General features: G+C 42.9%; 44 protein-coding genes (2 of these 44 running past the window's edge). 20 read left to right on the top strand and 24 right to left on the bottom strand.

Going from position 1 to position 57,671, the window contains the following annotated elements; all coding sequences use genetic code 11:
* Positions 1–534 carry the 5' portion of a glutamate/aspartate ABC transporter substrate-binding protein gene (locus QL886_RS06485; RefSeq protein ID WP_290178062.1) on the bottom strand. Its footprint begins 441 nt before the window's first position, so 534 of the gene's 975 nt are visible here — the first part of the coding sequence; its start codon is at positions 532–534; its stop codon lies beyond the left edge, outside the window.
* 376 nt (positions 535–910) lie between these two features.
* Here QL886_RS06485 and QL886_RS06480 point away from each other — a divergent pair, with 376 nt between their 5' ends.
* Both QL886_RS06480 and QL886_RS06475 read left to right on the top strand, forming a co-directional pair.
* Entirely contained in the window at positions 911–1,891 is a 981-nt protein-coding gene (locus tag QL886_RS06480; protein WP_290178061.1) for an Hsp33 family molecular chaperone HslO, read from the top strand.
* 238 nt (positions 1,892–2,129) lie between these two features.
* The gene (locus QL886_RS06475; protein WP_290178060.1) at positions 2,130–2,894 is read left to right on the top strand and encodes a hypothetical protein; all 765 of its coding nucleotides are present in this window, start codon (positions 2,130–2,132) and stop codon (positions 2,892–2,894) included.
* A gap of 46 nt (positions 2,895–2,940) precedes the next feature.
* On the opposite strand, the gene QL886_RS06470 is transcribed toward QL886_RS06475, so the two are convergent.
* The 10 genes from QL886_RS06470 to QL886_RS06425 form a co-directional block, all read right to left on the bottom strand.
* Positions 2,941–4,434: a hypothetical protein gene (locus QL886_RS06470; protein ID WP_290178059.1), complete on the bottom strand. Its 1,494-nt coding sequence runs from the start codon at positions 4,432–4,434 to the stop codon at positions 2,941–2,943.
* A gap of 236 nt (positions 4,435–4,670) precedes the next feature.
* Positions 4,671–6,887, bottom strand: a complete 2,217-nt coding sequence (locus tag QL886_RS06465) for a PhoX family phosphatase (protein ID WP_290178058.1) — start codon at positions 6,885–6,887, stop codon at positions 4,671–4,673.
* Between the two features lie 297 nt (positions 6,888–7,184).
* A complete protein-coding gene (locus QL886_RS06460; protein ID WP_290178057.1) occupies positions 7,185–7,901 on the bottom strand; it encodes a fumarylacetoacetate hydrolase family protein in 717 nt (238 codons plus the stop codon).
* Between the two features lie 143 nt (positions 7,902–8,044).
* Positions 8,045–8,770, bottom strand: coding sequence for an ABC transporter permease (locus tag QL886_RS06455; protein WP_101205569.1), 726 nt, complete (start codon positions 8,768–8,770; stop codon positions 8,045–8,047).
* 12 nt (positions 8,771–8,782) lie between these two features.
* Positions 8,783–9,517, bottom strand: a complete 735-nt coding sequence (locus QL886_RS06450; RefSeq protein WP_057758316.1) for an ABC transporter permease subunit — start codon at positions 9,515–9,517, stop codon at positions 8,783–8,785.
* 608 nt (positions 9,518–10,125) lie between these two features.
* Positions 10,126–11,073 carry an ABC transporter substrate-binding protein gene (locus tag QL886_RS06445; RefSeq protein ID WP_290178056.1) on the bottom strand — a complete coding sequence of 316 codons (948 nt, stop codon included), beginning with the start codon at positions 11,071–11,073 and terminating at the stop codon, positions 10,126–10,128.
* Between the two features lie 72 nt (positions 11,074–11,145).
* A complete protein-coding gene (locus tag QL886_RS06440; RefSeq protein ID WP_290178055.1) occupies positions 11,146–12,048 on the bottom strand; it encodes a transporter substrate-binding domain-containing protein in 903 nt (300 codons plus the stop codon).
* A 152-nt stretch (positions 12,049–12,200) separates the two neighbouring features.
* Entirely contained in the window at positions 12,201–13,001 is an 801-nt protein-coding gene (locus QL886_RS06435) for a transporter substrate-binding domain-containing protein (RefSeq protein ID WP_180958123.1), read from the bottom strand.
* Between the two features lie 330 nt (positions 13,002–13,331).
* Positions 13,332–14,129, bottom strand: coding sequence for an ATP-binding cassette domain-containing protein (locus QL886_RS06430; RefSeq protein ID WP_057758311.1), 798 nt, complete (start codon positions 14,127–14,129; stop codon positions 13,332–13,334).
* A 348-nt stretch (positions 14,130–14,477) separates the two neighbouring features.
* A complete protein-coding gene (locus tag QL886_RS06425) occupies positions 14,478–14,783 on the bottom strand; it encodes a hypothetical protein (RefSeq protein ID WP_290178054.1) in 306 nt (101 codons plus the stop codon).
* A gap of 431 nt (positions 14,784–15,214) precedes the next feature.
* Between QL886_RS06425 and QL886_RS06420 the strand changes: the two genes are divergently transcribed.
* From QL886_RS06420 to gltS, 4 genes are all read left to right on the top strand, one after another.
* A complete protein-coding gene (locus QL886_RS06420) occupies positions 15,215–16,516 on the top strand; it encodes a glutamate-5-semialdehyde dehydrogenase (RefSeq protein ID WP_290178053.1) in 1,302 nt (433 codons plus the stop codon).
* Positions 16,517–16,637: 121 nt separating this feature from the next.
* On the top strand, positions 16,638–17,372 hold the full coding sequence (locus QL886_RS06415) for a ribonuclease domain-containing protein (RefSeq protein ID WP_290178052.1): 735 nt from the start codon (positions 16,638–16,640) through the stop codon (positions 17,370–17,372).
* Positions 17,373–17,439: 67 nt separating this feature from the next.
* Entirely contained in the window at positions 17,440–17,793 is a 354-nt protein-coding gene (locus tag QL886_RS06410) for a barstar family protein (protein WP_290178051.1), read from the top strand.
* Between the two features lie 138 nt (positions 17,794–17,931).
* Positions 17,932–19,206: a sodium/glutamate symporter gene (gltS, locus tag QL886_RS06405; protein WP_102078318.1), complete on the top strand. Its 1,275-nt coding sequence runs from the start codon at positions 17,932–17,934 to the stop codon at positions 19,204–19,206.
* A gap of 135 nt (positions 19,207–19,341) precedes the next feature.
* Here the strand turns inward: gltS and QL886_RS06400 are convergent, their stop codons facing one another.
* From QL886_RS06400 to QL886_RS06385, 4 genes are all read right to left on the bottom strand, one after another.
* Positions 19,342–20,877: an alanine/glycine:cation symporter family protein gene (locus tag QL886_RS06400; protein WP_290178050.1), complete on the bottom strand. Its 1,536-nt coding sequence runs from the start codon at positions 20,875–20,877 to the stop codon at positions 19,342–19,344.
* Positions 20,878–21,286: 409 nt separating this feature from the next.
* Positions 21,287–22,543, bottom strand: coding sequence for a serine hydroxymethyltransferase (gene glyA / locus QL886_RS06395; protein WP_290178049.1), 1,257 nt, complete (start codon positions 22,541–22,543; stop codon positions 21,287–21,289).
* Between the two features lie 448 nt (positions 22,544–22,991).
* Positions 22,992–23,492, bottom strand: coding sequence for a chorismate lyase (locus QL886_RS06390; protein WP_290178048.1), 501 nt, complete (start codon positions 23,490–23,492; stop codon positions 22,992–22,994).
* A 99-nt stretch (positions 23,493–23,591) separates the two neighbouring features.
* On the bottom strand, positions 23,592–24,989 hold the full coding sequence (locus QL886_RS06385; RefSeq protein WP_290178047.1) for a peptidogalycan biosysnthesis protein: 1,398 nt from the start codon (positions 24,987–24,989) through the stop codon (positions 23,592–23,594).
* Between the two features lie 607 nt (positions 24,990–25,596).
* Between QL886_RS06385 and QL886_RS06380 the strand changes: the two genes are divergently transcribed.
* Positions 25,597–27,816: an NADP-dependent isocitrate dehydrogenase gene (locus QL886_RS06380; protein WP_191114679.1), complete on the top strand. Its 2,220-nt coding sequence runs from the start codon at positions 25,597–25,599 to the stop codon at positions 27,814–27,816.
* A 235-nt stretch (positions 27,817–28,051) separates the two neighbouring features.
* On the opposite strand, the gene icd is transcribed toward QL886_RS06380, so the two are convergent.
* Positions 28,052–29,311, bottom strand: coding sequence for an NADP-dependent isocitrate dehydrogenase (gene icd / locus QL886_RS06375; protein WP_290178046.1), 1,260 nt, complete (start codon positions 29,309–29,311; stop codon positions 28,052–28,054).
* Between the two features lie 437 nt (positions 29,312–29,748).
* Here icd and QL886_RS06370 point away from each other — a divergent pair, with 437 nt between their 5' ends.
* On the top strand, positions 29,749–30,363 hold the full coding sequence (locus tag QL886_RS06370) for a pseudouridine synthase (RefSeq protein WP_290178045.1): 615 nt from the start codon (positions 29,749–29,751) through the stop codon (positions 30,361–30,363).
* Between the two features lie 213 nt (positions 30,364–30,576).
* Positions 30,577–31,431 (top strand): DUF305 domain-containing protein, encoded by an 855-nt coding sequence (locus QL886_RS06365; RefSeq protein WP_290178044.1) that lies wholly within the window; start codon positions 30,577–30,579, stop codon positions 31,429–31,431.
* Positions 31,432–31,596: 165 nt separating this feature from the next.
* On the opposite strand, the gene QL886_RS06360 is transcribed toward QL886_RS06365, so the two are convergent.
* On the bottom strand, positions 31,597–33,627 hold the full coding sequence (locus tag QL886_RS06360) for a PDZ domain-containing protein (protein ID WP_290178043.1): 2,031 nt from the start codon (positions 33,625–33,627) through the stop codon (positions 31,597–31,599).
* Positions 33,628–33,951: 324 nt separating this feature from the next.
* On the opposite strand from QL886_RS06360, the gene QL886_RS06355 reads away from it, so the two are divergent.
* A complete protein-coding gene (locus QL886_RS06355) occupies positions 33,952–34,437 on the top strand; it encodes a peptidylprolyl isomerase (protein WP_057758283.1) in 486 nt (161 codons plus the stop codon).
* A 505-nt stretch (positions 34,438–34,942) separates the two neighbouring features.
* Here the strand turns inward: QL886_RS06355 and QL886_RS06350 are convergent.
* Positions 34,943–37,153 (bottom strand): carboxy terminal-processing peptidase, encoded by a 2,211-nt coding sequence (locus QL886_RS06350; RefSeq protein ID WP_290178134.1) that lies wholly within the window; start codon positions 37,151–37,153, stop codon positions 34,943–34,945.
* Positions 37,154–37,608: 455 nt separating this feature from the next.
* On the opposite strand from QL886_RS06350, the gene nagZ reads away from it, so the two are divergent.
* Positions 37,609–38,685, top strand: a complete 1,077-nt coding sequence (gene nagZ, locus QL886_RS06345; protein WP_290178042.1) for a beta-N-acetylhexosaminidase — start codon at positions 37,609–37,611, stop codon at positions 38,683–38,685.
* Between the two features lie 112 nt (positions 38,686–38,797).
* Here nagZ and QL886_RS06340 read toward each other — a convergent pair whose 3' ends face one another.
* The gene (locus QL886_RS06340) at positions 38,798–40,393 is read right to left on the bottom strand and encodes an OmpA family protein (protein WP_290178041.1); all 1,596 of its coding nucleotides are present in this window, start codon (positions 40,391–40,393) and stop codon (positions 38,798–38,800) included.
* Between the two features lie 302 nt (positions 40,394–40,695).
* Entirely contained in the window at positions 40,696–42,339 is a 1,644-nt protein-coding gene (locus tag QL886_RS06335) for a hypothetical protein (protein WP_290178040.1), read from the bottom strand.
* A 427-nt stretch (positions 42,340–42,766) separates the two neighbouring features.
* On the opposite strand from QL886_RS06335, the gene QL886_RS06330 reads away from it, so the two are divergent.
* From QL886_RS06330 to QL886_RS06305, 6 genes are all read left to right on the top strand, one after another.
* On the top strand, positions 42,767–43,375 hold the full coding sequence (locus QL886_RS06330; protein ID WP_165598370.1) for a rhomboid family intramembrane serine protease: 609 nt from the start codon (positions 42,767–42,769) through the stop codon (positions 43,373–43,375).
* A gap of 103 nt (positions 43,376–43,478) precedes the next feature.
* Complete coding sequence (locus QL886_RS06325; protein ID WP_290178039.1) at positions 43,479–44,435, top strand: metallophosphoesterase; 957 nt, start codon at positions 43,479–43,481, stop codon at positions 44,433–44,435.
* Positions 44,436–44,542: 107 nt separating this feature from the next.
* Positions 44,543–45,094 (top strand): 5-(carboxyamino)imidazole ribonucleotide mutase, encoded by a 552-nt coding sequence (gene purE / locus QL886_RS06320; RefSeq protein WP_082624535.1) that lies wholly within the window; start codon positions 44,543–44,545, stop codon positions 45,092–45,094.
* A gap of 197 nt (positions 45,095–45,291) precedes the next feature.
* Positions 45,292–46,668: a 5-(carboxyamino)imidazole ribonucleotide synthase gene (locus QL886_RS06315; protein ID WP_290178038.1), complete on the top strand. Its 1,377-nt coding sequence runs from the start codon at positions 45,292–45,294 to the stop codon at positions 46,666–46,668.
* Complete coding sequence (locus QL886_RS06310) at positions 46,668–47,117, top strand: DUF188 domain-containing protein (protein WP_102093310.1); 450 nt, start codon at positions 46,668–46,670, stop codon at positions 47,115–47,117. The genes QL886_RS06315 and QL886_RS06310 overlap by 1 nt, the downstream gene beginning before the upstream one ends.
* A gap of 235 nt (positions 47,118–47,352) precedes the next feature.
* Positions 47,353–47,994: an NAD(P)H-binding protein gene (locus QL886_RS06305; RefSeq protein WP_290178037.1), complete on the top strand. Its 642-nt coding sequence runs from the start codon at positions 47,353–47,355 to the stop codon at positions 47,992–47,994.
* Between the two features lie 158 nt (positions 47,995–48,152).
* Here QL886_RS06305 and epmA read toward each other — a convergent pair whose 3' ends face one another.
* The 3 genes from epmA to QL886_RS06290 form a co-directional block, all read right to left on the bottom strand.
* Entirely contained in the window at positions 48,153–49,181 is a 1,029-nt protein-coding gene (gene epmA, locus QL886_RS06300; RefSeq protein WP_290178036.1) for an EF-P lysine aminoacylase EpmA, read from the bottom strand.
* 54 nt (positions 49,182–49,235) lie between these two features.
* On the bottom strand, positions 49,236–50,345 hold the full coding sequence (locus QL886_RS06295; protein WP_290178133.1) for a 4-phosphoerythronate dehydrogenase: 1,110 nt from the start codon (positions 50,343–50,345) through the stop codon (positions 49,236–49,238).
* A 280-nt stretch (positions 50,346–50,625) separates the two neighbouring features.
* The gene (locus QL886_RS06290; RefSeq protein ID WP_290178035.1) at positions 50,626–51,753 is read right to left on the bottom strand and encodes an AI-2E family transporter; all 1,128 of its coding nucleotides are present in this window, start codon (positions 51,751–51,753) and stop codon (positions 50,626–50,628) included.
* A gap of 859 nt (positions 51,754–52,612) precedes the next feature.
* Between QL886_RS06290 and QL886_RS06285 the strand changes: the two genes are divergently transcribed.
* Positions 52,613–54,304, top strand: coding sequence for an NAD+ synthase (locus QL886_RS06285; protein ID WP_201548552.1), 1,692 nt, complete (start codon positions 52,613–52,615; stop codon positions 54,302–54,304).
* Positions 54,305–54,517: 213 nt separating this feature from the next.
* Complete coding sequence (locus QL886_RS06280) at positions 54,518–55,792, top strand: hemolysin family protein (protein WP_290178034.1); 1,275 nt, start codon at positions 54,518–54,520, stop codon at positions 55,790–55,792.
* Positions 55,793–55,838: 46 nt separating this feature from the next.
* Here the strand turns inward: QL886_RS06280 and QL886_RS06275 are convergent, their stop codons facing one another.
* Positions 55,839–56,555, bottom strand: coding sequence for a YggS family pyridoxal phosphate-dependent enzyme (locus tag QL886_RS06275; RefSeq protein ID WP_290178033.1), 717 nt, complete (start codon positions 56,553–56,555; stop codon positions 55,839–55,841).
* A 335-nt stretch (positions 56,556–56,890) separates the two neighbouring features.
* On the opposite strand from QL886_RS06275, the gene QL886_RS06270 reads away from it, so the two are divergent.
* Positions 56,891–57,671, top strand: the 5' portion of a protein-coding gene (locus tag QL886_RS06270) for a type IV pilus twitching motility protein PilT (protein WP_179798169.1). Its footprint extends 275 nt past the window's final position; the window shows 781 of its 1,056 coding nt (coding positions 1–781); its start codon is at positions 56,891–56,893; its stop codon lies beyond the right edge, outside the window.

Below are 57,671 nucleotides of genomic sequence, written 5' to 3'. Positions count from 1 at the left end.
CGTGCCTGCTGTCGTTACCAGAGTTTTGCTTTTTAGGTCTTCAAAATCTTGAATACCAGAATCTTTTTTGGTCAACAGACGCGTACCAATTTCAAAGAAACCGTTTGAGAAAGCGACTTGCTTTTGACGTTCTTCGTTATTGGTGGTTGAGCCACACTCAAAATCTACCGTGCCGTTTTGTACCAATGGGATACGAGTTTGCGAAGTGATTAGGTTATAGCGAACGTTAAGGTCTGGCATGTTTAGCTTTTGCTTAACGGCTTCAACCACTTTCATTTCCAAGTCGTGAGCATAGCCAATCGGTTGGTTAGGATCATCAGCAATATAAGAGAAAGGAATAGAGGAATCACGGTGACCGACGACAATAGTGCCAGAGTCTTTAATTTTCTGTAGCGTGCCGTTGGTGGTGGTTTCGGTCGTCGCTGCATCATCTGCTGGCGCATCAGTGCTGGTCTGGCTGCTGTTATTACATCCCGCTAAGCCTAATGCCATAACAGCAGCTAAAGTCAACGGTTTGGAAAATGAGTATGTCATGAAATACATCCTTTTATCGCAAGATTGAGTGAGTGCTTGGACGACATAGGTCTGATTGACCCGACTGCCCCGCATCCGTACGGTTGTTGCTGTTGTTTATCACAATGCAACTTAATGTTACTGTACAACAAATTTGCAGTAGAGGGTGAATTTTTTTTGAGAGAGTACATATTTATGAATATATTTATATTCTAACTATAAGATGATGGCTTATAGCGGCTATCTACTCAGAGTTTTGTACAGACAGCTGCTTGGTTTTTTAAGCCTATTATTAACTTTTGCTGCTTATAATCATCAAAACAGTCTACTAAGTGAGATTGATAAATCAGCAGTAATCCCCATAAAGCAAACAACTTCTCTATACTACAAATGACTTATGACTCAAGATATCCCAGTCCCAAATACGGACAGCCAAACTATTGGCAACCATAGCAGCAACGACATTCGCCAACGTTTCTTTGTTGAAGACTCGCCCGTGCGCGGTGATGTGGTACGCCTATCACGCAGCTACGCGAGCACGATTGCACAAAAGCCCTATCCTGAAGCCATCAAACGCTTATTGGGTGAGATGCTGACGGCAGCGAGTTTGCTAATCAGTACGGTAAAAATCAACGGCCGCCTATCTATTCAGTTGCAATCATCAGACAGTGACAGCTTACTAAACTGGGCGATGGCAGAATGCGATCAAGACGGTATCATTCGTGCGCTTGCTAGCTGGAAAGGCGAGACGGATGAGCAGGTACAAGCGTGGGACAATATGACCCATGCCAAAGAAGCGTTTGCTGAACTTGGTGCGATGGGACAAGGCGTATTGTTTATCAATATTCAGCCTGATGGCGGTGAGCCATACCAAGGTATCGTTGAGCGTAGCCATGACAATCTAGCGGACTGCTTAGCGCATTATCAAAAGCAATCAGCACAGATTCCAACGTTGATTAACTTGGCATCTGACGGCTTGCAAGCCGGAGGTATCTTGGTACAAATGCTACCGCGTACTGCTGAAGAAACGTCTGAAGTTGAGCAAAACCAAGATGCGGGTATCGACGATGATTTATGGACACGCTTGTCTGTATTGACGCGCACGGTAAAAGCAGAAGAACTAACGACACTGGATGCTAACGAGATACTCTATCGCTTGTATCATGAAGAAAACATCGTGGCACCTGAGCCTGCGCCTCTATCATTTGGTTGTACTTGCTCACGCGAGAAATGTGAAATGGCAATCGAGCAAATCGGCGAAGCGGAAGCGTTAGATATCGTCGAAGAGCAAGGCGGTACATTCGAGATGGATTGTGGATTCTGCGGTGAAGTCTATAAGTTCAATAAAGATGATGTAGCAGCAATATTTGCTGAGTAAGTTTCTTACTTACTATAAATCAGCCTTTATAGAAATACAAAAACCCCTCAAGTGTGATGCTTGAGGGGTTTTTTGTTTTTAAATGACAACTTTATTAAACCGGATTATTTTTTAGTTTCATTGCTATAATCAATTGTAGATAACTTGATTAAGATGAGCTAAAACAATGAACTATAAGAAGATAGATTGGGCAGTAATTTGTACTGTTATATGGGTAATTTTTTGGCTAGCTCTTCTAATGAAAGGTTTCGATAGTGTTGAAGGGTTTGGCGGACTAGGTGCCTTCTTATCAGGAATTTTTGCACCGCCTGCGTTGCTATGGTTTTATAAAAGCTATCGAATACAAAGCAACGAATTAAAATTGCAGCGAGAAGAGCTAACTTTACAACGTAAAGCATTAGAGCAATCCGTATTGGCTCAAAAAGGCTCTGAAACAGCCCTAAATGATCAGTCTAAAGCTCTGTTTCGTCAGTTAGAAATTGTTGAGAACCAATATAATGACTACTTGAAAATATTAAACTCTAAACGGCCTTTGTTTGATATCGTATATCAGGGATTGGAAGAAGAAAGAAAACCTTTTGAAATGGAGTCTATTTTTACTAATGGCCGTACTATAGAAAGAACTAAAGTTATTAGAGTTGAGTACGTTATAGTACTTTCAAACTCTAGAGCAAACTGTGTTGTAAAAAGAATTTTGGCATCCGATGAATTTGAAACTTATATTAAGACTTACACTGGAATCAATTTACGAATGGATGATAATGAAATAGAAAAAATATTTCACTCTTCTGCTGAACATATTACATTAATATGTAGACTGAGTCTTCCGCCAGAAGCAAAGCGCCATCAGCATACTGAAGAAGCCCTCAATGTATTAAGTGGTGAACAAATCAATATTAATTATGCATTTGACAATCAGTACGCTTCTGATACTTACGAATTCTATAAAGACGGAAGTGATCAGCTTAAAATCAAGCTACTGGCAACTGATAAAATCAACTAGGCCAACAACAAGTGGTATAAAACAAAACCCATGTTAAACGCAATCACTACACCGCCACATCTAAACTTCTAGGATAAGAATGTATGCGCGGACGTCCGGCATAGTCACTTCGACCATTATCAAGTAGCCATTCAACGACTTGTTCGCGCACTCGTCTACTATGGATTAAGTTCATATGATTGACGCCATAAAACACTGCTTTGTGACCATCTGGCACAAACAAAGCATGCTCAGCATCATCTTCACCTAAGGCTGAAGCCACTGATACCAAGCTGTCTCCTAGCAGATCCGTTACCTTAGAGTCATAATGCGTCTCAAGCAAGGCACTAGCGACAAAGTAAGTCTTGATACCACTTGGCAACCGTGCAGGATGGCGAAAGTCTTGTGGTAGTACGCTACGTCCTTCTAGTGCTTTCCAATCTGCATCTCGAATACTGCCATGACGTAGATCAATGATACCGGCACTGCGCATATCCCCAAGCTTGGCCAGTGAGCCTGCAAAAGGCAGCTTGGCAATGATGTCTTGCACATAATTACCGATACGCTCAAGCACTGCCCCATGATGCGGCGAACCTAGCGTAATGAGATTGCCCACGCGCTTGATCCAGTCTAGACGGTCTTGCTCGCCATAAAACAGTGCGCTGCGAGAGACCAAGCCGCCCATACTATGTCCGACCAGATCTATCTGACTGATATTTGGGTTGTCATCGACTAGCGCTTGTAGCAATTGAGAAAACTTACGACCGCTACGAGAGATACGGCGACCTGTATTGTAATCCAAATACAACACCGTGGTATCAGGTTGGCTGATGTGAATGGCCTCACCTAAATCATTATCCGTTTGTGCTTGCCAGCTCAAATGACTCATACATAAACCATGGCTCAAAATAACGATACGGCCTGATAGTACTTCATTTTGTGGCTTGCCGTCTTGAGTGTATAGCATCATCGGAATGGCGAGCGCATTTTGATTATTGACAAGATGGTCACCCATGACACCATTGAGTACATTCACCAGTTTTTTTAGTGAATCTGGTAGAGGCTGCACTGACTTTTGGAGAATCAGGTTTTTGTATATGCGTAGTACAGACGCCAGATTATTACCGACCATCTGCATCACATGACGTATCGTGCCATAAATACGTCCAGTAAATCCGCGTGACCATTTATTTAAATGTTTGTCATTGAAGCGGCCTAGCGGACGCAGAATAACTTCACGATGGATAGCTTCTACGATTTCTGTAATCTCAACCACACCCATGGTGGCAAGCTGCGCCAATCCTTCAAAAAAATCAGCCAAAGACACAGGTGTTTTGTTGATTTCATCGCTGTCATCTGAATCTGCTAGTAGCTTAACCAGTTCATCCATATCAATGGCTTCGAGTTGGTCGATTTGCTCATATAGATGACTATGTAGCGGTACACTCGCATCTGGAACAAAATGCGCATCGAGCTCATGATGAGTACGAGTATAGCTGCTATCATTTTGAGCGTCGCTGTCACTAACACTGTCGTTATAAAACACCTTTGGACTGCTCATAATATTTGCACATTCAGCGAAAAAAGTAATGGTCTATATTATCCTGTAACTGCAGCAAAGAGAAGTGAATGGTTTGACTTTAGAGCGGGATGACGACTAGCAGAGCTAGATAGGTGATAGACGGTCTCTTTAACTATTAAATCAATATAATAATAAAAAATCCCAAGCCTTAACTTGGGATTCTTATGGTTATGAGCATTTTGGTTGTTTCTATTATCCGCCTATAGCTTATCTATCTATGTCGTGCTATCAGCTGTATCAAATGATTCTGCCAGTATGACATCACCATCCTCGCGAGTAATCATCACAGTCGCTGAGCGAGGTATACTACCACCAGCGACAGCGCCCCACGTATTGCCAGGATGCTGAATATTGATAAACAGCGTTTTGAAATCTGGCGCCATGGTGATACCTGTTACTTCGCATCCTTCAGGACCAACAAAGAATCGTTTGATATTGTCATTGCTGGCAGATGTACCGACTCGGGTCGACTGCCCTGCCGATGTGGTCGTCATCGATCCATCACTGACCTTACCCGGTAGTGCCGCGAGCAACATACAGCTACTGGTATCAGTATAAGCGCCGTCATCTGTCTGAATCCATAAGACACCGCGCGGGTCAAAATATAGCCCATCAGGTGAAGAAAAGTCATTATTATCATTTAATTGAGAAAGGTTTTCTGCTGATAAGTCACTTGGCGCACCAAACAGATAAATATCCCATTCAAAGCTCGTTGCGGCATGGTCACCGCCTGCTTCTGCCCAGCGAATAATGTGACCATTGTCATTACCAAGTGCTTTTCCGCTTGACTGATAGCTACGCGGATTGGAAGCTGAGACAGGCTGATCGTCACGTACGCCGCGATATTTGTTATTGGTCAATGTCACATAGACATCGCCCGTCATAGGACTGACCGATACCCATTCAGGTCGATCCATTTTGGTAGCACCAGCGGCATCGGCAGCTGCACGGGCAAAGACCAATACTTCATCCTGTCCATTGAATGGCAGTACACTATTAAAAGCATCCAGTCCGTTTTGACCATGGACGAGAGCTTTCCACTCCCCGCTACCGTCTTCATTAAATACCGCCACGTATAGCGTGCCGTTATTCAGATATTTGTCACCTGCTTTTAGTCCGCCGCCGATGTCCGAGTTGGACCACATCGCTTTGGAGACAAACTTATAAATGTACTCACCTCGGGCGTCATCACCCATATAGAATACCACTGGCTTACCTTGCTCGACAGGAGCATACGCGCAGTTTTCATGAGCGAATCGGCCCAGTGCGGTACGTTTTTGCGGTATAGAGTTTTGGTCAAATGGGTCAATTTCAGTAATATAACCAAAAGTGTTAAAGCCATAGCGATAATCTTCCGCAGCACTGGCACCGACTGCGGTCATATCCCAACGTGAGAACTCGTCTGCTATCTTGGCATCCTTTGCCTCTGGGGTATGCCATAGATACTCCCATCCTGGGAAGTCCTCCACCGCACCGTAGCGCTCGCGCGCATAGTTATCACCAGCGCTCAATTGACTAGCATCCTGTCCACGGGCAAACACCCCCAAGAAATTCTCTTCGGTAGTCAGATAAGTACCCCACGGTGAAAGACCTGCGCCGCAGTTGTTATTGATACCACGAGTCTGATAGCCTGTCGGGTCAAACTTGGTCTTGACCAGAGCAGAGCCTGCCACAGGGCCAGCCAATTGTGCTGTTGTACTACTGGTAATACGGCGATTGTATTTAGAGTCAGGTACCATCTCATAACCCATACCATCTGCGCGGCGAGTTAACTCAACCACCGAGACGCCATGACAGTTGACTTCGCGGCGGACGTCGCTTGCAAGACGACGGTTTTGAAAAATAGGCGCAGCATCGTTATCTTGAGTGACGTAATAGCCAAATGGACTAAGCTCACTGCTGTTAACGTATTCATGGTTCATGACTAGCAAGCTATTTTCTGACGCTTTGGCATCGTAAGCGTTACCGTTCTTGCCAAAGAACCACATCCCATCATGGTTGTCACCCATACGCCATTCAAATGACTCTGCTGATTGCTCGCGATTGTCTTTCCAGTCCTCGATACCAGAGTTCAGTGGTGTACCAAGTGGTAATATCATCTCTGCCTTGTAGCCTGCTGCTACGGTCATTGTTTCCGCTGTTGAATGCGCGACTGCCTCAAACTTTAAGGTATCAGGACGCTTTAAATCACCTTGTGCAGGGATAGCGGCATTATCGTCATCACCAACAATACTGCTATCGTCGTCTTCACTACAACCGACCAAAGGTAATGCGCCAAAAAACGCAGCAGCCGTCAACCCTGTGCCACCTTTTAGGATACTACGGCGGTTCAATCGACGATTGATAATCGTCTGAAAGTCAGTATTGTTAGTAGGATTTGAGTCTTCAACCACTTCGTGGGCAAGCGTTCGCTCATTGTTCAATAATGTCATTATCAGTCACCTTGCTATTAGGCTAGATTGGCAGAGAGTTGATCGCGGCTTTATAATTACGACCACAAAAATACGAATTCCGCTTAAGTCTACTCAACCTTTATGACAGTACGCTGAACAATAGATGACAAAATAATGACAATCGACTGTACTGATGATTATTGAAAAATAGAATGGTTAGATAGTTAGAGCTGTTTGGCAGTTAGCAAATTTAAAAAATAAATATAAAGGCTTAAAAGCAAAAACCCCAAGCAATTGCTCGGGGTTTTTAATATGCGTTTGTTATTGCAATCAATCTTACTGTACTTGCGACACCCACTCATGAGCACCCAGTTTTAGTTTAAGCTGATCGCCTGCTTGCAACACACCAACGCCGCTTGGCGTGCCAGTCATAATCACATCCCCTGCTTGCAAGCTGAAGGCGTGACTGATATTGACCAGTAATTCATAGACAGGAAATAGCATTAAGGCACTATCGCCATCTTGCGTTAACTTATCATTGATAGATAGCTGATACTGTACATTCTGCAGATTGCCAAACGCTTGTGGGTCGAGCCAATCAGCAAGCACGCAGGCTCCGTCAAAACACTTAGCACGCTCCCACGGATGACCTTTTTCTTTTAGCTTGCTTTGCAAATCACGCAAGGTCAAATCCAGCCCTAATGTCACGCCACCAATGGCTTGCTTAGCTTGCTCAATCGTCGCCCTAGATAAACCAGCTGATAGCTGAATACATAGCTCGGCCTCGTAGTGAGTCTCGCCAAATAACTCTGGACTTGGGCGAACCACATCACCACGGATAGAGACCACTGAAGACGCAGGCTTCATAAACAGTATCGGCGTAGTTGGTACTTCATTGCCCAACTCTGCAGCATGTGCCGCATAGTTGCGACCAACACAGACGACTTTACCAATAGAAGCACGTAATCTTTCATTATGATTGATAGCGCCCTGCTCGGCATTGACACCAGCTGCAATGGCGTTCGCTAATAACTCGTGTGGCGATTGGCTCATACTAAACTCTCCCTGTAAATGATGGCTATTTTATCAGCAGTCCCTACTATATTGTCTACAGTGACTTTGACGATTTTTAGTTGCTAACTATTAACTATTAACTATTAACTATTAACTATTAACTGTTAACTGTTAACTGTTAACTATGGAATCGTATTAGTCACGACATCTGGTGGTACATAACTGGCATGACGGTTCATACGTTTTTCAAACATTCTAAAGCTAAACAAGATAACCCACGATAGCAATAGATAGACGATACCAGCGGCAAAGAATAGCTCCATCAAGGTATAGGTACGCGCACTAATCGTACGAGCAACACCTGTGATATCCATCAATGCAATAGTCGAAGCTAGCGCACTACCTTTGAGCATAAAGATAACTTCGTTACTGTATGCTGGAATCACAATGCCAAATGCGCGCGGCAGCGTAACCCGTGTTAGCTTTTGCCATTTTGACATACCAAGTGCATCAGCAGCTTCAAGCTCTCCAATAGGAATCGTTTGAATCGCACCGCGTATAATTTCGGCTAGATAAGCACTGGTATTGAGGGTAAAGGCAATAATGGCACACCAATATGCTTGGCTAAGTACTGGCTCCCATAAGAACGACTCGCGTACGGCCTCGAACTGACCCAAACCGTAATAAATCAGGAATATCTGTACCAGCAGCGGCGTACCACGGAAAAAGAAGATATACAGAAACGGTAGTATCTGTACCACCCAATTCTTAGACAGTCGTAATAACGCCAAAACCAAACCAAACAGCAATCCAATCACACCTGAAAACAAAACCAGCTGTACGGTCAATACCGCGCCGCCTAGTAAATCAGGGATATGGTCAAAAATGACCTGCCAATTCCAATCCATAGTATCTCTCCTCTACCCTATGGTCGATTGACTGTGAGTGGATTGACGGCTTATCTTTTTGGCATAGCGTGCCGCAGGATTGGCGCGCCACTCAAGCCACATCATAAAGCCAGTAATCAACATGGTCAGACCCAAATAAATAATCGCTGCTGCCATATAAAAGGTAAACGGCTGCTGTGTAGACTGTGCCGCACGCGATGACTGATACATGATGTCCTTGAGACCCACGACCGATACCAATGCGGTATCTTTGAGCAGTACCAGAAATAAATTTCCCAAACCTGGTAAAGCAATCTGCCACACTTGCGGCAACGTGATGCGATAAAAAGTCTGAAAAGGACGCATACCAATCGCTTGCGCAGCCTCTCGCTGCCCTACTGGAATCTCTTGAATGGACATGCGAAAAATCTCAGTCGCATATGCACCAAAAGCAATAGACAGTGCCATGACACCACCCCAAAAAGCGCTAATCTCGACATAGTCGTTATAGCCGAACTTTTTGAGGATGCTCATCAATAAGATAGAGCCGCCATAATAAATAAAGAGCACCAATAGCAGCTCAGGAATACCGCGCATCGTCGCAGTATAGACAGTCGCAAGTTTACGCAGCAACCAGATATTGGACATCTTTGCGGTTGCGCCGAGCAAGCCTAAAGCCAGACCAATGATTAAACTGGTTACAGCTAGCTGTATGGTGACGGTAGCGCCGCTTAATAAAAGCGCGCCAAATCCTTGTAAGTCAAACACGATTATCCACTCAGTCTCTTTATATTAGCAATTAGGGCATGTCTTCAATTCAATCGATAGACATCTAAATGGTTTAAAAACGGCTAAATCTTGCCAAACGGCGTCAAAAAGCTGACTAATATCTCGATATTATTTGCGCTATTTTCCTTGTTTGACTGCAATTTATCTCATTTTTATTACCATTTTTAAAATGAAGACACGCCTTAGCAAAATATGAGTTAAAAGAATCAGCATCAATAGCTGAACGCGGCGAAACACCGTATTTTATACCAAATCAATAGGGATGGTCGGCGTCAAAAAATGACGTCAGAAGAATACGATTAACGCTGCGATAATTGACACAGTAGAAATGAGCGCTGATTTTATCATATTCACTCGCTGTGATGTTAATACTGACGCGTAAAAGCTGTGCCTAAACCGTACTTAAACAGACACTTGCCTCTAGAGATATACAATCAGCCGACTAAATTTGAGCAAAATTGATAGGCGGCTATTATGTATATTCGTTGCTATAACGACAAATAAAAAAGGACATCACCATCATGGCGATATCCTTTTATTGATCAAAACAATATTTTTTGACTGCTATCTTTGACTACTGTTAGCTATTAACTAGCGTTTTCTGTCGCTGGTTGCTCGGCAGTATTTGTATCTGTTCCTGTATTTGCGTCTTCATCAACTGTGCTCGTTGCAGACGCTGGTATCGCAAAGTACTTTTGATTGATCTTATCGTAAGTACCATTAGCCTTTATATTAGCAAGAGACTGATTGATCTTTGCTTGTAGCGGATCGCCTGGACGTACTGCTATCGCAAAGTTATCATTAATATCGATCTCATCACCTTTTAGCGCATATTTGCTACCAGCATTTGAGCTCAGCCATTCTATCGCAGGCAGCTTATCAGAAATCATCGCATCGACACGGTTTGAACCGAGATCCAAAAACGCATTGCTCAACGTATCATAAAGCTTCATATTGGCTTTTGGATACGTGTCTTCTAGCCACTGCGATGAAATGGTTGAACGCTGTGCAGCAATAGAATGCGAGTCGATATCGCTGTTGTTACTAGGGTCAAAGCTACTGTCTTTTTTGGCTAAGAAAACCAAGGCATTGCTAAAGTACGGATCGGTAAAGCTCACCTGCTGCGAACGCTCTGGAGTAACAGACATCGCGGCCACGATTGCATCGTACTTACCTGCTTTTAAGCCAGGGATAATACCGTCCCAGTCCTGCGCTACAATCTCACAAGTAACCTGCATATCCGCACAAAGTGCATTTGCTATCTCAACATCAAAACCACCCAGTGTCCCATCGGCATTGGTATAGTTAAAAGGTGCATAGGCCCCTTCTGTACCGATGCGTAATACATCACCTGTAGACGCTGCCGTTGTGTTGGTAGCCTCTAGATTGGTATCAGCTGCACTCTCTTGGCTATTGCTACAGCCAGCAACGGTAAAGGCCGTCGCTAGTGCGAGCAATGACATAGACAGACGACTGGCTACATTAATGTTAGATTTGTCAGTCGTGGTACAGATTGGGGCACAATGGTTGCTCATGATCATCCTTGGTTTTTTCTTGAGTAAACAACACGTCTTTAAACAACAGCAGTAAAACTGCTAAATATCGTATTAGTTAGCTGGTGCTTCTTCTTCAGCGACCACTACTTCTTCGACACTATCAGTTGTTGCTACCGCTTTTTGTGCTGCAGCCGTTGAGCTAGTACCAAAATAGCTACCCGTGATTTGATCGTAGGTGCCATTGTCTTTTAGCTCAGCCAATGCTGCATTGAACTTAGCAACTAACGGATCGCCTTTACGGAAAGCAATACCCATTGCATCATCATTGGTGCTGATTTCTTCACCTTTGACTTCGTAGCCTTTGCCTGCGTCTGTTTTTAACCAGTCAATACCCGTTACTTTGTCAGACATCATACCGCGCACGCGACCTGAGGTCAGATCTAGATAAGCATTGTCTTGCGTATCGTATAATTTGATATCAGCATCTGCATGCTCGTCTTGTAGGTATTGCGAGGCAACAGTTGAGCGCTGTGACGCAATTGGTAGACCTGTTAGCGACTCAACACTTAAATCATCACCTTTTTTACCGATCAAAATGATACCGCTATGGAAGTAAGGATCACTAAAATCAACCACTTCTTTACGCTCAGGCGTGATAGACATACCTGCGATAGCTGCATCAAACTTCTGTGCGTTAAGCCCTGGAATCAAACCATCCCAATCTTGAGAGATGACTTCACACTCAGCTTTCATTTGTGCACATAATGCGTCAACCAGCTCAATCTCGTAACCAATCAGCTTGCCATCTGCATCGGTATAACTGAAAGGCTTATAGCTTGATTCTGTCGCAATTTTGATATTCAAAGGCGCTTCAGTAGCGGTATCAGCTTCAGCATTTTCTGCTGGTGCTGAGCTATTGTTACAACCTGCCAGCATTAGCATTAGCATTGCTGCGCTAAGTGGTGCTAGCCACAATGCTTTTTTGCTCATTGATGATGTCATTGAAATTGTCATAAGTTTTATTCCTTAATATATTTACCAGCTGTATCGTCCATCACTGCTTGCTGATTTATGCTTATAAACATCGTTTATTTGAAACATGCCCAGTTTTAAGCATTACTCGCATCAAACGTTATTTGTTCTAAGCATAAATCTTCAGTGAGTCATTATTGACCAAAGTTCATCTGCTCAAGACGTGCAAGCTCACCGTTACTACGGATTTCGCTCAATGCTTTGTCAAAGTCAGCTTTGAGTGAGTCACCTTTACGTACAGCAATGGCAATATTGTCATCGTTATCAATTTCATCACCAACGATACCGAAGCCCGCTGCGTTTTCTGCTAACCATGATTTGGCAGAAACTTTTTCGGCCAGTACGGCATCGCTACGACCAGATTTTAGATCTAGATAGGCATTGTCATAGTTGTCATACAATTGAACTGTGTTGCCTTCTTTGCCTTCGTAGTTATCCTGTAGATAAGCACCTGGAGTAGTAGAACGTTGACCACCAAGCGTTGCATCTTTAATCGTCATAGGATCAAAACCACCATCCGTATTGGTCAACCATACCATCGTATTGGCAAAGTACGGCTCGCTGAAATCAACTTTTTCCTGACGCTCAGCAGTGATAGACATACCTGCAATCACAGCATCATATTTCTGTGCCAATAGACCAGGGATGATACCGTCCCAGTCCTGTGCAACGATTTCACACTTTGCTTGCATTTGATCACACAAGGCATTGGCAACATCGATATCAAAACCTGCCAAGCTGCCGTCAGCGTTGGTGTAGTTGAATGGAGGGTAAGCGCCTTCGGTGGCGATACGAATGGTTTTACCAGTGGTTTCTGCTGCAGGGGCGTCAGCGTTGGTATCGGTAGTTTCATCGGCAGGTTGGCTACAAGCGCTCAACATCAATGCAGCAGTAACGGTCATTGATGACCACAATAGGCGAGAATTCGACATCATACGTTCCTTAAATTCTGATGGGTTTTACATAAGTTTTTGACAGGATTTTCTGACTTAGGGTTCTGATATTTTGTTCTCTGACGTCCCTGCCAGACAAGCAATATAGATAGCAGAATAACAGACAGCCACGAGACGCGACGGCCTATAAACCTTTTGATAATACCTGAGTAAAATATCAAAAACAAACGTTTTGCATACTCATAGTTATCATTGGGCAATAAACAGTCAACAATGGTTACGTTACAGTGATTTTAAATATGGCAGGGCAAATGATGGCAAGAGCGTTGCCACCATTTGTATTAGACATGATATTAAGCAAAAAACTAATAATTAAGTAGGACGGTGTGATGCCATAAAGTCTTTAACACGCTCAGAGGTAGGGTTATCAAAGACTTGCTCAGGTGTGCCAATTTCTTCAACTACACCTTGGTGTAAAAAGACGACTTTGCTTGATACTTCACGGGCAAAGCGCATTTCGTGAGTAACGATAAGCATCGTACGCCCCTCTTCTGCTAGCTCGCGCATTACCGCAAGCACTTCGTTGACCAGTTCGGGATCTAGCGCAGAGGTTGGTTCATCAAATAATAGGACTTGTGGCTGCATAGCAAGCGCACGGGCAATAGCGACACGCTGACGCTGACCACCAGATAAGTTGGCAGGATAAGCGTCTTTTTTGTCAAGCAGACCTACTTTATCAAGCAGTTTTTCTGCATCGCTAATTGCTTGGTCTTTTTTAATCTTTAAGACCTGCGTTGGTCCTTCGATGATGTTTTGTAGGATTGTCTTATGCGGCCATAGGTTAAAGTTCTGAAAGACAAACCCAACGCGTGCACGCAAGCTTTCTAGCTGCTTCACATCTGCTGCTTGCAGCTCACCTGATTTGGCAGGTTTTAGCATCAGCTCTTCATTACCGATCAAGATACGACCATGATTTGGGTTTTCTAAAAGATTAATACAACGCAGCAACGTCGACTTACCTGAGCCAGATGAGCCCAAAATAGAGATAACATCGCCATCATAGGCAGTCAGGGATACCCCTTTTAATACCTCTAATGAGCCGTAGCTTTTATGGATGTCTTGTAAGTCTAGGGCGATAGGCCGAGTCGGGTTTTTTGCAGTATCAAGCATGGTTCAGCAGACTTCCAATAAATATGAGTGAAAACACGAATAAAATAAGAGCTATATCTATATATAGTACAAGCATCTAGATGCATTATCGTAATATGCCTGATGAGGCAAAGAGAAAAATGCCATATTGTCTCTTATTACGCAGTAAAAAGGCAAATATTGTATTTAACCAACGGGTTAATCAGATTCTAACAAACCGCGAATACAAAAAAGCCCAGACTGCATTTATCGCTCTGGGCTTTATTTTATCACTTTAGAATACGAGACGTTGTGTTATCTGATAACTGCCTATTTATAGTATGTGCTTAGTACATTTAATATGGCGCTAGTACATTCTATAGCATGCGATTAGTACGTCGATACATGCTCTGAATCTTCAGTACCGTCTATCATATCCGCATCTTCTGCTGTCGCCACTGCCACATCATCATTATTGGTAACGTCCATACCCTCATCATCAGCACTAGCAACGGCCACATCGTCATTGTCGCTCGCTGTTGCACTTTCTTCTACAGAGGTTTGAGCGTCTACGGTAGTATCAGCTTCAGTTTCCATCGGTGTGTCATCTTTTTTGCTACAAGCGCCTAATGCCAAAGCGCCTGCCATTAGACCAACCGTTAACCAATTTTTATAAGTTGTATTTTTCGTAGCCATGTCCGTTCTCCATCACTCATCATAATAAGATTAAGTACTATCTACTGATAGCCTTACTGTTTTAATGCTTACTATACTGAGGATATCTCGCAGCTACCTTAGTATTTACAGCGCAATTCTGTTAAAAACACGTAAAGATATAGTGTAGTACTGATAACGCGCTTATCTTAAATAAACACCGCTTAGCATGAACAATATTACTTTGAATAAGCCCCTACAAGAGCGCTGTAAAGCGGATTCTGTTCACAAAATCATCTTTACTATCGTCTCAATCTGCTCTATGTTAAATAGCATAATGACCTACCGCTACCTAAGTAGGCATTCAAAACTTCTTTTTTTGCGACATTTTTCGCCTTTGTAGGTACTTTTACCTATATAAAATTGGGCGCTTTTAGTTATAAAAAACCTGTATCACATAAGGAAAATAATTTATGAGTCAATCGAATACTACGGATATTACGACCTATATGCAGTCTGTCGGCAAGCAAGCAAGAACTGCTTCTCGTGCACTGGCTGCTGCCAACACTGGCGATAAAAATTCAGCACTATTAGCCATTCATGATGAACTGGTCAATGCCAAACAAGACATCTTGGCTGCCAATAAAATCGATATGGACAACGGTCAAAAAAACAATCTTGATAGCGCACTCCTCGATCGTTTGGAGCTGAACGAGGCACGATTTAACGGTATGCTACAAGGACTTAAAGATGTCGCTGGCCTTCCTGACCCAATCGGTGAAGTCACTGACATGACCTATCAGCCATCAGGTATTCATTTGGGCAAAATGCGAGTGCCACTTGGTGTGGTTGGTATGATTTATGAGTCGCGCCCTAACGTGACTTTAGAGGCTGCCTCATTGGCGCTCAAATCAGGCAACGCCATTATTTTGCGCGGTGGTTCTGAAGCATTTGAATCTAACCAAGCCATTGCTAAATGTATCATTAAAGGTCTTAGCCATACTGACCTATCGGAATATAGCGTGCAAGTGCTACAGACGACCGATCGTGCAGCCGTTGGTGAGCTGATTACCATGACTGAATATGTCGATGTCATCGTGCCACGTGGTGGTAAAGGTCTGATTGCGCGTATCAGCAACGATGCAAAAGTACCTGTGATTAAGCATTTAGATGGTAATTGCCATACCTTTATTGATAGTGATGCGGATCCTGAGATTGCGATTAAGGTCAGTGTCAATGCCAAAACACATCGCTACGGCACTTGTAATACGATGGAGACGCTACTGGTCGATGAAACAGTCGCAGATAAGCTATTACCTAAAATTGCAGAAGCCATTGTCGATGCTGATGACGCAATGCAACTACGCCTTGATGACAAATCACAAGCTATCCTAAATGACAATGCTAAGCTTAAAGGTCATCTATCAGCTGCCACTTCTGAGGATTGGGATACTGAATACCTAGCCCCTATCCTAGCGGTAAAAGTGGTCGCAGGTATTGATGAGGCGATTGAACATATCAATACGCACGGCAGCCATCATACCGATGTCATCATCACTGATAACTATACCAAGTCGCAGCGCTTCATCCGTGAAGTGGACTCGGCCAGCGTTATGATTAACGCTTCTAGCCGTTTTGCTGATGGTTTTGAATACGGTCTCGGTGCTGAGATTGGTATCTCAACGGACAAAATCCATGCCCGTGGTCCTGTCGGTCTCGAAGGTCTGACTTCACAAAAATGGATTGTTTATGGTCATGGCGAAACCCGTGCTTAATCATATCAGCATCCACTATCGAAACGAGTAATCAGAAACGTCAGCAATTATGCTGGCGTTTCTTCGTTTGAATCATAAGTATTTTAGTTAAGGCATTTAAATTATAGGGAGCGGTACAACCATGCAAAGTGGCAAGATTAAGCACTGGAACGAAGATAAAGGCTATGGCTTTATCGATGTAGACAATCAAAATGAAGATGTGTTCTTTCATATTAGCAAAGCAAGACTGGCGAAACCTATAACGGTTGGTCAAAGTGTCTACTTTAACAGTGCCCGTAACGACAAAAACCAATTGAGAGCCACTGAAGTGACCTCGTCTTCATTGAGCCTTGAACAAGATACTGCATCAGATGTTCCAAGCTATACACCTGCTAATACTAATAGCCATCACAGCACTCGTAACTCAAATCGTAGCAGACCCAATAAAAGAAGCTTAGGCTCTACGCTATTTAGCCTTATCGCTATAATTGCCATCGCTTTCTATTTCTTTGGCGATTTAAATTCGACATTGCTTGCTGATAGCATCGAGTCGACAACGGTATCGCAGGACGTCACTAATAATACGAGCCAGGCCGCAGTATCAGGAATAACAGGTGACGCACAGGTCGATAATACGATTGCGCTTATTCAGCAAGGCGGCCCGTTTCCATATCCAAATAAAGATGGCACAACGTTTTATAATCGTGAAGGCAGACTACCCGCTCAGTCGCAAGGCTACTACCATGAATATACCGTGCCCACTCCTGGTGTCTCTCATCGCGGCGCACGGCGTATCGTCACAGGTGGTAATCCGCCTACCGTCTATTACTTGACTGTCGACCATTATGATAGCTTCCAAAGACTACAGGTGCCTTAATATGAAAAAAGCTGATATGAATCGAGAAAGTATAAACCAAGCAATCCACTACGTTAATCAAAGCCACGTGAATCAAGACCACATTAACCAAAACGGTACAGCACTGGGTACTAGCATTCCTGCGCAGGCTGTTACTATAGCCGTAGGTGACACGCTCGAAAAAACTGAGCTATTGACGAGTTTAGGCAAGGCCTGTGACTTTCCTAGTTATTTTTCACACAACTGGGACAGTGCATGGGATTGTCTAACAGACAGTGATGCAATTCATTTAAGGCTGGATTTGACAGACGTTAAGAAGATAAACACTGAGGACTTCAATGTCTTTAAAAGCATCATTGAGGATGCCTTTAGAGAATTTGGCAAACCACAATTGTGGATCATCGTGCCATCTGAGGATGAAGCTTATGCGTTAGAGATTTAGTCATTAAAAGCCTATATATTGCAAGCTTGACCGCCGATAGTCACCGATAATTATTCGTCATCATAGAAACCTGAATTCGAGATAAAGCCATATTTATCCCGAATTCAGGTTAATTTATTTTATAGAAAGGATTAACCTATGGAGATTACCTTAAACGGTTATTACACCCTGATATTGGCCACCTTAGTGCTGCTGCTTGGGCGGTTTTTGGTGCGGAGAGTCAAGTTTTTAGAAGACTTTAATATTCCAGAACCTGTTGCTGGTGGTTTGGTCGCAGCGATTGTTGTCTATGCTCTCAATATGGTTTGGGGATATAGTTTTAACTTTCATCAAGGACTACAGACCGCCACCATGTTGATGTTCTTTGCCTCCATCGGTCTGAGCGCTGATTTTAGTAGGCTAAAAGCAGGCGGCACACCATTACTAATTTTTACTATCGTTGTTTCAGTGTTTATTGTACTGCAGGATGTCGTTGGTGTGGCCATGGCAAGTGCGTTAGGACTTGATCCTCTGCTCGGTCTGGTGACAGGGTCTATCGCTCTAACTGGTGGTCACGGTACAGCAGGCGCTTGGGGCATTACGTTAGAACAAGACTATGGTGTGGTCGGTGCGACGACACTTGGTATTGCGGTTGCTACTTATGGTTTGGTCGCGGGTGGTATCGTTGGCGGTCCTGTTGCCCGTCGCTTGATTAATCGACTTGGCCTAAAACCAACGCCAGCCAACCCTGATCCTAGCGATATCGAAAAAGTTGCTGGTGCACAGTCGTTATATAGCACCAAACACGACGAGGAGTCTGCAGGTAGTAATAAAGATATCTTTGAAAGACCTGATAGCATGCGCTTTATCACCGCTTCTTCTACTATCGAAACCTTGGCACTATTCGCAGGTGCTTTGGCTTTTGCCGATGTGATGGCCATAGTTGCTGAAGGTACATGGTTTGAGCTGCCTACTTTCGTATGGGCACTGGCAGGCGGTGTCATCATTCGCAATGTACTGACGATGGTCTTCAATTTTGATATGTTTGACCGCTCAATTGATGTACTTGGTAATGCCTCTTTAAGCCTATTTTTAGCAATGGCATTATTGTCTTTAAAACTTTGGCAATTGACCGATTTGGCAGGCCCTGTACTAATTATATTGGTTGTACAGACCATCATTATGATTATCTACGTTTACCTCATTACCTTTAAAATTATGGGTAAAGACTACGATGCAGCTGTATTGTCAGCGGGGCATTGTGGTTTTGGTATGGGTGCAACACCGACAGCGATTGCGAACATGCAGGCAGTCACTGATCGCTATCTGCCTTCACCTAAAGCATTCCTGATCGTGCCAATGGTTGGTGCGTTCTTTGTTGATATCGTCAATGCCACGATATTGCAGATTTTTACTAAACTGCCGTTTATGTAGGCCGATGCTGTCATAGATCAAAACTTAATAGCTATCTAGCAAATAACAAATATTAGCCATCGAAAAGCCCGCCAAGACTCATCTTGGCGGGCTTTTTTAATTATCAAGTTATAAGAGAGTGTTCAATCGAACCTATTATTTATACTTTTTAATTTCGCCACTTTTCACACGCGCTATGAAAGAATTAACCTCTCTTTTCACAATTGGCATCAAGAAGTACAGACCGATGATGTTAAAGATAGCCATCGCGAACAGAGCCGCATCTGAGAAGTCGATAACGAAGCTGAACTGTACGATGGTACCAATAACAACGAAAATTAAGAAGATCAGTTTGTATATCATCTCGCCGCCTTTACCTTCACCGAAGAGGTAAGTCCAAGCTTTTAGACCATAATATGACCATGAAATCATCGTTGAGAAAGCAAACAGCAATACCGCAACTGCTAGGAAATACTGGAAGATAGGTGCCGTTTCCATGAAGGCTGCACGGGTTAGATCCACACCAGTAAGCGCTTGGGTTTGTAAGTTTGCGGCAGTGTTCACCCCAGAGATAGTAATAACAAGCGCCGTCATCGTACAGATAACAACCGTATCAATGAAAGGCTCTAATAGCGCTACTAGACCTTCAGTAGCAGGCTCTTTGGTTTTTACTGCTGAGTGAGCAATAGCGGCTGAACCAACACCCGCTTCGTTAGAGAAAGTTGCACGTTTCAAACCTTGAATCAACGCGCCAATAAAGCCACCAGCTACGCCAGCACCAGTGAAGGCACCCGTGAAAATCTCGCCAAATGCAGCACCGATATGATTAAAGTTAGCAATCAGTACGATTACTGCCATAGTAATGTATAACAAAGCCATAAAAGGTACGACTTTTTCGGTAACGGTTGCGATGCGCGGCATACCACCAATGATAACCATACCGACTAAAAACGCTAAGCCAATACCAAAGAATACACTGTAGTCCGTTGGAATGCTAAAAGTAGAGCTCATGACTGCAAAGGCTTGGTTACCCTGAAACATGTTACCAGCACCAAAGGTCGCCAATATACACATGAGTGCAAAACCAACAGCTAGAAACTTACCTAATCCGCCCATACCACGTTCAGCCATACCGCGGCTTAGGTAGTACATAGGGCCACCTGATACAACGCCAGATGGTAGTACCGTACGGTATTTGACACCTAGCGTACATTCTACAAACTTAGTCGCCATACCAAATAGGCCGACCATAATCATCCAAAAGGTAGCGCCAGGTCCACCAATAGCAAGTGCTGCACCAACGCCTGCGATATTACCAAGACCAACAGTACCTGATAAGGCAGTAGCTAAAGCTTGAAAATGGCTGACCTCGCCTTCTTCCTTGTTAGCGGGATTGGGATCGGTATATTTGCCTCTGACGATATCTAGAGACAAGCCTATTTGTCGAAACTGAATAAATCCAAAGTAAAAAGTGAATACGAGTGCGGCAACTAATAACCAACCCACAATAAGCGGGAAGCTGACGTCTCCAAGAGGTACTGAAAAGAAAATAAGGTCGACGAACCAGCCAAATATGTTGGCCATAAAGCCATCGAGACCTGCTCCAAATGCTGCTAAACCTGATTGTTCTGCTGCTTGCGCAAGAGTCGTGCTGAGTAATAGCATCGTTGCGACTAAAGATTGTTTTTTCATGTAAATCCCTCTATTGAAAATAATATTTATATAATTATTCAATCAATTACAGCGATACTAATACAAAGTGTAACTATTTATTATAATTTGTATTAGTATTATTACTAAATGTTCAATACTGACTATATACTAATATTTTTGTATAAACAAAGAGATTTACGCATTTTTCTTAATTAAACATCAACTTAGCTCCTTGAAACTAATACCAAAACTCAGTCAAGATCACTACATTTATCGAAAAATGTCGGTAGTAATCTTCAGGTTAAACAATAGACTTAGATATAATTAAAAGAGCTAAATAGCAATACCAATATAGGTTTGCGTTAAATGCTCTAATATTTATAGAGAGCAATAACAAAAAAACCGCTAAGCAAAAGCTTAGCGGTTTTTTTTATTACCATTCTAAAGTTTACTGATTTTTAGCATAGACTGGTAATTCTGCACAAATCGCTTCTACTTTAGCGCGTACTTCAGTAGCAACCGCTTCATCACCGCGACTGTCTAGTACGTTACAGATCCAACCTGCCAATTCACCCGCTTGTGCTTCATTGAAACCGCGAGTAGTAATCGCTGGCGTACCGATACGGATACCAGAAGTCACGAATGGTGATTTTGGATCGTTTGGTACAGCGTTTTTGTTGACAGTGATGTGTGCTTCACCAAGCCATTTGTCTGCTTCTTTACCCGTCATTTCTTGCTTAACGAGACTGATCAGCATTAGATGGTTTTCAGTACCGCCAGAGATGACTTCATAGCCGCGCTCTTGAACTACTTTTGCCATGGCTTGCGCATTTTTCACTACTTGCTGCTGATACGTTTTGAAGTTATCTTCTAACGCTTCTTTAAAGCAAACCGCTTTTGCAGCGATGACATGCATCAACGGGCCACCTTGGTTGCCTGGGAATACAGCTGAGTTTAGCTTTTTAGCCAATACTTCATCACGCGCCAAAATCATACCTGAGCGTGGGCCACGTAGAGTTTTGTGCGTAGTCGTCGTAACCACGTCAGCGAAAGGTACTGGGTTTGGATAAACACCGCCAGCAACCAAGCCTGCAACGTGAGCCATATCGACCAATAGATACGCGCCTACTTCGTCCGCGATGTCACGGAAACGCTGCCAATCAACTACTTGAGAGTATGCTGAGAAACCCGCGATGATCATTTTTGGCTTGTGCTCACGCGCCAAGCTCTCTACTTGGTCATAATCAATAAGGCCAGTGCCATCTATCAATCCGTACTGTACGGCATTGTAGTTCAGACCTGAGAAGTTGATGTGTGCGCCATGCGTCAAGTGACCACCAGCGTCTAAGCTCATGCCTAGTACAGTGTCATTTGCCTCTAACAATGCTAAAAATACGGCTGAGTTTGCTTGGCTACCAGAATGCGGCTGAACGTTCACATACTCTGCACCGAACAACTCTTTAGCGCGGTCAATGGCCAATTGCTCAACTACGTCCACATGCTCACAACCACCATAGTAACGCTTGCCAGGATAGCCTTCTGCGTATTTGTTGGTAAGGTCGGTACCTTGTGCTTCCATCACTGCTTGTGAGCAGTAGTTTTCAGAGGCGATAAGCTCGATGTGGTTTTCTTGACGAACGCTTTCTGCGGCCATCGCTTCAGCAAGTACTGGATCAAAATCTTTGATAGAAATATCTTTAAACATAGTGATGTCCTAAGTAGTGACTGTCATTAAAAAACGTCATTGAAAAGAAGCTTATAGCCTGCCCACAATAAAACAACTACTGCGTCAACGTCGCTGAAGTACGCTTGATACTTCTGCACGCTGTTTTTCTGCAGTCTGTTTTATGGTACAACCATTATTGTGAATGGAGTCTATTAGCAAAGATTGAAATAAGAATAAATACAGGCGACTGACCTGTTATTAACTTGACTGATTCGTCAATAAAATCGATGTACATTTGCATCGATATCATCGCGAAAGATTAAGTGTAACATGAAAATTTGTGCTGTGAGCGCAAAAAAACCTCACCTTAAGATGAGGGAATTAAATGACTATATAACACAGATAAATAGCCAATAAAATAAAGGATTTACCCGCTGACTTTTTTCTCTTGCCTGCACCTTTATGCTGTTTTAGGCATAAAATATTTTTACAGGTCACTAGTTAAAAACGCAGGTAAGAAAGTTTCACTAATCATAAGCGTGCGACCATACCAGTCATAACACGTTTGTCGTTGCCAACCGTCACTGGTATGACTGATAAAACGCTCATTTGGCAAGGTACGGCGACGCTTAAATAACACGTAGCCAATAGGTGTATTCTTTAAGTGCTGCAGACGACGCGACTGACCTTTTAAACTGTCTAAAGGAAAGATACTCTGTGCTTGCACCCATGGCATGTCATCATTGCCATATAGCTGCACTTCCCGTACCCATGCCAGCATTGGACGATTTAGCATCATGCCTCGTACACCCAGCTGCTTTTTTTGACCTAAAGTTAGCGAGCGATAGCCTTCAAAGCTGCGTTTTACGCGCAGCGGCTGCCCTGCCTTCTCTTCTAATATCGCAGTGAGAGAGCCTTCAGCATTTAGCCAAGGTAAGAGTTCAGTAGGAGGTAGATCCTTGGTAGAACTAAAAGAATTGCTGGTCATAGTTTATGGCTAGTATTTTTTATAGGATGTTTAACAGTTAGAAAGTGTTTGCAAATAGAAACAGAGTTAATCAAAGCTGATTACCATTACGAATTAGTGCTATGAGTCAATGCCGTCAAATTCAGGCATATTGTCTGCATTAAAAGGCAGAGCTTCAAAGGCCTGCTGACGATACTGCGCCATGTGCAGACGATCTCTAGCACAAAAATCGCCAATCGCCGGTACAAAACGCGGATCATAGATACGATGGATAGAATGTGTCGTCGTTGGGATAAAGCCACGTACCAGCTTATGCTCGCCTTGCGTACCTGGGTCAAAAGACATCAACCCTTGCTCAATAGCAAACTCGATACCTTGGTAATAACACAGCTCAAAATGCAAGCTGTCATACTCACCTAGCGCACCCCAGTAACGACCATATAAGGTGGCATTATTATCAACATAATCAACATCACCATCAACATTGTCACCATCAACATTGTCACTATCAGGTCTATCATATAAGAACAAACTACTCGCGATAATCTCACCACTGGCATCGAGTGCTTGCGCAAGCATTATATGCTCAGGCATGCTTACTGCCAATGCCATAAAAAAGTCTATCGTCAAATAAGGCTGCTGTCCGCGTACTGCATAGGTCATCACATAACAGTGATAAAAAGCCTTCCAGTCAGCATCGCTAATAGCATCACCGCACTTTCGCTGGCAACTAATGCCCTGCTCAGCAACTTTACGACGCTCAGCCCGAATGGTTTTGCGCTTTTTGGCTTTTAAGGTCATCAAAAACGCATCAAAATCTGCAAATGGCTTACGGTCATTAAGTAAGTCTTTGTTTTGCCATAAGAACTGGCAACCTTGACGCTCAAATATCGGTAGCTCAATAACAGCTGACTCTACGCCGTTTTCTTGAGCCGCTATCGCAAGCTCTACATCAATTTCAGTTGGCATAGATGTGGTGGCGATAGAGGCAAGCTCAGGTGTCACAAACAGTCCATGCCAGCTTGAGGCGCCCACTTGTTGAGCGATATCATCGATACCTGCGATGGCTGTTTTGAGGATATCTTCATTCAAGGTTTCACCTTTTGCCAACCAAATCCTTTGACCAGTAATCGGTGTATATGGTGCGCTAGTGACCAGTCGCGGATAATAATCAACGCCATAGCGCGCATAAGCTTCAGCCCATGCATGATCAAATACAAACTCACCGCGATGATGACCTTTTATAAATACTGGCATGACAGCCACAGGTTGCAATGTATTTTCTGCCGCGCTATCTACTAAGGTATCGGTGTTATCTTCACTATCCGCACTATTAGTAGCGCCTGTGACACGATGTACCAAAATAAATATCGGTAGCCACCCTGCCTGCTCACCAATTGCTCCGGTGTCAGTCAAGGCTTGCCAAAAAGCAAATGACATAAAAGGGGTGTCTGGCGTCTGCCACTCTGTTTGGCTCTGCCAGCTGGTATCATTAATCAGCGCATACTCTAAACTCATATTCACCGTCACTATTATAATCGCGATATATTTATCGATAACCAATCTATTGATGACCTAGACTAGCAAATTTTTACGTCATTGCTGTCACAATTTGCAAAAACTTATCCGCACCCAACAAAAAACCACCAACGATAACGCGGGTGGTTTGTACGACTGCGCTCATGGGCAGTAAGATCAATATAAAACGTCATGAAAAAACAGTAGTTGTATGGAAAAGATGATATCGAAGCCGATGACTGGTAGAATAAGGTTGTTATTAGCTTAGTATAATTCGAAACCATAGGATACGAGCTAAAACAGTATACTTAGTTCATGGTATACGATTGACATCCTATCGGATTTATAGTGGATTGATTATAATGTAGCGTCAGTGATTCACTTTTAGGCGATTTTACACCGACCGTTAACGTGTTGCCTTTAAATGCTTTTTTCATGAATATTATTAAAAGAAAATGTCTGACCTGTCTTAAAAATTTCTAAGAAGCTACATATGAAGTACTTGTTCTAACCATATCATGGATTATTGCATAGTATCATTGACGCATATTCAACACTATATTTGAGCTTTATTATTAACTACAGCCTAAAGGAAGATCTAACTAAAATGTCAAAAATTATTTATACAAAAACTGACGAAGCCCCAGCGCTGGCGACTCTGTCGTTCTTACCTATTGTCGAAGCATTCACCAAAACGGCAGGCGTTGAAGTTGAAACCAGCGACATCTCTGTTGCAGCGCGTATATTGGCCGAATTCCCTGAATACTTGACCGAAGAGCAACGTGTTCCTGACAACTTAGCTGAGCTAGGTCGTCTGACTCAAGATCCAAATACCAACATCATCAAACTGCCAAACATCAGTGCTTCTGTACAGCAGTTAAAAGCCGCTATCAAAGAGCTACAGAGCAAAGGCTATGCTATTCCTAACTTCCCAGAAGATCCACAAACTGACGAAGAAAAAGAGCTACGCAAGCGCTATGGCAAAAGCTTAGGCAGTTCAGTGAACCCAGTACTGCGTGAAGGTAACTCAGATCGCCGCGCTCCTAAAGCAGTCAAAAACTATGCACGCAAGCATCCACACTCTATGGGTGAGTGGAAGCAATGGTCAAGCACGCACGTATCACACATGCATGGCGGCGACTTCTACGATGGCGAGCAATCTATGACATTAGATAAAGCTCGTACGGTACGTATGGAGTTGTTACTTGATGACGGTACTCAAAAAGTATTAAAGCCTAAAATTGCTTTGCTTGATAAAGAAGTCATCGATCTAATGGTCATGAGCAAAAAAGCATTGTTAGAGTTTTATGAGCGTGAAATGGAAGATTGCCGCGAAGCTGGTATCTTATTCTCACTACACGTAAAAGCAACCATGATGAAGGTCTCGCATCCTATCGTCTTTGGTCATGCGGTTAGAATCTACTACAAAGAAGCCTTTGAAAAACATGGTGCTTTCTTTGATGAGCTAGGTATTAACGTCAACAACGGTATGGCAGATTTGTACGACAAGATCTCAACGCTACCAGCTTCAAAACGTGAAGAGATTGAGCGTGATTTACATGCGTGTCAAGAGCATCGCCCACGTCTGGCCATGGTTGACTCTTCAAAAGGTATCACCAACTTCCATTCACCAAGTGATGTAATCGTTGATGCTTCTATGCCAGCAATGATTCGTTCAGGCGGTAAAATGTGGGGTGCTGATGGTAAAATGTATGACTGTAAAGCCGTCATGCCAGAGTCTACCTTTGCGCGTATTTACCAAGAAATGATTAACTTCTGCAAATGGCATGGTAACTTTGATCCAAAAACAATGGGTACCGTTCCTAACGTTGGCCTAATGGCTCAAAAAGCTGAAGAGTATGGCTCGCACGACAAGACTTTTGAGTCTAGCGATGCTGGTATTGCACGTATCGTCGATATTGATACTGATGAAGTATTACTTGAAAAACGCGTTGAGAAAGGTGATATCTGGCGCATGTGTCAGGTTAAAGATGAGCCTATCCAAGACTGGGTAAAACTTGCTGTACGCCGTGCTCGTGAATCAGATACGCCTGTTATCTTCTGGTTAGACCCATACCGTCCACATGAGAACGAGCTAATCAAAAAAGTTAGAACGTATCTAAAAGATCATGATACTACTGGCTTACATATCGAGATTATGTCTCAAGTTCGTGCGATGCGTTATACCCTAGAGCGCGTTGCTCGTGGTTTAGATACTATCTCTGCGACCGGTAACATCCTACGCGATTACCTAACGGACTTGTTCCCTATCCTAGAGCTAGGTACCAGTGCCAAGATGCTATCAGTTGTACCATTAATGAAAGGCGGCGGTTTGTTTGAAACTGGCGCTGGTGGTTCTGCACCGAAGCACGTTGAGCAGCTGACAGAAGAAAACCATCTACGTTGGGATTCACTCGGTGAGTTCTTGGCCTTGACGGTATCTTTGGAGCATCTAGCAAACAATGACAACAATGCTAAAGCTCAAATCTTGGCAGACACGCTAGATACAGCAACAGAAAAACTGCTACTAAACGATAAGTCGCCATCACGTAAAACTGGCGAGCTCGACAACCGTGGTAGCCACTTCTATCTAGCAATGTACTGGGCAGAAGAGCTTGCAGCGCAAGATAAAGATAGCGAGCTAAAAGCGCAATTTACACCATTCGCGCAAAAGCTAAAAGAGAACGAAGAAGCCATTGTTAAAGAACTTAACCAAGCTCAAGGCAAGCCAGTAGATATCAAAGGCTACTACTATGCTGATGAAGAATTGGCTAAGAAAGCAATGCGTCCAAGCGCTCTGTTTAACGAGACTTTGGCATCGCTATAATTTTAAGCGATTGCTCTTAAACAATTAAGCCTAATCGCTTTTGGTTTTTATACTCAGAAACGATTAGGCGATTTTAAGTCTTAGTAAAAGAACACCTCAACCGTCTTCGAACGTTGGGGTGTTTTTTTGTGTTTTCTACAATCTTTATGAAGAGTGAAATAAAAAAAGCCACCTATATAATCAGGCGGCTTTTGATACATAGTAATACAATAGAATGCTTAGAGCTTAAGTAGTCTTAGGCTTTCATATGCTTAATAATCGCCTTACCAAACTCCGAAGTACTCAGTAAGGTAGCATCTGGCATCAGACGCTCAAAATCATATGTGACTGTTTTATTGGCAATCGCACCTTGGATACCGCTAATGACAAGATCAGCTGCTTCCGTCCAGCCCATATCACGAAGCATCATCTCAGCAGACAATATCAGTGAGCCTGGATTTACTTTATTCTGACCAGCGTACTTGGGCGCAGTACCGTGCGTCGCTTCATAAACAGCGATCGCGCCGCCTTTATTTGCACCAGGCGCGATACCAATACCGCCTACTTCAGCCGCCAATGCATCAGAGATATAGTCACCGTTTAGATTGAGCGTTGCCACTACAGAATAATCTGCAGGACGCATCAAAATCTGCTGCAAGAAGGCATCAGCGATGACGTCTTTAATAATAATATCGTTACCTGTTTTTGGATTTTTCATGGTCATCCATGGACCGCCATCTAATAACTCTGCACCAAAACGCTCTGCCGCTAGCTCATAACCCCAATCCTTAAATGCCCCTTCAGTGAACTTCATGATATTACCTTTGTGCACTAGCGTCACATTTGGCAGATCATTATCGATGGCATGCTGAATCGCTTTGCGTACTAAGCGCTGAGAGCCTTCTTTTGAGACAGGCTTGATACCGATGCCGCAGTCTTCAGGGAAGCGAATACTGGTCACACCCATCTCATCTCTTAAGAAATTGATAACTTTTTTGGCATCATCACTGCCTGCTTTCCACTCGATACCGGTGTAGATATCTTCTGTGTTTTCACGGAAAATAACCATATCCGTCAGTTCTGGATGCTGTACTGGACTTGGCACGCCCTCAAACCAACGTACGGGGCGTTGGCAGACATACAGGTCAAGGTTTTGGCGCACTGCGACGTTTAGCGAACTAAAGCCGCCACCCACTGGTGTGGTCAATGGACCCTTGATACTAATGACATAGTCTTTTAGAATCTCTAGCGTCTCGCTTGGCAAATAGTCGCCGTCATATACTTTTGCTGCCTTTTCACCAAGATAAGTCTCCATCCAAATGATAGACTTCTTGCCGTGATACGCTTTATCAACCGCAGCATTGACTACTTTTATCATGACAGGCGTGATATCTACACCGATTCCATCACCTTCCACAAACGGAATAATCGGATGGTTGGGAACATTTAATGTTAAATCTGCATTTACGGTCACTTTTTCGCCGTCTCTTGGCACGATAACCTTATCATATGACATCGATGATACTCCTTGGTTGTATGTTGGACGTCGCAAGCGAACTAGACACTTTGTTATGTTAACCGTTTTATTATAGTGGTAACGCTCTGGGCTCTTATCGGTTAAGCAAAGCTTTGATGAGTACGACACTTGCGTCATTGATTTGAACAATATGAAAGATAGCTTGAAGCTAAAAAATGAACATAAAGACCCAAACAATGATTGCCGCTAGTAGATAGTGGATATTTCTCTATTAAAAATATAAATACCACTATCAGAATACGGATTTAGGATAACAGCAAATTTATACAAGCACTGTCCTACTTTTGTAGCAGGTCATGTAGCATACAGCACATTAAATATATCGCCTTTAGTCTTGTTGCTTAATACTAGCTCTGCATCACAAAACATACGCTACAATGATTCATTGTCCATTAAAAACTAGGAAACACCTTTTTATGTCTACTTCTAGTCTCATCTTATTCAATAAGCCTTACGGCGTGCAAAGTCAGTTTAGAGATGATAGTAACAACGACCACACCACCCTATCGCAATACTTTACCGATAAGGCTTTGCGAGTTGCTGGTAGGCTAGATGCCACTTCGGAGGGCTTGCTGATTTTGACCGATGATGGTCGAGTTAATAAAGCAATTACTCATCCGCCAAAAGCCAATGCAGGGCGCAAACAAGGTAAAACTTACTTAGTACAAGTAGAAGGAATCCCTACTGCTGAACAACTCAATAAGCTCAAACGTGGCGTGGTTTTAAAAGATGGTAAAACGCTACCTGCTGAGGTTAAACACGTCAGTGAAGATGAGCTACCGATGGTACTCTGGCAGCGCAATCCACCAATACGTGAGCGTAAAAGCGTACCGGACTCATGGCTAATGCTAACAATATACGAAGGTAAAAACCGCCAAGTTAGACGTATGACAGCGCACGTCGGTCTGCCTTGTCTGCGTTTGATACGTTGGTCGGTGGCAGGGTTTGAGCTAGGTGAGTTAGCTGTTGGAGATTTTGTACGTGTTCATCTAACTAGCGAACACTGTCGTCAGCTAGGTATTTTTAACTAGTTTATATGGTTTTGAGTTTAGATACTGTTGATTAATTCACACTGTTTGGCTGTTTAGCCCCTAATATAAAGCTCTGACACTAATATATTACGACCTGTTAAACATAGTGTCTCGAATGGGTAAGGTTTATCTGCTAACATTCAGCACGTAATTGATTATGTATAATAAGTATTATCCATTTATCGTTTGGTTTTTTCACAATAGGGATATGTCATGATTGCTTCTCGTCGTTTTCTTTCGTTGGTCACTAGCATTTCTGCAGCGCTTGTATTGAGCGCCTGTCAGCCAACGACAGAGGACAACCAATCAAATCCTGCAGAAGAAACCTCACCGCCAGTGACTGATATGCCACATGCTGAGCATGACGGTATGGCAGACGACACTCTAACAAATGACAGCGATAACAGTGTCAATGATGAGTCTCAAGTGAGCGATATGCTCAGAGACTATACGAGATCAATGACTAGAATGCATGATGAGATGATGATTGGTATGGGTTATAACGATCCTGATACCGCGTTTGCTAAAGGCATGTTGGGACATCATCGCGGCGCGGTAGAGATGGCAAAAATAGAGCTCAAGTATGGTACTGATGAAGCGATGCGCCAGCTTGCTCAGGACGTCATCACAGCACAGCAAGCTGAAATCGACGTCTTAAACAAGTGGCTGGCTAGCCATCCTGATGCTGCCAAACCTAAGCCAAATACTGTGGCGATGCAGCAAGCATACGCTAAAAGCATGGAAAACATGCATGGCGAAATGACTTTGGGTGTGGCTGATCCCGTGCCTGATATGGCATTTGCACGCGGTATGCTACCACATCATATTGCCGCTGTTGATATGGCAAAAGTTCAGCTCGAATATGGGACAGATGAAGAGATGCGTCAGTTGGCGCAAGACGTCATTGATAACCAGCAAACTGAAATTGATGTGATGAAAAACTGGATTGCTGCGCTTGAGACTGCAAGTAACGACGAAGACGGTAGCTCTGTAGATGAAAATATTGAGCCTGAAACTACCGATAATAAGAATCCAGATAACGTAGATAACAGAGCTAAACAGCAGTAATCTTGTACGTTACCAATCACGGATTGATTAATCACTTAGGTTGCTTAGACATATCGACAATATTGTAGGTTATCAAAAACCCTCTTCTAAGCAGTACTGCTCGGAAGAGGATTTTTTATATGGAAGGGTTTTTCGTATGGAAAGGTATTTGATATAGCATTGAGGCTATCGTTTCATAACATTAAGCCATGTCTCCCAACCTGCCTCACCTTTTAATTGCTCATTATCATTCTCTAGAGTCTTATCTCCTTTTGCTAAGCGTAAGCTTACTTTATGAGGAGGTACTGCTCCAGTCATACTAGTTGTCTCATCTCGCGGCTTAACTTTGGTTGTCGTTTCGGGTTGAACCTGAACACACATCAGCTCATCACGGCGGAACAAATAGCATTCAACAGGATGCGCTGTATTAACCAAAGTGGTAAGTTGTTTCGTATCCGCTTTGATACCATCAATCGCGATAATAACGTCATGCGCTGAAATACCAGCTCTAGCCGCAATACTATCTCGCATCACACGATTTACCTTGAGTCCAGCTGGCGTTTCGTTACATCGCATACCCCAAGGCACATGCTTGTCAGCGGTTTCTTTAGTATTTGCCTGTATTTTGACACCGTTTGCAATTAGCAATGCTTCAATTGGCAGCTCTTCTACCCCATTGACATAACGGCGTTCAAAATCTTCCCACTCTACTAGCGGCATAAACTGCTCAATGACGGAGCCCATGTCAGCACTACTGATACCAATCCGCTTACTATCGTTCTGCTTTGCTTGAGTATAAAAAGCTTTGACCACATCAAACAAACGATAACGACCGTCGCTATTTTTGAGTAAGATTAGATCCAGACATAGAGCTACCAATGCCCCTTTATTATAGTAGCTGATACCTGCATTGCCTGTATTTTCATCGGTACGATACAGTTTAATCCAAGCATCAAAGCTCGACTCTGCCACGCTTTGATTGCCACGCCCTGGAGTCTGGTAGTAGCGATTGATTTGCTCGGCTAGCAGTCGCAGATAATTGGCTTTATCAATCACACCTGACGCTTGCAACATAAAATCATCGATATAAGACGTAAACCCTTCGAACACCCAAAGTAATGGTGTAAATGCCTCACGGCGCAAATCGACATCGATCATGACATCAGGACGCACCGTCTTCACCCACCATGAATGAAAATACTCGTGACTACATAAGCCTAAAAACCGCTGATAATCTGTACTCGGTAACTTTGGCTCATTGGCACTTGGCAAGTCATTGCGCGGGGTGATAAGGCTAGTAGAGTTGATATGCTCAAGCCCACCATAGTCCTGACCGCTAGCAAAGGTCATAAAGGTATAATCATCAAATGGCGCATCGCCTAACCAATTTACATAGGTCTGACAAATCTGAGTAATATCCTGCTGCAATCGACCTAGATTGGCATTCTGCTTGCCGGACAGGTAAAAGCTATGATGTAGCGTCTGATGCTCATTATCATGAATAATAAAATCAAATTTTTCTTGTTCTGCGATTTCAAATGGATAGTCAATCAGCTCGTGATAATTCGCTGCCTGTAACTTATAAATGTGCTGACGGTTCGCTTGCTGACGGCCTTTTTGCTGCTGATCAATCTGCAGGTGCGTAGCGTCCAAACCACAAGCCAACAGTACTTTGCTACTTTCTTTGTCTGCAAAAAATGCAGCAGGAACCATCAAGCTAACTTGGACAGGCGCTTGCTCTTGTTCCTCAACTGCGAGCGCAAGTGAGGTAAAATTGCCATAAAGGCGTTGCTGATCGACGTAAGCGGTACGCACAGACAAATCATAGCAATAGACTTCGTATTCGACGATTACTGTCTGTCCTGCTTGCACCGCTGGCAGCTGCCACGTATTTTTGTCAATTTTGCGTGCGCGATGAGTCTCTGACTGCTTGTCGCTATCTACGATTTGGGCATCTATCACTTGATAGTGTACCGCAGTGATGTTTCGAGCAAACTCGCGCATCAGATAACTGCCTGGTATCCACGCTGGTAACCAAAGCTGCGGCGCATCGGATACTGCTGTAAAACTCAGTGATACATCGACCAAATGCTCGTAGAAACGGGCGAAATCAAATTGATAGTTTATATCAGCTATCGTTTTAGCCTTAGTATCATCATGATTGGTTGAAACATTGCTCGCTGGTTGTTTAGTAGTGGTATTGGCAAATGCAGTCATCGTATCTCTCGTCCTTATTTTTATAATTATGCTAGAAGTCCTACTCTAAAAAAGCAACTCCTAAACCATGAATAGCCAATAGCTATGCATTAACTATAGAAAATAGCAGTTATTATTGTAAATTGTGGCATTAATTGGCATTTTTTATGTTTTTTGCCTTGAAAGTTATGTGGGCCATCTCAATTAAAGATGCTAACTGCTAAAGTTACTTTAATAAACTGATGATAATTGACTAATGACGTGGCCTTTTGGCTTGCAGATTGGCTTTTTTAGGTTTATTGCAACCGTATTTAATTTTTTACATAGATATATTTAGGATATTTTATGACTACTATCGCAAAAGACACTGCCGTCAAATTCAATTACACACTAAAAGACGACGAAGGCAATATCCTTGACCAGTCACCAGAAGGTCAGCCACTTGCTTATCTACATGGTCACAGCAACATTATCCCAGGCCTAGAAGCACAATTAGAAGGTAAGTCTGCTGGCGAAAAAGTTAATGCAGTCGTTGAACCTGCTGATGGCTACGGCGAATACCAAGAGCAAGCAGTACAGCACGTACCACGTGATAACTTCCAAGGCGTTGATGACATTCAGCCTGGTATGCAGTTCCAGTCAGAAGCTGGTGGCCAAGTAATGTTGGTTACTGTGACTGCTGTAAACGATCAAGAAGTTACTGTTGATGCAAACCATCCATTGGCTGGCAAGCGTTTGACATTTGATGTTGAAATCCAAGAAGTACGTGCAGCAACTGAAGACGAACTAAACCATGGCCATGTACATGGTGCAGGTGGCGTTGAGCACTAATCTCTTCTAGAGTGTAGTGACAATAGTTAGATGGTAAGTTATTAGATTTATCATCTAATATAAAAGGCCAGTAGCCGATAAGGTTACTGGCCTTTTTTATACTTATTTCACGGTAAGTTTCGAATTAATATAAATATGCTCAACTTGAATACTATCTATTTAAAGAATCCGCCATAAAAATTATTAATATCCAGACGTAACAAAGCCGCATAACGACAAGCGTCATGCGGCTTTTATTACCAACCATCCATGTTAGCGTTACGTGATACCTAATCCCGGGGCATCTCATAACTGACAGGCATCCAGCCTTATCATCCTTAATCAGCAAACTACTTATCCCTAGTGCGACCTTTAAGATACCAATCCCTAGTATCAATGAACCGTTTCGTTCAATCGTGCCGTACAGTTATAGTCGCAGATTGACCCTTCGTTGGTAAGAGGTCTAAACGTCAATCTATGTAAGCATATGCTTACATAGATTACGTAACGTTATAATAACTTCACACTATAGCTTCTCTTCAGGGCTAAGCATTGTCTGAGGTTCAGCGCTGAGCATCAGGTAAGCTGCCTCATTGATAAACGCTTCATCCTCTGGTAATTCTGGACGTTCAGCTGCTTTCATACGGCTACGTTCTTCAAATTTTGCGTCCATCGCTGCTTGATAAGTGTTCCAGTTAGAGTACGGACGCTCACCAGTTGCGATAAGGCGCTTGTTTTCTGCTTCTAATGAGCGTTTTTCAATTAGCTGCATTTTAGCTCGGCGGCTATTGATATCTAAACGAACAGGTTTCTTTTCATCATCCATGTTACGAATATCATTTAGCGTCGACAGATAAGTAAACTGCGGGTCTTTTTGTTGGCGAATCTTAGACTGTTGATTGAGCGTCGCCAAAGTATCACTGGTAAACTTCCCTTCAGGCTTGTACGGCGCCGTTCTGATAGTGTCCCAAGGCAATGCTTTTTTCTGAGCGCGCTCGCCAAAGGTTGCATCGTCATAGATATTGACTAGCTCAACGTCTGGTACGACACCTTTATTTTGTGTACTACCGCCAGTAACACGATAAAACTTACGCTGAGTTAAGGTAGCAGAGCCCAAGGCTAAGCTATCGAGCTGAATTTGCGCCGAGCCTTTACCAGTCGTCGTACTACCAACTACTAATCCGCGACCATAGTCCTGAATAGCAGCGGCAAAGATTTCACTGGCTGAGGCCGATGCTAAGTTGGTAATGACCGCCATCTTGCCATCATACAACTGCTCGCCGCCATCGTTGTCGCGATACACTTGAATATTGCCACGATTATCACGAATCTGTACCAGTGGTCCACTCTTGATAAAGAAACCTAACATCTTGGCAACTTCATCCAATGAGCCGCCAGGGTTATTGCGCAAATCAACCACTAGGCCATCGATATTTTGTTTATTCAACTCTTTTAATGCTTTTTCAGTATCGATACTGACGCTACGGTAGTCTTCACCATTGCGACGTGCACGATAGTTTAGATAAAAGCTCGGTATCTCAAGTACACCAATACGTTTTGGCGTCTTATCAATATTAGGACGCTGCACTTCTACCACTCGCTGAGTGACGCCTGACTCTTCTTGCTGAATAATGTCTCGTACTACCGTGACCGTACGGGCGCTAGCATCTGGGGTGTTAGGTTGACGTAGTTTCAGTGTGACCGATGTACCGCGTTTTCCGCGAATCAAGCTGACGATTTCACGTGTTGACCAACCAACCACGTCCGTCATGGTTTCGCCATCTTTTGCGATACCAACGATCAAATCATTGGGCTTAATCTGACCTGACTTAGCGGCTGGACCACCATCGACCAAAGTCACAATACGAGTATAGTCTGGATTTTTGCGATCTGGACGAATAGAGACCCCAATACCTTCCAACTGAAGACTAGACTGGATTTGCAATTCAGTCGCTTGAATCGGTGCATAGTAATTACTATGCGGATCATAAGTGAGCATCGCCGTATTTAAGATGGTCTCCATGATTTCATCATCTTTGAGACGCTTAAACTGCTCTTGTTGACGCGACAAACGATTTTGCAAAATCTCATTTGGCGTACGCTCATCGTTACGTACCAAGTCTTGCCCACGTGTGATATCTGGGTTGCTTAAAAATACTTTCTCTTTGGCTTTTTCGTCTTCTTGACCGAGCGTAATGCTCATCAACTGAAACTTTAACTGACGTTCCCAGTAATCACGCTGCTCTTTTTTGGTTTTAAAATGACCGAGTTTTTCACGATCAAGAATGATTGTGTCATTACCTGTCAAATCAATGTCTGTTTTGAGCATTTTGGTAGCCATCGCAAAGTACTCGTTTGAGCGTTTGCGGTAACGATCAAATACCTCTACCCCTGCAGATAGATCACCTTGTTTTAGGCGAGCACCAAAGTCTTCAGCGTGTTTTTTCTTCAGCTCATCGACATCAGATTGCAAAAATAACGTGTGGTTTGGGTCAAGGCTATCGATATACATTGATAGGATTTCGCTACCAGTCTTACTATCTAAAGGCTGATTGAGATAATGACTGCGATCCAACAAAGCGGCTACTTGACGGGTGGTGACCTTTTGCTCAGGGGTCTGAACGAAACTTCCCGTATTGGTCTCGGCGACTGCAGTACCGTAGCTTTGGGTCAAGATAATACCGGCGATGCCCACTGACGCTGCACTGAGTAACCACTGTGCTGGTTGTTTTTTCATCATATGTACCTAGTTATTTGAAGTTAATAGTATTGGGTAATTTATCAGAATTAGAAATGCTCGAATCTGTTATGACCTATAAATACTGTGTTTTTATTCTTATACTTTATGCATTATTAAATACTGATATATAGTCAAAAATCAATCAATATTATCACGCGCATAAATACTGAACTGTCTCAAACTGTATAAGCAATCTTACACGCTACACCTGTACATACCAAACTTTCTATCACTTTTATTACACATAGCAGTTGAGGGCTATCAACATCGATTTGATGACTGAATCTAATGGCTATTAGCAAATTGATTTGACCCCAATAATCTGCCACATTATGCTCAATTAACAATAACTGTCATAATAAGATATCTGAACAATGACTGCTAAGCGATAAGACAGGCTTAGTCAGTCACCCTCATAATATAACCATATATAAAATAATAAGGAACACGCGATGTACGGCGTTTTAATGATAGATATCGATAGTACCGCTTTGACCGCTGAAGATGTCAGCTTGATTAAACAAGCACAGGTCGGCGGAGTAATATTGTTTGGTCGTAACGTCACAGATGCGGCTCAAGTCAGAGCACTATGCGACGATATACGTTATCACAATCAGGACATACTTATCGGTGTGGACCAAGAAGGTGGACGAGTCGCGAGGCTGCGTGAAGGCTTCACGCCCCTACCTGCTATGGGTCGACTGGGTAAGCTATTCAATCAAGACCCAAGTCAAGCACTTAGCTGCGCCTACGATTGCGGTTATCTGATGGCAGCTGAAGTACTGGCTGTAGGAATTGATTTAAGCTTTGCGCCCGTACTGGATAGAGATGGTATTAGCCAAGTCATCGGTGATCGCAGCTTTCATCATGAGCCGCAAGCCATCACTGCGCTTGCAACACAGTTTATGCGCGGAATGAAAGCGGCTGGTATGGCAACCACTGGTAAACACTTCCCCGGTCATGGTGCCATCGCTCCTGACTCGCACGTATCAGAAGCCATCGACACGCGTAGCTTAGATGAGATTATCAATAGCGACATGCAACCTTTTGCTCAAACACTACATAGTCTGGACGCTCTTATGCCAGCACACGTGATATTTTCGCAAGTAGACGACAAGCCAGCAGGATTCTCCAAAATTTGGTTACAAGATATCATTCGAGATGAGCTTAAATTTGATGGCGTACTTTTCTCTGATGATTTATCGATGGCAGGTGCGAAGGCGGCTGGTGATGTCAGTGCTCGCGTGAAAGCGGCCATTGATGCTGGTTGTGATATTGCTCTCGTGTGCAACGACCGTGTGGCTGCTCATGAGGCTGCTAAAGCTGCGCAAGATCTGCCTTACCCTAACCAGCAACGTATCAAAACCATGCGCGGCAACATCCCAACATGGCAAGGCGATCTTGAGTCTACCTGCCAGCAATTTGAATACTGGCAGCAAGCCAAGCAAAATGTTACTCAGACTTTTTTTGATGTCCAAGCTGATGGTCAGACTGCTAAAGAATCAACAGATCCTACTTTGTATAAATAATAGCTTACTTAACTATCATCGAGCAGCATGCAAAAAACCGCACCTTTATAGGATGCGGTTTTTGTCATTTAACTACTACTGCGTAGCCATAATCAAAATAAGAACAAATAGATTAATTGCTTGGGTCTACCGCAGTATCTTGGGTAGCATCATCGCCATCTGGTAACAAATCGTCATTGTTACTATCTAATGGGTTCATATCTGGATCTAGCGAATCACTGTTTATCATCATGCCATCATTGGCGCTGACCACTTCGTCATTGACCATAAATTCGATACGGCGATTGCGGAAACGACCTTGTTCAGTTGAATTGTCCGCGATTGGTTCTGATTCGCCCATGCCTTTGGTCGTTAGTTTACTGGTATCAACCCCTTTAGACACTAAATACGCTTTCACTGACTCAGCACGCTCCTGAGACAGCTCCATATTATAGGTATCAGAGGCTTGACTGTCTGTATGACCGACGATCATCAGCTTCATATCAGGTACGTTATTAATGATTTCTGCAGCACGGTCTAACAGCGCTTTATTGACTTCAGGTATAACCGCTTCATCTATTTGGAAGTTAATCACCTGAATACTTAAAGCGCGAGCAACATCACGTGGATCTGGGTTATCGCCCAGATTGGTCATCGCCACATCTGCAGCAGCCAGACTATCGTCAATCTCGCCTTGTAGGTCTAATGGACCTTCAGCTTGCACGGTCATGGCAGGAGCAGCTGCTTGTAAATCAGCAACTAACTTGTCCAATGCAGCTTTATCAGGAGCATTAACAGTAATGTTATCGCCTTTGATAATCATGCTCGCATTCGGTACATTTTTGATAATTGGTAATATCGTTGCCAACTGAGCGGATGCTGGCATATCTACTGCAAAATTATCATCAACGTCAGCACGGCATTTATTTGCTTCATCACCAAATGCACCAGTCAAAGCATTCATAACATTGGTTTGTAATGTCTCATCACCCACGCTCATACGACAAGCATACAGCTCGCTATTTTCACCAGTTGCGATACTCAGTGATGCAGGTTCAATCGCGCCTGCAACCGCTAGTGCCTCACTACCTTGCGCCCCTTGCTGTACTGTAGCTGCTGGCGTTGCTACAGGCTCAGGGTTTTCTTGACAGCCTCTGAGTAGTGCCCAAGCCAATGCACCTAGGATAATCAAACCAATAATGGGTAGCAGCGCTTTCATAAAGCTCTCTTTTGGCTCTTCTTCTTTTTCTAGTGGTGCTGTACTGGTGGTATCAGAAATCGATGTACCAGCCGTAGAGGTGGCAGCGACCGCACTAGCAGGCAAAACAGTACCCGCCCATGCAGGGATATGATGCTGATAACTGTTCAGATTGTCATTCAAAAATTGTGGAACGGGCGTGGTACCAGCTAAGCTTTTGATCTCATGAAAAGCCAATGGCGCTGCCATCGCAATCAGGCCGCGTGAAGCGGTTGCATCGACATTATGCTTGCCCGCCAATTCGCGAGAGATTTGGTCGCGGTGTGCTCCTTCTGTCCATACACGGTCATAAAAAGCATTATCATCACGGGCAATATTTTCATTAGCGAAGCGGCTAAAAGTATCGTTGTCTGCAAGACGAGCAGCAAAAATGGCATAAAACTGTTCTAGTAGATTTTTCTTAGCTGGGCTACGGTCATCTTCCAATACGGCTGGGCTGACGGTGCGTGTCAAGTGGCTAATAATATCCATAATATGGCTCTCCCCTTAATTTTTTATTTATATCATTCGTTCGCTCAAAAAGCAGCTATATCATTCTTTTGTATTCAATCGTTATAGTATTAGGTAATCATGATAGCGATAAATCCATCAAACTACTTTATTTGGTTTTGATTATTATAAAATTCTTAAGCTGCTATTCACAGTCTGTACGTTGTTGTGCAAATGATACAGTAAGTAATGTTTCGGTTGGCACACGTAACTGTAGCCAAGTTGCATGAAAAGATAGGCCGTATAAAAAGACACGCCCTATGAAACAGCGTGCCTTATAAAAACTATCTAATTTGAGCTGGTTCAGCAACGATGACCGTGTTTGCCATCTCATCCACTTCTGAAGGTGAAAAAGGTCCTGGCGGTCTGGTGTTTTGATTATTCGAAGGAAAGTTGTTGGGAATATTGCTCGCGCCATTAGTAGGCAGATTGTTGGGCGCATTATTAAAGCTATTATTGTTAGGCAAAGGAGTTGGTATCACACGATCTCCAGTATCCTCATCTGATGCTTGGTATTCGCCAGAGTTACTATTTAACCCATTATTATTGAATTGATTATTAATCCCCGCCCCATCATCTACAAACTGGTTATTTGCGTTTGCCATGTTGTTCGTAGCATCATCAATATTGCTATTATCAGGCAACGGTAATGGTGCTGTACTCTCGACTACCATCGCTGGTACTAAGCTTCGTATTTCTGTGACCAGTTTTTGCAGCAGCATATTGTCTGGCGCCTCCAGTGTGAGGCGGTCATTTTGCACATGAAAACGTGCAAATGGTGTTGATCTAAGCATCGTCAAGACATTGGGCAGTGTCTCCGCAGGCATATTAGCGATTGTGGTTGCTACTCCATCCTGTATGTTCAATTCACAAATACTCGCCTGCTCACCAAAGCTTGTATTAAGCGCCTGTTGTAACGTGCTTTGCAGCGCAGCATCGCCAACGGTCGCGCTACAAGTGTACAAGTTGCCGCCGTTGTCTACACCGACAATAAGCTCAACAGGAGTCGTTGTTGGTACAGGAGATACGGGTACTGGCGGTGGTTCAACAGGTGCTGCGGCCACGGGTTCTACTGGTATTTCATTATTGGGTTTCACTAATAATGCCCATGCTGCTAGTGCAAGCGCAGCCAAAGCTACTATTAATAAAAACACACGTATTAGTAGATCGTTTCGTTGATTACGAGTACGCACCTGCGCATGTTTTAAGTTACGATTTTCTGCCAAATGGTAGGCTGCTGGATTGGCATGAATAGCATCGCTATTGGCCATCGTATTGTCATCTAATGCTTCAGTGTTTGCGCGCTCAGCAGTTGATATTTGCTCTATACTTTCTGCATCAGTGTTCGTTATTGGTGTGACTATGCCAGCTATGCCAGTATCTAAAGTAGAATCATCTTGCCTATTCGATATGTCGTCACTTACTGGCACATGTACTGACACATGGTCATCATCTGAATTGAAGCTTGTTTGTATTTGCTGATCCACACCTTGAGTAGCCGTAATCACAGTGGCTGCCCAGATAGGTAAATATGGACGTAAAGCAGCCTGTTTCTCTTGTAGAAATGCTGGCAAAAACTGCCCATTGGCCAATACTTTTAGCTCACGATATGCCAACGGCGCGGCACTAATTAGTAGTTGCGCAGTTGTCTGCTCATCAATGTGGTGGGTGGCTGACAATTCTTGGACGATAATTTCTTGCAGGCTTTTATCTTGCCATATTTGTTCAAATAAAGGGCTTTCATTGTTGCTGCTAGTGATTACTTGATCCGTACGCAGCAACTGTGAATAAATTTGTGGCACAGCTAGGCGCGCAGCCAAAACAGCATAAAACTGCTCAAGTAAACTGACATAGGCGACATTATTGCTGTCATCATTACCCATTACAGCTGGGGTTACCGTTTGTTCTAGCTGGTCAATAATGTTCATAATCCACTGCCTCTATCAGCCTTATTTGAATGTGCAAAATTGAGCACTTATTTTATTTTTGTCCATGTCACTTGTGTATTTTGCTTCTTTGTCTAAAAGATTCATTGCAGCGCGGATGAATGAACACTACTCTCGTCTTTAACCTTGCTTTAAAAGTTTCACTTATGTTGCATGGTACACTGCTACATTATTCACTATAAAAGCATAAAAATGCATCGTTTTGTCACATAATAGATATTTGTATCAGCATAACTGCTGTTAGTATTAACTAATTACGTTACGAGCAACTTGAACTTAGTATCAATATATTAATTAATGGTCATATTTGTTTTTACTCAGCCCTAACGCTTAGGCTTTGAACATTGTCATTTATCGCATTGCCATTTATTGCATTGTCACATATCAGGCGCGGCCTAAGGATTTTCCTTTGTTAAACCATACGACCCTTATTATCATCATTACCGTTATTGTCAGCTTATTAGCTTGGCAAAACAAGACGCTATTTAATCGATTGATTTTTTACCCGCCAGCAGTCAACAATGGGCAATGGGATCGCTTTGTGACCCACGGCTTTATTCATGCTGATAGTATGCATTTGCTCTTTAATATGTTTACTTTATATTTCTTTGGGCGTGCTATCGAAGGACTATATCAGCCGTTTTTATTCGGCTACGGTTTTGTGGTCTTTTATGTATTGGCAATTATCGTTGCCATGATTCCAAGTTACGTGAAAAATAAGAACAACGCCAGTTATTTGAGTTTAGGTGCATCGGGCGGTGTATCGGCTGTGTTATTTGCTTTTATTCTGCTAGCACCATGGGAGAGAATTTACCTCTTTGCCGTGATTCCTATTCCTGCGATACTATTTGCCGTGGCTTACATATTTTATAGTATCTATGCTGATCGACGCGGTGGCTCAAATATCAATCATATGGCTCATATGTGGGGCGGTGCGTTTGGCGTTATCGCTACGATTGTTTTGGAACCAAAAGTACTACCGCATTTTATCAATGCGTTGCTATCACCGGGATTTTAGACATTTTTACGTATAGTAAAACTATCATTTTAACGACAGTTATATTTTATAAACTCTATTTTGTGCAGGGTACACTTCTACATTTGAGATTTAGTAATACATTATGATTATAGATATTATCGGTGATATACATGGTTATGCAGACAAACTGATCGGTCTGCTGCATCAGTTGGGATATGAGCATAACGGTCAGCATTTTGTGCCACCAATAGGTCACAGGGCATTGTTCATCGGTGATCTGATCGATCGTGGTTCGCAGCAATTAGCCACATTAGAGATTGTCTTTGCAATGCTAGATGCCGATGTAGCCGATGCAGTGATGGGCAACCATGAATATAACGCGCTAGCATATGCCACGCTTAATCCTGATAATACTAGCCAGTATTTACGTTCGCACAATGATATCCATAGACGTCAACACGAGGCGTTTTTAGCAGAGATACCATTTGATTCAGAGCAGCATGAGTACTGGTTGCAGCGTCTATACGAAATTCCATTATGGATTGAGACCGACTATGCGTGTTTTGTGCATGCTTGCTGGGATACAGATAGCATGGCAATACTAAAGCCCCTTCTGACTGATGATAACTGTCTGACTCCAGCAGGTTTAATCGCAACGGCTAAAGAAGATACCGTCGCCTTTGACGCTTTGGAGCGAGTGTTAAAAGGAGTTGAAACAGGCTTACCTGATGGTATTGTGATGGTAGACAAAGAAGGTACCGAACGTACGCGAGTGCGAGTACGATGGTGGCTAGATGAGCTAAATACACGCACACTTCGTGAAGTGTCTCGCGCTCCATCGTCCGCGTTGGCCCAGATACCGCCTGATGCGTTGGCTGAAAATATTGAATTTGTGCTAAAAACTCATAAACCTGTGTTTGTCGGGCACTATTGGCTCACTGGCACCCCTGAGCCACTCAGTCCACAAGTTGCCTGTACCGACTACTCTGCAGCAGTAGATAGCGGCTATTTGACCTGTTATCAGTTAGATACCAAACAACCATTACCATTGACGGTCAATCACTTTGTTCAGCATTATCACGATGAGAAACATATATAAAATCGTGATATCAATGCAATTAGCGCCATACCAGTATTAAAAGTCAAACTTGGCTTTACGAGTGTAGCAAAATTTTTGTATGATGGTCTTTTTGAGGATATCCAATCATGAGCACCACGAATACTGCTGCTAACCAGAACGGTCCAATCACCTCCCCTGCTGGTCAGCCAAAAGTCGGCATTATCATGGGTTCGCAGTCTGACTGGGCAACTATGAGTGCTGCTGCGCAATTGCTTGCAGACTTTGACATTGCCTTTGATTGTGAAGTGGTCTCTGCACACCGTACGCCTGATAGATTATTTGATTATGCCAAAAGCGCAAAAGATAATGGTCTACAAGTGATCATTGCTGGTGCAGGCGGTGCCGCTCATCTGCCGGGTATGTGTGCCAGTCAAACGCCGCTACCTGTCTTCGGTGTCCCCGTAAAGTCATCTATGCTAAGCGGTTGGGATAGTCTACTGTCTATTGTACAAATGCCAAAAGGCGTCGCTGTTGGTACTTTGGCGATTGGTGCTGCTGGTGCTTATAACGCCGCCCTACTTGCAATTCAAGTATTAGCATTGCATGATGATACGATTGCTACTAAGCTCGATCAGATGCGCCAGTCTCAGACTGAGACCATTCTCGCTAGCCCAACACCAGGTATTATCAATCCTTAGGTAGATATAAGTCGACCTACTTTTATAGCAGCGTCTGTTATATTTATAGCTTAACGACTGAAGCTATCACTGTATATTTTTAAGCAATTCCGAGTAGAAATAAGGTGCATACGGTGCACCTTTTCCTATTTTCACCCATTGAGTTTTAGATTTTCATAGACGTAACACCTTATTCACTTTTATTCAAAGAGCCTGCCATGACTACAGCAAACGCTTATCCTGTTACCCAAACCATTCGTACCATCGGTATTTTAGGCGGTGGTCAGCTTGGTATGATGCTTGCCGAAGCCGCTATGCCATTGGGTTACCAATGCGTATTCTTAGAAGACAATCCAGAATGCCCTGCCAGCTTATACGGTCGTGTCTTTCATAGCGATCAATTAGAAGGCTTTATCGCAGCAGCGGATGTCTTTACGTTAGAGTTTGAAAACACGCCAACGTCTACGGTCGAGCAGCTGGTTAGCTTGTCAAAATCTGGCAGCAAGCAAGGCATGTTCCCACCACTGATTGCGCTTGATATCGCTCAAGATCGTCTAAAAGAAAAGCAGATGTTCAACACGCTAGATATTGCAACCGTGCCATTTATGGAAGTCAATTCTGAAGCTGAGCTCAAGCACGCTTGTAAAGAATTAGGGCTGCCTATCGTTCTAAAAACCAGCCGAGGTGGTTACGATGGCAAAGGACAGTTCGTCATCAAGCAAGACAGTGATATTAAGGCTGCTTGGCTAGATTTAAAAGACGCCGTCAGCGGCAAAGGCTCACTTACGCCAACACCTGCGCCGTTAATTGCTGAAGGTTTTATTAACTTTAGCCGTGAAGTCTCTATCATTGCAGCAAGAGCGCAAAACGGTCAGGTACGCTGTTACGATTTGGTCGAAAACCATCATCACAACGGTATATTGGCCAAAACTCAAGCCCCTGCTGTTGGCACGAGTCACCTGTTCCAGCAAGCAACAGATGCTATCACCAAAGTCATGAACCATTTGGACTATGTTGGCGTTATGGCGCTTGAATTGTTCGTCACCAAAGATGCTCGCGGTCATAATGCGATACTGGCGAATGAGATCGCACCACGAGTCCACAACTCTGGCCACTGGAGTATTGAAGGCGCTATTACCAGTCAGTTTGAGAATCATATCCGTGCCGTAGTCAACTTGCCATTAGGCGATACAGATAACGTCCATCCTGCAATTATGGTGAATGTACTGGGTCAATATCCCGATATCAGTGCAGTGCTAAATATCGATGGCGCTCATTATCATAGCTATCATAAGGCTGAGCGTGACGATCGCAAGATTGCTCATATCACCTTGATGCCTAATGACGTGACTGATTTAGAGCCTGCTATGGCAAAACTGGTTGCTATCTTGCCAAACAAGGTTGGTCTAGATAAAGAATATGCAAGTGTAGATACTCAGCATAGTAAAGCAGATGTCGATGCTAAGATTAATGCTAAAAACAGTACTCAGAACAGTATTCAAAATGATGCCAAAGCTGATGACCTAGACAATAAAGACGGCCAAGCAGACAGCTCGACTGCTCCCTCATCAAAATCTGAGAAGGCCAAAAAATAATGCAGATATGGGTGGACGCAGATTCGGTACCATTGATTGCCAAAGATTTGATTATTAAAACGGCTGAACGTACTAAGACCATGGCCATATTTGTGGCCAATCAGCCGATTAAGCTACGCAAGTCGCCCCTACTTGTTATGACAGTCGTGCCATCAGGGTTCGACAAAGCTGATGATTATATCGTCGAGCAGATACAGGCTGGTGACTTGGCAATCACTAGCGATATCCCTTTAGCTAATGACATTTTGGATAAAGGTGGTATGGTATTGACGACGCGCGGCGTGGTCTATGATAAGAACAACATCAAGCAAAAGCTCAATATGCGCGACTTTATGGATACTATGCGCGGTACTGGTGTCCTAGAATTGCAAGAAATGAGTGGGCAAAAACCCTACGGTGATCGAGATAAAAAAGCCTTTGCCGACGGTCTCAATCGCTTGGTTCGTTAGTGCTTTTTATCGTTCTATCTGACGCCTACCCATCCTGTCTTCTATTAAATAACATTATCTAGCCAACGTTTGCTTCCTTGCAAACGGTATACACTCTATAACCAAACACTATTCAATCAGCACGCTTTATAACGAAGCGTGCTACCTATCTTTGTTACTCTATATTCGGTTTTTAAGATAAATAAACTTACTGAATAATTTAAACAATAGAATTTAAATAAGAATAGGAATGATTATGAAGATTTTAGTCGTTGGTGCAAGTGGTCGAGTGGGCGGTGATTTGGTTAAGCAGTTATTGGCTGATGACCATCAAGTTATTGGCACGACTCGTCAGAAAGAAAAGTTGTTTGATAATGACAACTATACCCAGCTAGATTTAGACATTACAGCCAGTAAAGACTCTATTGAAAAGCAAATGGATAAGGATATCGAAGCTGTTTACTTTGTTGCAGGATCTGGTGGCAAGAACGTCTTAGAAGTTGACTTGCACGGTGCTGTAAAAACGATGCAGGCTGCACAAGATAAAGGCATTAAACGTTATATTATGTTGAGTTCAGTCTTCTCATTAGAAACTGACAAATGGGATGAAAACCCAGGCATTGCAGATCTAAAAGAATATTACATCTCTAAACACTATGCCGATCACTGGTTAGTGAATAACAGCTCGCTTGACTACACTATCGTACAGCCAGGCGCACTAAAAGAACGTGTTGGTACAGGTAAAATTACTATTAATGATACAAGTTCTGGTGAAAATGCAATCGAAGATGTAGCGACAACGTTAGCAGCAGTATTAAGCGCGGATAACACCATAGGTAAGGTATTCAATCTACATAATGGTGATATCGATATCAATGAAGCAGTTGCTACCGTATAAATAAGTTTAGCATTACCAAAATTGATTGTGGACGCTAAATTTTAAAAGCAGCCAATACAAAAGGTCGTTATTGATTCGCCAATATTTAATTGGTAAATCGGCAACGACCTTTTTATTATGTATTTAGATTACAGCTAATCTAAAAGAAGCTCATTCAATCATGCTTGCCCACTGGGAAAAGGAATGACTTCTTCCAAGCTGCTTGCACCTGTTAACACCATAAGCAATCTATCCATACCGACTGCGATACCACTACATGGCATCAAATCATTGGAGGCAGCTAATAGATGCTCATCGATTGGCATTTGAGGTAGATTATGACGCGCACGTAATTGATTGTCTTGTTCAAAACGGTCACGTAATGCTTGACCATCTGCTAGCTCATCATAAGCATTGGCGATTTCAATGCCATTAATATAAAGCTCAAAACGTTTCGCAATTTTATTACCGTCTTTGTCCACAGCGGTCTTCGCTAACGCAGCGGTCGCAGGTGGATACTCTATAATCAATGTCGGCAAATCATGACCTAGGTTTGGCTCTACGGCATGACTGAATAACAAATCTAACCAGCTCTGACGACGGTTTTCTTCGCTATCATCAGCATTATTAAAGTCAAATCCTGTCAAACCCATATCTTCTGCCACGGCTTGCAATGCAGTTAAACTCACTGTCAACGGATGTATACCCACGAAGTCCATAAAAGCATCGACATAGCGATAATGGCTCATCACAATTGAATGGCCATAAAGTGCCTCTAACAACTCATTAAGTTCAGTTGCCATCTCGTCCAGACTATAATTAGGTTGATACCATTCAAGCATCGTAAATTCAATATTATGACGCGTGCCTATTTCGTTATCACGAAAGACAGGACAAATCTGATAAATAGGTACTTGCCAGCTGGCTAATAAACGCTTCATCGCAAACTCAGGCGAGGTATGCAAATAATAAGTGCGTGGACGGTCTTGATAGGTCACATGAGCTGCTACAGACTGCAAAAAAGTGTCTGTATTGCCTGCTTGGGATAATAGCGGTGTCTGCACTTCCAGCACTTGTCGACTGGTAAAAAACTGCCGAATACTACTGATAAATTGCGCGCGCTGTTGTGCCATTGCAAGTGTCATGGTTGGTGCATAGCTAGGCTTAGAAGTAATAAGCTGCGAAGAAATGTTATTTACTTGAGTCATTGGGCTCTACTGCGATTGATAAATGATTAGCTGCTAAAGATTCTATCTGGCCGTTTAAAACTGCCACTCACGACGCAAGTGGTAGTCACGTCTCAGACTGTCGAAGTCAGCACCATTTACTTGCCCATCAATTGCTTTATTTCGAAATGAGGCATCATCCTGCATAATGTCATAAAACTTTGGCAATCTGTCTGGATACGATTTTAATTCAGACCACAAAAACATATTTAGCGGTAGCAAGTTAGACATAGATTGAGCTGGAGTTATCGCTAATTTTTCACACAAGGCATCATAAATTATTTGTGTGCCACGCAGCTTACCTTCTAGCGTATAGCCAGCGATATGCGGTGTGGCAATAGCGAGTTTGGATAGTAAGCTTGCTGTGACTTCTGGCTCATGCTCAAACACGTCTAGCACCACTTGACGCCCAGTACGCTCAATATCTGCTTCAAGTGCTCTTTCCTCGATTACAGGTCCGCGCGCACTATTAATTAACATTGTATCGGCAGGCATCATTACTAATGCAGCTGCGTTAATAAGATGACGTGTTGGGTAATCACTACCTTTAGAATTCGTCGCATTCCTTTCATTGGTTAAAGGCACATGCAGACTAACCACGTCACTTTGGCTAAGTACCTGCTCCAAGCTAGCATTATTAGTTTTAGAGGTTGGTAACAAGGGATCATAACCTAGCACCTGCCAACCCAAATCATAGGCATACTGAGCAAGCGTGCCGCCGATATTGCCAAGACCAATGATGCCTAATGTTAATGACGCCGACTGCTGCCAATACTGTGGACGCAAAGTTAAGATAGCCGTCAATACATATTGAGCCACAGAATGCTTGCTACAACCAGCTGCATTGGCGAAAGTGATATTGCGAGACGCTAGATAATCTTGATCTACATGGTCGGTCCCAATAGTCGCAGACCCAACAAACTGCACACTGTTATTATCAACCAGTAAAGTCTTACCTACTTTTGTCACCGAGCGTATTAGCAGTACATCTGGCCGTACTTCGGTAAGTAGCGCTGCATCGATATCTCGACCAGCGACAGTAATGATATCAACCGTATGCTCAGTCAGCTGACTAAGCATAGCGTCATTAAAAAAATCATTTAGACTGGTGATGTTGCTGTCCGCTAAAATAGTGATATTTTTAATTGTACTTAACTTATCGGTCTTATTATTCGTCGGTTCTGTCATATTCTTATTTATCATTTGCCACCATCTCTATCGATAATTTTTTACATCGTATTTTCTAGGACGTGTCTTCATTTCAAAAATGGAGATAAAAATGAGATAAATTGCCGTCAAACAAGAAAAATAGCGTAGATAATATCAGGATATTAAATAGCTATTTGACGATGTTTGGCAAAATTTAGCCATTTTTAGCCCATTTAGATGGCCATCGGGTGAATTGAAGACACGCCCTAATGATTCGTTATTCTGGTTCGTGCACAGAATCTATCGCACGAGAGTCAGAAAGCATTACCTCCTGCTGAGCAAATATCTCATTCTTATGCTGCGATATCCACTCGCGCCATACCGCAAGCCCGATAGCCAACACGACAGGCCCGATAAACAAACCAACAAAGCCGAACGCTGTTAGACCACCTAGTACACCAATAAAAATAATGATAAAAGGAATTTTGGTCGCGCCGCTAATGACGATAGGACGAATCAGATTATCTACCCAGCTAATCACCAGTACACCCCATAGCGCTAAGCCAATACCTTCTGCAGTATGCCCTTGGCTCAACAGCCAAATCGATACACCGCCCCAAACGAATGGTGTACCAAAGGGAATCAAGGCAATAATAAACGTGACAATGGTCAATAAGATAGGACTTGGCGCACCAGCGAAGTAATAGCCGATACCTGCCAATAAAGCCTGAGCCAATGCCGTCAGCCCGATGCCGTATACCACGGCACGCGTAGTTGTACCCACAGAATCGATGTAACCGTCGATGCGATTGCCGATGATGTTACGCAGCGCTTGACGAATCTGCCGAACCAGACTGGTGCCATCTCGGTAAAAGAAGAAAAGCGTCATTAACGCCATACCGAGTTTGGCCAAACTACTGAACACCACATCAAATGCTATTTTGCCATAATATAAATGCGACTGAACCCAAATGCGAAAAGCTTCTAGCGTCCCTTCTGGGTTTTTGTTAATACGCCACAGCACGTCTTTAACTTGCTGACCAATGATAGGCAAATCTTTGAGAGAGTCAGGTACATCTAAGTAACCTACCTTGATACGATAGATTAAGTTACTGATTAAACTCAAAGCTTCTTGCTGCAAGATAAACACACCGATGACCACTGGCACGCCTATTATCAGTGAAATGCTCACCGTCATAATAGCGGCACTAAAATCTGGGCTTAGCTTCACTTTTTCATGAAAGAAATTATAAATAGGAAAAGTTACATAAGCCAAAATCGCTGCCCAAAGCGCTGGCACAATAAAAAACTGCACCACTTGAAAACATAATACGAATAGCACCACTAGCAACGTAATTGCCAATAAGCGCTGAATAATAAATTCTTTTGTCCAGTTTTCAATCATAGCGTATAAACCAAAAGCGGACAGCAAACGATAATTTTGCTGGCGAGTTTATAAATGTGTGATGAATATCAGCTCTTAGACACTGTCTGTAAGCCATATCCATTAGCGAGAGTTGCGAGTCGTACAAAAAAGCATTGCGTCGGGCTTATGAAGTCATATGACAATCAAATAGTATGACAGTTAAATAGTGTGACTGTGTTCAGCTCCATACTACAAATTCATAGCCATTTATTATCATAGATAACACAATAAAAATGCAGTTAGCACACTTTATTATGCAATAAAGCGTGTGAATTATATAACGCGTTGTTGTAATCTTTACTTACAACTTTGTCTATGCAAGCTTACTAGATGGCGACGATAATGACTAGCGCATAATGCATGAATTTAGTGTGTAAAAATGATGTATTGAAAACTGCTTTTATGTTCAGCTTTTAAACTGTTATCTTATAAGGGAATCCACTGGTGCGTTCTATTTGTCGCGACAATTGATGTTATACTAAAGCAATTATTTTAAGCTTTTCAGTGTAGTTAAGTTTATTTGCACATATTTATTTACATCGTCGTACAGACATCGAATCCTCTGAGCCAGATTTCAACACCCGCTTATATCGTCTTCTTTTAGACTATCATAAGTTCTAATTTTAGGGTGTCGCTATCACTTAGAGTGAGTTACTTGAGCAAAATCATAAGTCTTTTATAAAGGCTTATACGAGATTTAGACTCAGCATATCAGCTCAATATTTGAGCTTGATATGCAAGAGCGCAGTTTTGAGTTAATTTCGGATTTACTTTGATTTTATTTGAAATCAATACAGACACACCAAATTTTAATAATATATCGATAGGAACAATAACAATGTCAAAAGACACTGATAACCCCAACTCTAACACCTCAAACGAAGCCAGTAAGACCAATAAACCACAAGATACTGTCACTTTTGCTTTAGCTCAATCACATTTTTTGGTCGGTGATATCGCAACCAATGTCGAAAAAATGCGTACCCTAGCATTACAAGCACGCGAACAAGGTGCTGACGTAATCGTATTCCCAGAGTTAGCTCTACTAGGCTACCCTCCACAAGATTTGTTGCTACGTCCAAGCTTATCAGGTCGTGTTAAGAGCGCTTTGTCTACTTTGAGTGATATCGATGATATCGTCATGATTGTCGGCTATCCGCATGTCGATCATCACGGTACTTTTAACTCTGCTGCCATTCTACATAATGGTCATCAAAAAGGCTTTTACCATAAGCAGATTTTGCCAAACTATGGCGTGTTTGATGAGCGTCGCTATTTTGATAAAGGTCGTAATCAAGTTTTATTTGACTATAAAGGCATTACTATTGGTCTGCTTATCTGTGAAGATTTGTGGGAAAAAGGGCCTATCTCTGAGCTTAAAAAGCAAGGTGCTGATTTAATCGTAAGCTTAAACGCTTCACCTTTTGAAATTGAAAAGCAAGACAATCGCAAAACCATGCTGGCCAAGCGTAGCCGTGAAAACAAACTACCTATCGTCTATGTCAACGCAGTGGGCGGGCAAGACGATCTAGTGTTTGATGGTGGCTCTATGGCTGTACAAGCTGACGGTAGCATTGCTCATGAAGCGCCGCGCTTTATGAATCAGTTGTTACTGGCTACGTTAGATGTAAAAACTGCTAAGTTTAACGAGCAGACCAAAGCGCCTCTAACTTTGAGCCGCGAGTCTGAAATGTATCAGGCGTTAGTCGTCGGTCTACGCGACTATGTCAACCATTCAGGATTCTCTGGCATTATTGTCGGGTTGTCAGGTGGTATTGACTCAGCATTGACACTTTGTATCGCTGTTGATGCGTTAGGCGCTGACAAGGTATATGCGGTCATGATGCCATACGAGTATACTTCTCAAATCAGTCTAGAAGATGCTCAAGCACAGGCGCGCCGCTTAAATGTTTCTTATACCGTTTGCCCTATTTTTGACGCTGTCGAAGGCATCCGTCATACGCTAGCACCGTTATTCAATAAGTCGCCAGCGGACACGACCGAAGAAAACATCCAAGCGCGCGCTCGTGGTGTTATTTTGATGGCATTGTCTAATAAATTCGGTCATTTAGTTATTACGACTGGTAACAAGTCAGAATTGGCAGTTGGTTACTCAACACTATATGGCGACATGGCTGGTGGCTTTGACGTATTAAAAGACGTATACAAGTCTCAAGTTTATAAATTGGCGAGCTATCGTAACCGTTTAGAAGATACGCCTGTCATTCCTGAGCGTGTTATTACCCGTCCACCATCAGCTGAATTACGTCCAGATCAAAAAGATCAAGACAGCTTACCTGACTACGATGTGTTAGATGGTATCTTGACGTCATATATCGATGAAGATATGGGCTATCAAGAAATTATTGATAAAGGCTTTGATGCTGAGATGGTCGCTAAAGTCATCAAAATGGTAGACAACAGCGAATATAAACGCCTGCAATCTCCTATCGGTACTAAGATTAGCCATAAAGCTTTTGGACGTGAGCGCCGTTATCCATTGGTTAATAAGTGGTCAATCAAAGGTTAATTACTACATACCTCTCAACTTCTACTATCTATAAGTTGAGAGGTGCTAGTTAGCCAGTTTTACAAGATATCAAATTTTTACTATTAGCTGGGTGCTTGCCCAGCTTTTTTGGTTTTTATCCACCAACAATTTTTACACCTAGCCATATTCTTTTCCACACAGTTTCAACAACTATTTTGCCTTAATTATCTTTATTTCTTTTTCGAGTACGTCATGAGTTTGCTAACCGCTAGTGTCTTTCTTCTTTTACTGCTTGCCTTAAGTACCTTTGTCTCTGCTGCCGAGATTGCCATAGCCGCAGGACGCAAAATCAAGCTCCAAATCATGGCAAAAGAAGGCGATGTTCGCGCACTTGATGTGCTTAATATGCAAGAGCACCCTGGTAGTTTTATCACCGTCGTACAAATAGTACTAAATGCGGTCGCTATTTCAGCTGGTGCCGTGGGTGAGTCAGCCATCAGTCCTTATCTCGAGCAGTTATTGAATAGTGAAACGATAGCATCGGTTATATCATTTGTACTTATAACCAGTTTGTTTTCACTACTTGCTGATCTAATGCCTAGGCGTTTAGCCATGTCAAATGCTGAGACGATAGCGGTACGGCTCGTACGCCCGATGATGTTGTTGATATTCATACTAAAGCCTATTATATGGGTGTTCGATGGGGCTGCAAATATCCTGTTTAAGCTTTTTGGCATCTCAACCATACGTCAAGATGACATGACACCAGAAGATATTTATGCAGTGATGGATGCTGGGGCTGAAGCGGGTGTACTAAAGAAGCAAGAGCATCACTTGATCGAAAATATCTTTGATATGCAAGAGCGTACCGTCACCTCAGTGATGAATCCTCGAGAAAATATCGTTTACTTTGATACCAAGACAAGTACCGAAGAAGTCGTGAATATCATGATTGAGCAGCCACACAATAAGTTCTTGGTCTGCCATGATGATGATTTAGAACATATCGTTGGTTATGTGGAATCTCGTAGCTTTTTAGCGTTGGTTTTGAACCAACAAGAAGTTAGCTTAACGAACAAGACTCTATTAAAACCAGCACTTTTCGTGCCTGATACGTTGTCTTTGTTTGAAGTATTAGAGATGTTTAAATCCACTGGCGCTGATTTTGCGGTCATCGTGAATGAATACGCCCTAGTCGTTGGTGTTATCACCTTAAAGGACGTGATGAGCATTGTGATGGGTGAGCTGGTAACGCTCGAGGAACAACCTATCGTCCAGCGCACTGACAACTCGTGGTTAATCGATGGCATGACCCCTATCGAAGATGTGATTCGTGCATTAGATATTGTCGACTTACCACGCAATCAAAATTACGAGACTATCAGTGGATTTATGATGTATATGCTCCGAAAAATTCCTAAGAAGACCGATACGATTGAATATGCCAATTATCGATTTGAGATTATTGCGACTGATAATCTTAAAATCACGCAGATGCTAGTCACTAAATTAGAAGATGTCATTTAATTTACTGGCTAGTTAAAGGATGCCTAACTAGCCTACTCATATGGTTTTAAGCACGTTGACCAAAGATAGCGGTGCCGACACGTACCATCGTTGTGCCGTTTTCTATCGCTTCTGCCATATCACCACTCATACCCATACTAAGCGTATCCCAATTATTTAATTCTGGACAATCGGCTTTGACCTTTTCAAACAACTGCTTAGTTCGAGCAAAGGCATTTGTATTTGCCTTAGCAGGGATAATCATCAGACCACGTAACTGTAGACGCTCGTAGCCTTTAATCGCTGTTATCAGCTCTGGCAACTGGGCTGGCAGACATCCTGACTTGCTGTCTTCATTATCGATATTTAGTTGGATCAACACATTCAATGGTGGCAGGTCAGCTGGTCGTTGGTCGTTCAAGCGTTTGGCGATGATATCGCGCTCAACCGTTTGCACCCAATCAAAGTGCTCTGCAATGTCACGTGTCTTATTACGTTGGATACTACCGATATAATGCCAAACGATACTCTCGCCTACAGACTGCGCTTTAAGTTCAGTAATTTTTTCGATGGCCTCTTGTAGATAGTTTTCACCAAAATCGCGCTGCCCTTGAGCTGCTAAAGTTGCGATCATATCGGCAGGTTTCGTTTTCGAAACAGCCAGCAGCATAACATTATCAGCCTGTCTGTCAGCATGATCACACGCTTGCTTCATCTGCTTACTAACTTGTTGCCAGTTATCGATAAGTGTCACTTCATCAATATTGCCATTCATTTCCTTCATATTCTGCCCTTATTACTTGATTAATTTTTTGAAATTTTTATTATAGAAAAAACATAACTATCCGATTTTTAAAAGTAAATTAGAAATAGTTCCTATAAGACTTATTTTAAAACGATCCAGTTCTATTTTTCTTAATTTAGTAGATGGTTAAATACTCATAGTCTTGTTATGATATTGTTACATGCTTTAACATATGCTACTGAATATGCTAGTGATGATAAAGACCTGTACTGATGAGCTTCTTATCGTTATTTATGGAATTATCGATAGATAGTTTACCACGTACTTTTATAGTGTTTTGTCTTACCTAGACTAAGTGATAGGAATATCAAATTATGGCTGAAAAGAATAACCTTAATATCGAAGACTTGCTGCGCTTTACGGTTAAGCATAAGGCGTCAGATTTACATATTTCAGCAGGTATGCCGGCCATGATACGTGTCGATGGTGAAATGACCCGTATCAATATGCCAGAGATGACCCATCAGGTTGTGCATCAGCTTATTTATGACATCATGAATGATAAGCAACGTGCCGACTTTGAGGAGTTTTTTGAAACGGATTTTTCTTTTGAAATTCCTAATCTAGCACGTTTTCGTGTCAACGCTTTTAATCAAAATCGCGGTGCAGGTGCTGTATTTCGTACCATTCCTTCTAAAGTATTAACGATGGAAGACTTAGGTATGGGCGATGTCTTTAGACGCGTTTCAGACTTTAAGCGTGGCGTGGTATTGGTTACGGGCCCAACAGGCTCGGGTAAGTCAACAACACTTGCGGCGATGATTGACTATATTAACGAAAGCCGTAAAGAGCATATTTTAACTATCGAAGACCCGATTGAATTCGTGCATCAATCTAAGAAAAGCTTGATCAACCAGCGTGAAGTACACCGTGATACTTTGGGTTTCGAGCCAGCATTGCGCTCTGCCCTACGTGAGGATCCCGATGTCATCTTAGTTGGTGAGCTACGTGACCTTGAGACTATCCGCTTGGCACTGACAGCAGCAGAGACTGGTCACTTAGTGTTCGGCACCTTGCATACCAGCTCAGCGGCTAAAACGATTGACCGTGTTATTGATGTATTCCCTGCCGCTGAAAAAGATATGATCCGCGCTA

The sequence above is a fragment of the Psychrobacter sp. APC 3281 genome (genome assembly GCF_030407815.1).
GTDB lineage: Bacteria > Pseudomonadota > Gammaproteobacteria > Pseudomonadales > Moraxellaceae > Psychrobacter.
Note: the sequence above shows the minus strand (reverse complement) of the source record. Positions and strands in the feature narration are given on the sequence as shown.

Coding starts and splice junctions, on each gene's coding strand:
- QL886_RS06480 (WP_290178061.1), top strand. CDS start 911: ATGACTCAAGATATCCCAGTCCCAAATACGGACAGCCAAACTATTGGC.
- QL886_RS06475 (WP_290178060.1), top strand. CDS start 2,130: ATGAAAGGTTTCGATAGTGTTGAAGGGTTTGGCGGACTAGGTGCCTTC.
- QL886_RS06470 (WP_290178059.1), bottom strand. CDS start 4,434: ATGAGCAGTCCAAAGGTGTTTTATAACGACAGTGTTAGTGACAGCGAC.
- QL886_RS06465 (WP_290178058.1), bottom strand. CDS start 6,887: ATGACATTATTGAACAATGAGCGAACGCTTGCCCACGAAGTGGTTGAA.
- QL886_RS06460 (WP_290178057.1), bottom strand. CDS start 7,901: ATGAGCCAATCGCCACACGAGTTATTAGCGAACGCCATTGCAGCTGGT.
- QL886_RS06455 (WP_101205569.1), bottom strand. CDS start 8,770: ATGGATTGGAATTGGCAGGTCATTTTTGACCATATCCCTGATTTACTA.
- QL886_RS06445 (WP_290178056.1), bottom strand. CDS start 11,073: ATGAGCAACCATTGTGCCCCAATCTGTACCACGACTGACAAATCTAAC.
- QL886_RS06440 (WP_290178055.1), bottom strand. CDS start 12,048: ATGACAATTTCAATGACATCATCAATGAGCAAAAAAGCATTGTGGCTA.
- QL886_RS06435 (WP_180958123.1), bottom strand. CDS start 13,001: ATGATGTCGAATTCTCGCCTATTGTGGTCATCAATGACCGTTACTGCT.
- QL886_RS06430 (WP_057758311.1), bottom strand. CDS start 14,129: ATGCTTGATACTGCAAAAAACCCGACTCGGCCTATCGCCCTAGACTTA.
- QL886_RS06425 (WP_290178054.1), bottom strand. CDS start 14,783: ATGGCTACGAAAAATACAACTTATAAAAATTGGTTAACGGTTGGTCTA.
- QL886_RS06420 (WP_290178053.1), top strand. CDS start 15,215: ATGAGTCAATCGAATACTACGGATATTACGACCTATATGCAGTCTGTC.
- QL886_RS06415 (WP_290178052.1), top strand. CDS start 16,638: ATGCAAAGTGGCAAGATTAAGCACTGGAACGAAGATAAAGGCTATGGC.
- gltS (WP_102078318.1), top strand. CDS start 17,932: ATGGAGATTACCTTAAACGGTTATTACACCCTGATATTGGCCACCTTA.
- QL886_RS06400 (WP_290178050.1), bottom strand. CDS start 20,877: ATGAAAAAACAATCTTTAGTCGCAACGATGCTATTACTCAGCACGACT.
- glyA (WP_290178049.1), bottom strand. CDS start 22,543: ATGTTTAAAGATATTTCTATCAAAGATTTTGATCCAGTACTTGCTGAA.
- QL886_RS06390 (WP_290178048.1), bottom strand. CDS start 23,492: ATGACCAGCAATTCTTTTAGTTCTACCAAGGATCTACCTCCTACTGAA.
- QL886_RS06385 (WP_290178047.1), bottom strand. CDS start 24,989: ATGAGTTTAGAGTATGCGCTGATTAATGATACCAGCTGGCAGAGCCAA.
- QL886_RS06380 (WP_191114679.1), top strand. CDS start 25,597: ATGTCAAAAATTATTTATACAAAAACTGACGAAGCCCCAGCGCTGGCG.
- icd (WP_290178046.1), bottom strand. CDS start 29,311: ATGTCATATGATAAGGTTATCGTGCCAAGAGACGGCGAAAAAGTGACC.
- QL886_RS06370 (WP_290178045.1), top strand. CDS start 29,749: ATGTCTACTTCTAGTCTCATCTTATTCAATAAGCCTTACGGCGTGCAA.
- QL886_RS06365 (WP_290178044.1), top strand. CDS start 30,577: ATGATTGCTTCTCGTCGTTTTCTTTCGTTGGTCACTAGCATTTCTGCA.
- QL886_RS06360 (WP_290178043.1), bottom strand. CDS start 33,627: ATGACTGCATTTGCCAATACCACTACTAAACAACCAGCGAGCAATGTT.
- QL886_RS06355 (WP_057758283.1), top strand. CDS start 33,952: ATGACTACTATCGCAAAAGACACTGCCGTCAAATTCAATTACACACTA.
- QL886_RS06350 (WP_290178134.1), bottom strand. CDS start 37,153: ATGAAAAAACAACCAGCACAGTGGTTACTCAGTGCAGCGTCAGTGGGC.
- nagZ (WP_290178042.1), top strand. CDS start 37,609: ATGTACGGCGTTTTAATGATAGATATCGATAGTACCGCTTTGACCGCT.
- QL886_RS06340 (WP_290178041.1), bottom strand. CDS start 40,393: ATGGATATTATTAGCCACTTGACACGCACCGTCAGCCCAGCCGTATTG.
- QL886_RS06335 (WP_290178040.1), bottom strand. CDS start 42,339: ATGAACATTATTGACCAGCTAGAACAAACGGTAACCCCAGCTGTAATG.
- QL886_RS06325 (WP_290178039.1), top strand. CDS start 43,479: ATGATTATAGATATTATCGGTGATATACATGGTTATGCAGACAAACTG.
- purE (WP_082624535.1), top strand. CDS start 44,543: ATGAGCACCACGAATACTGCTGCTAACCAGAACGGTCCAATCACCTCC.
- QL886_RS06315 (WP_290178038.1), top strand. CDS start 45,292: ATGACTACAGCAAACGCTTATCCTGTTACCCAAACCATTCGTACCATC.
- QL886_RS06310 (WP_102093310.1), top strand. CDS start 46,668: ATGCAGATATGGGTGGACGCAGATTCGGTACCATTGATTGCCAAAGAT.
- QL886_RS06305 (WP_290178037.1), top strand. CDS start 47,353: ATGAAGATTTTAGTCGTTGGTGCAAGTGGTCGAGTGGGCGGTGATTTG.
- epmA (WP_290178036.1), bottom strand. CDS start 49,181: ATGACTCAAGTAAATAACATTTCTTCGCAGCTTATTACTTCTAAGCCT.
- QL886_RS06290 (WP_290178035.1), bottom strand. CDS start 51,753: ATGATTGAAAACTGGACAAAAGAATTTATTATTCAGCGCTTATTGGCA.
- QL886_RS06285 (WP_201548552.1), top strand. CDS start 52,613: ATGTCAAAAGACACTGATAACCCCAACTCTAACACCTCAAACGAAGCC.
- QL886_RS06280 (WP_290178034.1), top strand. CDS start 54,518: ATGAGTTTGCTAACCGCTAGTGTCTTTCTTCTTTTACTGCTTGCCTTA.
- QL886_RS06275 (WP_290178033.1), bottom strand. CDS start 56,555: ATGAAGGAAATGAATGGCAATATTGATGAAGTGACACTTATCGATAAC.